We start from the raw sequence: 57,671 nt of genomic DNA, 5'->3' as shown, positions 1-57,671 counted from the left end.
ACCAGCTATATTGATGCACTTGAGGCAAACAAATCGACACGAACGACATTGCTTTTAGGAAAGGTGTATGTGCGCACCAAGGCCTTTAGGGCTGCAGAGAAAGTGCTTGTGCCGTTATTGGAAGTTGAGGGAATGGTTCCTTATCAGCGTGCGGAACTTTATGAGGTTATGGGCGATTCCTATACCGGTATGAATCAAATAGAAAAGGCGGTATCTTTTTATTCAGAAGGCTTGAAAGTGGCGAAAAAGAACCAGATTGCTCCTAAATTGGCCGATTTAAACTCTAAAATCGGTGACGCCTATGCCAGTAATGATAGGTCTACTGAGGCGGAGGCTTTTTATGGTAATTCCTTAAAATTGGCCAATAGTCAGGCGCCCCAACGTGCTGTTCAAGAAAAGGAAAAAGTTGCAGATTTTTATAACCAGAAGAGTCGGTTCGAAGATGAAATCGAATTACGAAAAAAGAGCTTGACCGAACTCGATGGTTTAAAAAAACTGTCAAAACCTGAAGCTAGTGTAGCAACAAAAATTGCAACCGTCGATTCAATTACCACCCAACGCATCAACTATAAAATTGCCAACGCGTATATTGCTCAGGATAAATACGACCAGGCTATTCCGTATTTGCGGCAGAGCATAGCGGAGGCCGACGACCAAGATGATTTGGTGGTGCAGAAAGATGCCACTCGAAAGTTGTCGGAAGTCTATCGGCATAAAGGTGATTATAACAAAGCCTTGGAAACTTACCAAGCGTATGTAGCGGTGGTTGATACCCTATATGTTCGTAAAGAACAGGAAATTTCTCGCGCCGCACGATTTAATCGCGAAATATCGAACAAACAGAGTAGAATTTTAGGGTTGGAGCAAGACCGGGAACTTTTTCAAAGCAAGTATGACTTAGCGCTGACCGAGCAGCAATTGATTCAAGAAACCAACAAAAGACAACGATGGGTGATATACTCCTTGATTTGTGGTTTGATTTTGATGGGATTGGCCGTTTTCTTTTTCTATCGGAGCGACCAACAGCAAAAATTGGCGAACAACTTGTTGGCATTAAAATCGCTGCGCTCCCAAATGAATCCGCATTTTATTTTTAATGCCTTGAATTCGGTCAACAATTACATAGCCAAAAGTGATGAGCGTAGCGCCAATAGATATTTAAGTGAGTTCTCGACTTTAATGCGCACCGTGCTTGAAAATTCCGAAGAAGATTTTATTTCCTTAAGCAAAGAGCTTTCCCTTTTGGAGCTCTATACTAAATTAGAGCATACTCGTTTTCCTGATAAATTCGATTATAAGATTACTATTGATGAGAAAGTGCATGTTACAGATTTTCAAATTCCACCCATGCTGCTGCAGCCATACGTAGAAAATGCAATATGGCACGGGCTGCGCTATAAAGCGGATAAAGGTTCTTTGAAAATCCATGTAAAACAGATAGATGCCACATCCTTGGTAATCACAATTGAAGACAATGGTATAGGCAGGGCGAAATCTGCAGAGCTAAAGACCAAGAACCAAAGAAAGCAAAAATCGAAAGGTATGGGAAACATTAAGAAGCGCATTGCCATTTTGAATGACATGTACAAGAACAAGATTGAGGTCGATATTATAGATTTGGCTAATGGTACGGGCACGAAAGTGGTATTCACTTTAAATAAAAATTAATGAAATTAAACGCGATCATAGTTGAAGATGAGGCCAATAGTCGTGAAATATTGCGAAACTATATAGTTAAATACTGCAGGGAGGTCAATCTGATGGGCGAGGCATCATCTATAAATGAAGCGCTTCAGCTTATTCAAGAAAATGAGCCCGACCTGTTGTTTTTAGATGTTGAAATGCCTTTTGGCAATGCGTTCGACCTATTGGACCAATTGCCCGATAGAAGCTTTCAGACGGTATTTGTTACAGCATATGATCAATATGCCAAAGATGCCTTGAACAACCATGCAGCCTATTATTTGATGAAACCGATCAATATAGACGAGTTGGTGCGGGCGGTTGAGTATGTGATAGAGATCAAACAAAAAGAAGATATACTGGAAGACCGGGTGCTACGACCAAAGTTAGGGCAGGTACTCGGTAAAATTACGCTTCCCCAACAAGATGGGTTTCAAGTATTGAACGTTTCAGAAATTCTTTACTGTAAGGCCGATGACAACTACACGGAAATTTATCTGATTAATAAGAAAATATTGGTAAGCAAAACCTTGAAGTATTTTGAGGAAGCCTTGTCCGGTTTTGCTTTTGCCCGTATCCATAAGTCGTACTTGGTCAATGTCAATGAAGTGGTAAAATACAGAAAGGGAAAGGGTGGAAGTGTTATTGTTTCCAATGGCAAAGAACTTTTGGTCTCTGCATCAAGAAAAAAGGAATTGTTGGCGTATTTTTAAATGGGTGTCAAGTCGAAGTCGATAATAGAAAATTCATAGGGAAGAAGAATGATAAAAACAATTAACGGAAAAACGCCCATAATCGGTGAGGATTGCTTTATAGCCGAAAATGCGACAATTGTCGGAGAAGTAAGTATGGGCGCGCAATGTAGTGTATGGTTCAATGCAGTGATTCGGGGCGATGTACATTTCATTAAAATGGGCAATAAGGTGAATGTACAAGATGGGGCGGTGATTCATTGTACGTATCAAAAATCGCCCACTACTATCGGTAATAATGTTTCGATAGGGCATAATGCTATAGTGCATGGCTGTACCATAGCCGATAATGTTTTGATCGGCATGGGGAGTATCGTTATGGATGATTGTGTGGTTGAAAGTAATAGCATCATTGCAGCGGGAGCTGTCGTAACCAAAGGAACACTTGTGCCTTCAGGTGCTGTTTTCGCCGGTATGCCCGCCAAAAAAATAAAAGATATAAGTCCAGAATTGAGTGCTGGTGAAGTAGATCGTATCGCAAATAACTATGTTAAATATTCAAGTTGGTTCAAGGAAAAATAGACTGAATAGACTGATAAAGGGGTAAATGGCAACCGTAGAATGCATATTTCACAAAATTTTGGCCTTTTCAACATACGCTTGATTCGTACACTTGAACATTAATTCCTACTTTTGAGGCATCAAAACAGAAAAAATGAATGCATATATTTTTCCCGGGCAAGGGGCACAGTTTGTAGGAATGGGATTAGATTTATACGAGAAGTATCCAGTAGCTCAGGAACTCTTCGAGAAGGCCAATGAATTACTTGGCTTTTCGATTACGGACATCATGTTCGAAGGTACGCCCGAAGATTTAAAGGAGACCAAGGTTACGCAACCAGCTATTTTTTTACATTCCGTGATAATGTCAATGGTCATGGGCGATAATTTTAAACCCGATATGGTTGCTGGACATTCATTGGGCGAGTTTTCGGCACTCGTGGCAAATGGTACCCTAAATTTTGAAGATGGACTGCAATTGGTTTCCAAAAGAGCTTTAGCGATGCAGAAAGCGTGCGAATTGAAACCCAGTACCATGGCCGCAGTTTTAGGTCTTGATGATAAAATTGTGGAAGAAGTATGTAGGGCAATATCTGGTATTGTCGTAGCCGCAAATTATAATTGCCCAGGTCAATTGGTTATCTCTGGAGAAATTGAGGCTATAAATACGGCCTGCGAACGGTTGAAGGAAGCCGGTGCCCGTAGAGCTTTGGTTTTACCTGTAGGTGGGGCTTTTCATTCGCCACTGATGGAACCCGCTCGAGAAGAATTGGCTTCGGCCATAGAAAGTACACTTTTTAAAGAGCCCAAATGTCCCATATACCAAAATGTGTCGACGACTGCGGTCACTGATGCCGAACAAATTAAGGGTAACCTGATATCTCAGTTGACAGCACCTGTGAAATGGACACAAAGTGTTCGGAACATGTTTAGTGATGGCGCCACATCATATATTGAAGTTGGGCCGGGAAGAGTTTTACAAGGCTTGGTTAAAAAAATAGAACCAACGGCTGAAACTAGTTCTGCTGCGCTATAATACCATACGTTAATCTACGAATTCTGTATTTCATCCGAAAAAAGCATATTTAACGGTATAATTGGGGCCATAGCTTTTTTTTTTAGTAATATTGGGTCCCATTTTCTATAAAAAAATCTACTTACATTGCTGTGAATTGAATTCTTATAAATTCAACGGACAGTTTATGAAATTGAAAAGAAATTATTTTTCCTTGGCCCCAGGAGATAATTCGCTTTACAAGCGCTTTATTTTTGCTGCTGCCCTACTTTCCGGACTTATGCTTCAAGGGCAGCTGGTTTCAGTTAATGCGACCGTTGCCACTGCTTCAGAAACTGGTACTTCCGGTACTTTTAGGATATCTATTACAGGAGGACTTCCTGGTAGTTTTTATTCGGTGGGGTATATAATATCGGGTACGGCAACACAAGGTGACGACTACGCCTCCATCTATGCGCCAGCCGCCTCTGGAACCGTATTCCTGTTTACAGGTGCTGCCGGTAACGATTTTGAGGATATTACAGTTGGCGGTATTGTAAATGACAATCTTGTAGAGGGCACAGAATCAGTCGTACTCAATTTGAGTCCGAGTTTTGCTTATACTATTGCCGGAACGGGCGAAGCTACTGTTAGCATTACAGATAATGATACGGGTGTTATTTCGTTGGATACGGTCTCGGCAAATTTTATTGACGAGGTCAATGAAGATGGTTCCGGGACTTTTTCATACGGGCAATTTCGAATTGTATTGGACAATCCCAATGGTACTGCAAGTCCGGTAACGGTCAACTATACAATTTCAGGTACCGCTAGTGGAACAGATTATAACTTGACCAATGCGGTAGATTTGACCTTTAATAATACCACAGGACAATTAGCTCGAAACATACGCGTGGCGCCGGTGGATGATGCTGTGGCCGAACCTGATGAAACGGTCACGATAACATTGAATAGTACCAGTAACCCGGTTTTGTTTTCTATTGGGACTCCGGCATCGGCCACTATTACCATAATCGATGATGATTGTGCTGCAGGGGATACCGCCCCGGCGGTGAGTACAAATGCCGAAGCGTTTTGTGATACGTTTTCCCAGGCCTTGGATGATTATTTTATCGGGGTGAGGCCCGCCAATACAGATTTGGGATGGACGACAAACCCTGATCCTTCGGTACAGGGAGATTGGCTACCTCCGGCAAACGGAAGTCCTGTGACAGTCCCTGGTGTATATTATGCATTTTTTGTAGACAATACCACATATGACTGTTTTAGCCCTACTGCTGCAGTAACCATAACACAAAGTTTTTCGCCATCGGCTGGTACAACTACCGATGCCGGTGCGTGTTCCGATGAAGATTTTGGAGAGAGCAGGGTAGACTTGGATGATCATATTGATGATGAAGACGACGGCGATTGGACCCAGACAGGAGGTCCTTCAGTTGGGGCAATTCCGGGCAATAACCGAATTGATTTTGATGGCCGCGCCACAGGGCAATATATATTTACCTATACGACAAATACGGCAACCGGGGCTTGTGTAAATGATACGGCAACCGTTACTGTTACGGTCATTGAGTGTTGTGATGCAGGTAGTACGGGTCCACAGTTGATAGCTAACCCGCCCGCAACGGTTTATTGCGATGCTTTTCCCGATGCCTTAAGTTTAAGTGATTTTACGACTTCTGTTCCGCCTGCCGGCACGGTATTGAAATGGACCACCGACTCCGCTGATCCTGCCGATGTGAGTTCACATCTTACGAATACCCGTATAAATAATCCTTTGCCAGGTACCTATTACGCCTTGTTTTATGATGCGGATAACGATTGTACTAGTCCACTTTTAGAGGTTACTTTGGCGCTGAACGAAACTCCGACCATAACGGGTACCGAGGGAGGCACGCGCTGCGGCCCAGGTGAAGTAGAGCTTACGGTCACGGCAACGGGGAGTCCTACATTTAATTGGTACACCAGCGAAACGGGAGGTACGCCTGTAGATACTGGAGCTAGTTATACCCCGACGGTTTCTCAGGGCGTGAATTTAGAACCAAGAAATCATTCTTTCTGGGTAGAGGCAACCGAAAACGGTTGCCCTTCACCGAGGGTGGAAGTAATTGCTACGGTGGTTCCACAACCTTCTCCGGGTATACCGAGTGATACCTCGTCTTGTAATGATTCCCGGTTTGGAACAACAACGTTGAATTTGGCTGGTCAATTGGCTGGCGAAGATGCGGGGGTGTGGGCAGTAACTTCTCAGCCAGCAGGAGGTAGTTTGGGGAGTCCTACCAATGGTACGGGTACGGTAGATTTTCAGGGGCAACCTGACGGCGACTATGTTTTTACTTTTAGTACAACAGGGGCACAGGCACCCTGCGCTAACGAATCGTCGATGGTGACTGTTTCTGTTAGTAGTTGTGATACGGATAATGATGGTGACGGATTGTTTGGTGGTGATGAACAAGCATTGGGGACAGATCCAAATAATCCTGATACAGATGGTGACGGTGTCAATGATGGGGTTGAGGTCGGCGATATTATAGCAGCGCCATTAGATGAAGATAACGATGGCATTATTGACGCCTTAGATTCAAATATCACAGATCTTGATAATGATGGCGTGAACGATCAACAAGATCCGGCCAATGACAATCCATGTGTACCTGATAATTCACACAATCTTTGTGATACTGATGGCGATGGTATTACTGACGGCGACGAAGAAGCGAACGGGTCTGATCCTTTGAATCCGTGTGACCCTAATCTGACACCAGATTGTGAACCAGACCCGATTGATTTAGAAATCATAAAAGAAGTAGATAACGAAAATGCCCTTGTGGGTGAGCGAGTTACTTTTACGATACATGCAAATAACCTTTCAGATAGTAGGGTGCTAGGGGTGAAAATTGGTGATTTATTAGAAACCGGTTTCGAGTATATAGCGCATACAGCTTCCTTAGGCAGTTATGACCCGGAAACTGGTATTTGGGATGTTTTTGAGATGCAACCGCTAGCCAACATTACTTTAGAAGTTACAGTTGATGTGTTAGAAGGTGGGGTATATACAAATACGGCAGAACTTTTAGATTCCTTTCCAATCGATAATAATAGCACCAATGATGTCTCGATGGTCACGCTCAATATAGACTTGCCGGAAGGAATCAATTTAATAGTAGAGAAAACCGCCAGAATAAACAACAGTGAGAACACGGTAAATGTTAGTAGCCGGGTGAGTCCGTTGATTGGGGAAGAAGTGATTTTTACGATTAAAGTTACCAATAAATCCCAAGAAGATGCAGTGTCGCGCATCGTGGTGCGTGATTCGATAACCAATAGTGATGAATTGAATTTTACCATTCTCGACGCTTTTACCGTAAATGGAACCTATAACGAAAATTCAAATGTTTGGGTCATTGAAAGTTTAGCGGTAGGTGAAGAAGCGCTACTTGAAATATCCATGGTTTTTGAAGAAATAGGAACGCTTTTTAACACTGCAACCATTGAAAATTCTTCACCACATGAAAGTAAAGTGAACGATGAAGACAGTCAATCTACAATTCAGATCGAGGTAAGTGAGCGCACTCCGTTGGAAATCGGAATTATCTTTAATCAATTTTCGCCAAATGGAGACGGAACCAATGATGAACTTAAAATAAACCGAATAGACAGTGAAACGAACGAAGTTGTTGAAATAATCTATTCCATTAAAATATTCAATAGGTATGGTGCTTTGGTCTTTGAGGGCGATGATATGACCGAAGAAGTAATTTGGGATGGCAGTTGGGAAGGACAAGACGCACCAGACGGCACCTATTTTTATGTTTTAGATGTTGTTCAAGATCGAGATGATGTAGCGCCCTTTAAAACTCAAAAAGGCTGGATACAGCTTATCAGATAACGAAATCAATGGCATACAATATAAACAACCCCACATATCACTGTCTGTATTTATTAATCGGTCTTGTATTGTTTAATGTATATACTGGCTATTCGCAGCGAGAGCCCCAATATACCCAATACATGTATAATATCGGTAGCTTTAACCCGGCCTATGTGGGCACTGTTGAAACACCTGAACTCATAGGGTTGTATCGGGCACAATGGTTAGATATTCCGGGTTCGCCCAGAACAATGCGTTTTGGTGCAAATATTCCCTTTTCGAACGATAAACATGGCCTTGGGTTCAATGTCGTGAATGATGAACTGGGGCCGGTTACACAGACCTATGTAGATTTGGCTTATTCCTATCAGTTTCAAGTTTCCGATAATACGAAACTTTCTTTTGGTATGGATGTGGGCGGCGGATTTTTAAATGTCGATTTTTCGAAGGGAACCTTTGAAAACCCCGGAGAACCGGTTTTAGACCGTACACCCGTAAAAAAGTTTTACCCCACAGTAGGTGCAGGTCTGTTTCTGTACGGTCAAGATGTCTGGTATTTAGGTGTTTCCATTCCTAATTTCTTGACTGATGGTATTTATGATGATGACGTAGCTTCCATAGTAGAAGATAAGATGCACTTTAATTTTATTGGAGGGTATGTTTTTAATTTATCGGAAACCCTGAAATTCAAACCGGCGTTTTTGGTTAACTACCTTAAGGGATCTCCGGTGAATGCAAATGTTTCGACCAATTTTTTGATTAATGAAAGGTTTACATTGGGAGCTTCTTATCGTGTAGGAAATGCGGTTAGTGGATTGGCCGGTTTTCAGATTGGCAGTGGTACGTTTATCGGGTACTCTTACGATTATGATACCAACCCTTTAGGAAATTTCAATAGCGGTTCACATGAGGTTATTTTGAAATTTTATTTGGGCAAAGGTAGTGGTCCAAGCATTAATACTGGTAATACTGGCAGTGGTGGTAAGCGAACGAAGCCAAGTAAAGGGCAACCCAAACAAATAGATACGCCAAGATTCTTTTAAACGTGAGGTTGATTGGTCATAGCGAACGATTAATTGACCTTTTACGATGAAATGTTATCGGAGAATAAAATCCGACCTTTAAAACAAACAATAGTAACAGATGAAACTAAAGATATTTTTATTGTTCTTTGGTCTGTTTTGGGGCCTTTCCCATGCACAAGAGACGAAGTCGCGGGCTGACAAATATTTCTATAGTTATGCCTATGCCGATGCTATTCTTGAATATCGCAAAGAGATGACCCAAGGTACATTGACCAATGAACAGCGGCTAAATTTGGCAGATGCCTATTTTAAAACAAAAGATTACGCCAATGCGTCAAAAATTTATTTAGAGGTCAATAAAAGCGATTCGACGATATCAAACCATCGGTTTAATAAGATGTTGCAAAGTTTGGCCCAGACCGCTGAGAAAGATCGGGTAAAATCATTATTGAAATCAAGACGCGGGTCGTTACACGATGAACTTTTTGAGAATGCTGAATTTAACTTTGAATTACTGGAGACTTCAGCCAATTCTTCTGAAGATTTTCAAGTGTTCAATATTAAGGGGAATAGTGCGCAAGCCGATTTTTCACCAACTTTTTATAAAGACGAGCTCCTTTTCAGTAGTGGACGTACTCAAAAATCAAAAGATGTTTATGCGCCCTCTGGTGAATCATATCTTGATATTTACCGTGGAAAAGTTGAGTCTAACGGAGATGTTGTCAACATCAATGAGTTCACGGGTATTCCTGATTCAAAATACCACGAAGCAACTCCATACTTCTCCAAAAAGTTGAATCAGATATTTTATATCGCTTCGAATGAAGAACGTGGTAAGCTTTTATTCGATGAAAAAGGAAAAAATGCATTGGCCATCGTCATTGTCAAGAATGGAGCAGGGGCCGACCAACCTTTTAATTATCTCCTGAGAGATTTAAGTGTTTCCTTTTATTATCCATATTATGACGAGGCTTCCGATCGCCTATATTTTTCCGCCAATTTTGATGAAGGTTATGGGGGAACGGATCTTTATTACGTAAGTACTTTCAATGGTCAGATTATGTCGCAGCCCGTTAATATGGGCCCACGTATTAATTCCGCAGCCAACGAGATAGCACCCTTTATTTTTGATGGTAGTTTGTATTTCTCTTCCGATGTTTTTTATGGGTTGGGCGGAATGGATATTTATAAGGCGAATCAGCGTCCCGATAATACGTTCAGTATCCCCGTAAACCTTGGTAGGGGCATAAATTCAGATGCTGATGATTTTGGATTTATAATTAAGGAAAGCGGACTTAATGAATTTTCTGGTTTTTTCTCGTCAAACAGAAGCGGTGGAAAGGGCAATGATGATATCTATGGTTTCAAGGTGGCTGAAAAACCTGGGCTAAAAACTTTCGCAATTAAGGGTACGGTGCTAAAACCTCGTAGCAGTCAAGGTATTGCCGAAGCTTCGGTTAAAGTTCTGGATGCCGAGGGAAAAACGATTAAGGAAGTTTTGACTCAAGCTAATGGAAGTTATCAATTGGAGATTCCTTGGAGGGAAACTGTCTTTTTGGAAATTTCAAAAAAGAAGCATTCGGTTTTTAGTCAAAAATATGTAGGTGCTGATCAGGAGGAGGTGCAGAAAAAACCTTTGGTTATCGAAATGGCCTATTTGGAAGATGTGGTTGAGCCGAAAGAAGATAAGATGGTGTTGAAATTGCAAAAGATAAAGTTTGCCAAGGCAAAGAGTAACTTGACTCCTGAAACTTTGGTAGAGCTTGATAAAGTAGCAGACCTGCTTCTGAAGTTCCCCGGAATGCGAGTTAAAATAGAATCTCATACCGATAGTCGTGGTAGTAGTTATAGTAATAAAAGAATTTCCCAGCAACGTTCGGAAGCCTTATATTCCTATTTGATGAAAAAGGGAGTGCCTTCAGAGAATATTATTGGGGTTTTGGGCTACGGGGAAGAGCAGATAACCAATAGCTGTACCAATGGCGCTTTCTGTTTAGATTTCTTGCACGATCAAAATGTACGTAGCCTGTTTGTCGTTGACAACTATGATGAATTGATAAATCAATAGAAACCACAGCTTACTTAAAGCATATTTTTTATAAGGTTTTTACCTTCCCTTGGCTATTCGGAAAATATATATCGGTGTGAAAATCTTACGAATTTGTAGCTGTTAAAAAACAATCATCCAAAGGTATAATACCGAAAAGAAGGAGAGAAAAACAATGCCTGCGTATGTCAGCACTTGAAGCCTCTTTTTGGGCCTTTGTTCAATAGGAAGTTCTTTGCTCATTACATTTTTAAGATTCATGTACCCAACTATGGGTGCTACCACAAAAGACACAAAAGTTGCCAAAGCAACCAACTGCCCCATATTTGCACTAAAGGCACTGACCACAATATAGTTGATCAATGCCAAAACTAGTACTCCGAGGCCATAATAGATTTTCTTTCTGTGCATTTTGATGTTGGGTACGAGTAGGCCGATAATATCCAGACTTACTCTGGCAATGGCGTCATGAGCGGTCATGCAGGTGCTGAACATAGTTGCGAAGGCCGCTACAGCTATAAAGATATAGGCCCAGGATCCGATATGGGACGTGAACAATTGTACGATTTGATCAGCAAAGGTCACAGCGTTACCACTGAGTTCGGTATTGGTGCCGTATAAGGTCATGCTGCCAATGGTCAAAAAGAAAATGGCCAAAATACTTGTGAGTAGGTAGCCAATATTGAATTCCTGAAGCGATTCTTGCAAACTAGGCTTTTCTTTGGTTTTCCATTTTTCAACACTCCATAGACTGACCCAACTTGAAGCTTCTACCGTTGTGGGCATCCAGCCCATTAATCCGATTAAAAATAAAACCCCTGCTTCATCAAATATGGGCAGAGGTTCAAAATTTTCTACTGGTAACACCTGCCCTCTTAAAATAACTAAAAAAGTGGTGATGATAAGGGCGATGAATAAAATCGTAACGACCAATTTTAGAGAGCGTTCTAAAAATGTATAGCGCCCAATAATGAGTAGGAGGCTAATGAGTAAAAATAAACCCAAGGCGATTAGGCTGATTGAAACGTTCGTTATTTGGGCAAGATTAATGAAGAGACCCGCCGTAACCGTATATAAAGCGGCTAAAATGGTAAAGGTAGATACTAACGTGATTAAGGCATAAAACCACAAATAGCCTTTGCCGCGATTGCGATAACCTTCTATCAAGGTCTTGTTCGTTACGTTGGTATATCGTACTCCGAATTCAAAGAAAGGATATTTAAATAGATTAGCAAGTACAATGGGCAAGACCATTATCCATCCATATTGTGCTCCGGCTTTAGTAGATAGCACCAAGTGGGAAGTTCCAATGGCCATGCTTGCAAATAATAGTCCCGGACCAAGAATTTGGAGTAGCCTTTTGGCTTTAGATATCATTAATTTCACTTTATGGGCCAAAATAGTTTTTTTTAATGACTTATGGGACCTTTAATTTTTAATATAAAACACCCCTGTAAGGTAGTTTAAGGGGGGGGCGGTTTCGGGAAATTTGGTATTGGTTTTTTTGATTTGAAACTGAGTGTACTCGGAGCTGTCATTTTTGTGCTAATTCCGATTTAGTAAGAAATCTCTTTATTATTGGCGTAAAACACCTGTCTGTTAATGATTATTTAACACATTTTTACCTTAATGCAAAAAACTTAACATTAAAAACACCTAGGGAAGTAAGGCGAGCATATATATTTACAATCTGAAATATTGAAGTTTAGGCCGATGCAACAGGGATTGGCTAGTCCAGACAGTAATTATTGGAATACGAATTATTAAAATGTCAGAAGCGCTGCTGGCATTTGGTAAATTGAAAATTGCAAAAAAAACTCTTCATCAGAGAAACTATAGACTATGAAAAAAGAATATCACGATAGGGTTTACTTGACCTATGCCAAAAGCAGTTACGGCCTTTCCGTTTTTTGCTTGTTGGCCATGTTTTTTGCGGTTACGGTAAGCGCAAACAATACCGTTTCGATTGAGAATGATCGAAATACTTTTTCAACACATGCCTTGGCGGTGCCTCAAGAGACCGTTCAAGGGTTGGTGTCTGATGAGACCGGTCAGCCCTTACCAGGAGCAACTGTTCAAATAAAAGATACGTCTATAGGTGTTACTACAGATTTTGATGGTAATTATTCTATTGAAGTTGCTAGCGGAGATGCTGTGTTAGTGATATCTTATCTTGGATATGCGACAAAAGAAGTGGCGGTGGCAAACCAATCTACGTTAAATATTTCATTGGAACCCGATGCCTCGCAATTGGATGAGGTATTTGTGGTCGGTTACGGTACTACCGCTAAAAAGGATGTTACCGGGGCTATTTCTTCGGTAGATGGTGATGACTTTAAGAATTTACCGGTCGCCAGCGTTGACAAAGTCCTTCAAGGACGGTTGGCCGGGGTTCAAGTAGTGAACAATGGTGGGGCACCCGGGGCCGGCGCATCGATACGGATTCGAGGAACTGGAACCGTAAATAATTCTGATCCGCTGTATGTTATTGACGGTGTTCCGACGGGTAGCATTTCAGGAATCAATCAGAATAATATTGAGTCTATTGAAGTTTTAAAAGATGCTTCCGCTTCTGCTATATATGGTACACGAGCTGCTAACGGGGTGGTGATAATCACAACGAAAAAGGGAAGAAGAGGGCAGAGGACCGAAATGACACTTGATGCCTATACCGGTTTTTCCAACGTTGTAAAGACCATCGATGTGCTCGATGCTCCTGCCTTGGCCGAAATCAAGAGAGAGCGTTATACAAACGATGGTATTCCGGTTGATGAAATTTGGAACGATTCGCAATACTTGACGCAACGTACCAATTGGCAAGATGAACTTTTTAGAACGGGCACTACGCAAAATGTAGATTTGACCATTACCGGTTCTAGCGAAAAATCATCTTTCTTATTCGGTTTGGGCTATTATGATGAGCAGGGTGTTATTGAAAAAGCAAAGGCAAATCGATTGAGTTTGCAAATGAACTCCGACCATAGGGTAACCGATTGGTTGAAAATCGAACAAAACCTTTCGTTGTCAACACGGGCCGATAATGCCTTTAATACAACCTCGGCACAAACTGGTTTGATTTGGAGTGCTATACGTTTTCATCCCGGGCTTCCGGTTCGAAATGCCGATGGTAGCTATAGTTCGTCTCAGGTAAGCAGTGAGTTTGGTGATATCAATAACCCCATATATACGGTCAATATTGATGATGCTAAGGATAGAAAAACACGAATTCTATCAAATGTTGCGGCTGAAATCTCCTTTACACCGGAGTTAAAGTTTAAAGCGAATTTTGGTGTCGATGCTGAAATTCGTGATCAAAAGTCATATGATGCCCAAATCTTAGACCAGATTAGACAACGGGGAACCAGTAGTAGATATCGAGGGTATGAAGAAACCTATTCATTTCTTATGGAATATTTCCTTTCGTACAATAAGGTTTTTGGTGACCATATTGTTGGGGGAGTTGCAGGGTATACCGAGCAATCATTCGATTCCCAAGGTTTTAATGCAAGAACTTATAATGTTGAAAGTAGCGAGAGTCAAAAGTTATTGACCAACGGTGATGCCGATACCGCAAGCGAGTTTCGTACACATGATGGGCTGAGATCAATATTTGGGAGACTCAATTATTCCTATAAAGATAAATATTTAGTTACCGCTACATTAAGGTCCGATGAGTCTTCACGATTTGCAGAAGGAAATCAAAGAGGAACATTCCCGGCCTTTTCATTGGGTTGGAGAATTTCCGAAGAATCTTTTTTTGATTTTCCTTTGATAAGCGACCTTAAATTAACTGGAGGATGGGGAGAACTGGGGAATCAAAATATTTCCCGCCTACAGTATTTGGCACGATTGAGTGGTGGTAGAAGGTATTCATTCGGTCTTGATGGAAGTAATCAAGTAGAAGGTGTTGCACAGGCAAGTTATGCCAACCCTGATGTAACTTGGGAAACAGTTGTGATGACCAACTTCGGATTGAATGTAGGGTTTGCCGATAACAGACTTACTACTAACTTTAACTACTTTATCAAGAATACCGAGGACATGCTTTTGCAACCACCTGCCATTGGTAGTCAGGGTACTATTTCTTCTCCATTTCAAAATGTTGGTGAGGTTGAGAACAAAGGCTTGGAAGTTGAGTTGAACTGGCAAGATACCAAAGGCGACTTAAGTTATGGTGTTGGTGCCAATGCTTCGTTTGTTAAGAATAAGGTAATCAAATTGGTCGATGGCAACTTTTTGGCTTCCGATTTTTACGGACGTCCAAACCAAGAGCTTTCCAGAACCTTTGAAGGTGAGCCTATCGCTACTTTCTATGGATGGAGGACCAACGGTCTTTTTCAAACACAAGGTGATATTGACGGTCATGCTACTCAAGAAGGTGCAGTGCCCGGTGATGTGCGATTTGTTGATATCAACGAAGATGGGGTAATCGACGATGAAGACAGAACCATAATAGGAAGCCCCCACCCCGATATGACTTACGGCATCAATGCGAATATCGCATACAAAGGATTTGATGTTACAGCTTTTTTCTTAGGTGCTGCCGGAGTCGATATTTACAATGCCGATAGAATGCAAGGCTTAGATGCTTCATATCCTTTTAACGTGTATTCAGATATAGAAGGACGATGGACGGGGCCTGGCACTAGTAACTCAATACCAAGAGTGTCTACACTTCGAACGAATTTGAACCATAGAACTTCTGATTTGTTTGTAGAGTCGGGTGATTATTTCCGCTTGAAGAATTTGACAATTGGCTATTCGCTACCCAGTGATTATATTGAGAAAATTAACCTGAGTCGGTTACGTCTATACGTAACGGCACAAAATTTATTTACCATTACAGGATATTCCGGTATGGACCCCGAATTGGGGCTGACCGATGGCAATTTACAGCAAAACGTAGATTTTGCACAATTTCCACAGGCAAGAACATTTTTACTTGGTGTAAATCTTAGCTTTTGATTTTAGCTAATAAAAACAAACTATGAAAAATACGATTAAACTAAAGTTACTGCCCTATGTCGCCGTTATAGGTCTGCTAAGTAGCTGTAACGATGAAGTTTTGGATACAATACCCTACGGCGAATCGACATCGGCAGAATTTTGGCGTAATGGAATTGACGCTGTCGCTGCATCTACTGCTATGTATGAACCTTTGCGATGGGAAGATATGTATGGCCACAGTGAAAATGTATTCGACAACTGTTCCGATGATATTTATAGAGCTGGGGATCATGGTTACGAAGAAGCCATGGAGAATTTTACATTTGACCCGAGCAATGATGGTTTTCGTTACGGTTGGGGAGCAAAATACGAGATCATTTCAAGGGCAAATTCAGTATTGATCAATGTGCCGAATATTGAAGATATTGATGCGGCGCTTAAAGATAGAATATTAGGCGAAGCGCATTTTTTACGAGCTTTCGCTTACTGGCGATTTTCGGTGCTTTATGGTGAAGTTCCTTTGATTCTAGAGGCCAATTCCATAGAGGGTAATTTTAATGTTCCAAAATCATCTTTGGCCGATATTCGTGCGCAAATAGAATCTGATTTGGTTATGGCGGCTAGCCTATTGCCCGAAACCCACGATGCAGAAAATTTAGGAAGGGTCAACAAGGGGTCTGCAAACGGACTCTTGTCAAAACTATACCTGTACGAAGAGGAATTTCAAAAATCTATAGATGCTGGTGAAGCCGTTATTGATGGTCCGTACCCGCTGGCGGATAATTTTAGGGACAACTTTGAACCTGCAACCGAGAATAATCCTGAAATGTTGTTTTCTGTGCAAGGAGAAGAAAATTGGGGCGATGTTCCGAAGATGTTCGATGCTCCTAGACCTTGGGGGGGCTGGGATTTTCATGACCCTATTCAAAGTGTAGTTGATGAATTTGAAGAGGGAGATACTCGTTTGGCTTCTTCGATTCTAAGTCCTGGTGACATGGTTGACCGAGGCGAAAGTGGTGTTTTAGAATTTACCCCTGATTTGACACAAACAGGTTTCAGTTTGACCAAATATGCTAATTATAAGGCAGATGGTAATTTAAATGGTGATCAGAATGTGCCAGTGTTACGGGTAGCCGATGTATATCTTTTGGTTGCCGAAGCAAAAATTCGATTGAACGGGCCTGGTTCTGGCGACTTTGAAATTAATGAGGTTCGTAGAAGAGCAGGTCTTGCACCAGTTGAAAATGCCGATATGCCCGAGCTTATACATGAAAGACGCGTAGAGCTTGTAGGGGAAAATCAACGCCATCAAGACTTGATGCGCTGGGATAAGGCCAACATCGTCGATATCGCAGCTATCTATGCTGAAGACAGAGGGCAGTTTGATCCGCCTCGAACGTTCGTTAGGCCAAAGCATTATTATTTTCCCATCCCCCAGCGGGAAATCGATTTGAGTAATGGTGTGTTGATTCAAAATGAAAATTATTAGTAAGGATTATTGGGAGGCAAATTGATTGCTCTCGATCGATCCTAATATATTGAATACCGATCAAATGGTTTTCTTAAGGGTTCTTTCTTCCTTAGGGAAACCATTTGTTTTTTTAAGTGATATTATTTTCTTTTATTAAATAGGGGCCGACCAAATAGTTGGGAGAGATGGAATGCCAAAATCACGAGAGATGATGAGTCGACGTTACAGTATTATTGCAGTCATTTGTATGCTTTTTTGGAATTGCACTGATGATAAAGAATCGCATCAGGGCAAAGATTCAACTACGAAGGTATCTCAGCCACTTTTTACCATATTGGCACCAAGCGAAACACAATTAAATTTCGTAAACATTATCAATGAGAGTCCTACGATAAATGGTGTGTTGTATGAATATCTGTATAATGGTGGTGGGGTTTCGGTCGGTGATGTGAACAATGATGGTTTACAAGATCTCTATTTTATATCCAATTTATATAGTAATAAGCTCTTTCTAAATAAAGGAGGTTTGGTCTTTGAAGAGAAAACTGCGGAAGCAGGCTTGAAGGGTAAGGCAGGTTTTCCGACAGGGGTTACCATGGTCGATATCAATTCAGATGGGCTCCTCGATATTTATATTTCGAAATCAGGAAATTATCCAAATCCTGAGCATCGTAAAAATGAACTTTACATAAATCAAGGGCTCAATGATAAGGGAGATCCCGAATTTATGGAAGAAGCAAGCAAATATGGTCTCGATTTGCCTCATTATTCAACCCAGGCCGCTTTTTTTGATTATGACAAAGATGGGGATCTCGATATGTTTCTTTTAAACCACGGTATTGACCCGGCAGAAACCGAAATGAATATCGACAAACTACTTGGTCAAAAATCGGAATATAGCAGCAATAAATTATTTCAGAATAACGATGGGAAATATATTGATGTTTCTGAAAAGGTCGGGATTATTGATAATGGAATTGGGTATGGGCTCGGTATTGCAATTGGAGATTTGAACAATGACCAATGGCCCGATATGATCGTGGGTATGGACTATTCAGAAAAAGACCACCTCTATATCAATCAGAAAGATGGAACATTTCAAGAGGTTATACAAAAGGCTACGAATCATATTTCTAATTTTTCGATGGGTAATGATATTGCCGATATCAATAACGACGGTTATTTCGATTTTATATCGGTCGATATGGTTTCGAATAACAATTATGACCTAAAGACCAATATGAGCGGTATGAATCCCAAACGATTTCATGAGTTAGTGGGTAAGGGGCTACATCATCAATACATGTTTAATACACTACAATTGAGCAATGGCAATATGTTGGAAAATGGCACGGTTCCGGCTTTTTCAGATGTAGCGCAATTCGCCGGACTGTCTAAGACCAATTGGAGCTGGGCTCCTTTGTTTTTTGATATGAACAATGACGGATGGCAAGATGTATTTGTTTCAAATGGAGTGCTGCGTTCGTTTAGGAATAACGATTTTGTTATCTATAAGCGACAGCGGGTAGCCAAACTGTATGACGATATGAAAAAATATCATAATAAAGATTCATTGATTGCATCCTATTACAAAGACCTTTTGGTGGTAATGCCAGAAAAAAAGGAAGTAAACCTACTCTATCTGAACAATCAGGATTATACCTTCACAGAAATGAACCAATCGTGGCAATTGAATGCCCCTACTGCAACCAATGGGGCCGTTTATGCCGATCTTGATAATGATGGTGACCTAGATATTGTGGGAAACAATATAAATGATCCAGTGACAATTTACCGAAATAACAGTCGTGAATTGGAACCTGATAATAATTATTTGACTATCAAATTAAAGGGTAAAAACGGAAATGTGAATGGCATAGGGGCGCGAATTTCATTGCAGTATGAAGATGTTGCCCAGTCTAAAGAACTTTATGTGTCAAGGGGGTTTCAATCTTCGGTAAGTAATAGGTTGCATTACGGTATTGGTCGAACGGCTATTATAAATAGAGTTTCGATAATGTGGCCTGATGGAAATTATCAGACTTTGAAAGATGTGTCGGCAAATCAAGAGTTGCTATTGAATTATGACGATTCCCAGATAATTCTTGCGAACGACCTTTCAAACGATTCTGCGCTTCTTTTTAAGGATGTATCACATGATTTGGAAAGCCTTTATGAGCATACAGAGAATAATTTTGATGACTTTCAACGAGAAATACTGCTTCCTCATAAGTTTTCACAGAATGGCCCCGCTTTAGCGGTGGGAGACGTTACGAATGACGGTTTAGATGATTTTTACATAGGAGGAGCGAAAAATGAAACTTCTGAATTATGGGTACAACAGCAAAACGGAGATTTTAAACGGCTGCGAAGTCCATGGAAAGATGATAAAGGGCACGAGGATCTAGCGGCTGAATTTTTTGATGCCGACGGCGACGGCGACCTCGATTTGTATGTAGTTAGCGGGGGTAATGAGGCAAAGGAAAATGATGATTATTACCAAGATCGCTTTTATGAAAACTTAGGAGATGGTGAATTTTTGAAACGTACGAATGCAACCCCTAAAATAGTGACAAGTGGATCCACTGTGAAAGCCGGGGATTTTGATAATGATGGAGACTTGGACCTTTTCATAGGAGGAAAGTTGGTGCCGGGCAAATATCCTTTTCCGACAAAAAGTTATTTACTTAAAAATGAAAGTGAACCTGGTAGCGTCGAATTTAAAGATGCTACACCAGATATCGCTCCGTTTATGGCTGAATTCGGAATGGTGTCGGAAGCACAATGGGTAGACGTTGATAATGACGGTGATCTCGATTTGATTGTTGTCGGGGAGTGGATGGCCGTGAGAGTCATCGAAAATGATAATGGCAAATTTGTAGATAGTACCACAAAAGCAGGTCTTGACAATCAAATAGGTTGGTGGTTCAGCGTTGCTTCGGAAGATTTTGATAAAGATGGAGACATGGATTTTATCGTAGGTAACTTGGGTGAAAATTACAAATACAAGGCTTCTGTTGAATCACCGTTTGAAGTATTTACGAGCGACTTTGACAAGAACGGTTCGCAAGATATTGTACTTGGTTATCATGAAGAAGGAAAGATGTATCCGTTACGAGGGCGACAATGTTCTTCCGATCAGATGCCCTTCATTAAAAAGAAGTTTCCCAGCTACGATGATTTTGGTACGGCCGATCTCTCAACCGTCTATGGTGAAGAAGAATTGAAAAATGCATTGCATTACCAAGCGACCACTTTTGCAACCTCTTACATAGAAAATTTAGGTGATTTTAAGTTTAAAGTGCATAAGCTTGATGAATTGGCGCAATTCTCATCGGTCAATAGCATTCTCATCGATGATTTTAACGACGATGGTCATGCCGATGCTTTGCTGTCAGGTAATCTATACCAATCAGAAGTCGAAACTCCAAGGAGCGATGCGAGTTATGGTGATTTACTCTTAGGCAACGGGCAAGGGGAGTTTGAATCACTGTTTCCCTATGAAAGCGGATTGTTTGTCAAGGGAGATGTTAAAAATGCTGCTCTGATGAATTCGAATTCGTCGGGTCGAAAGCGAATTGTATTTGCCAAAAATGACGCCCCTCTTCAAGTACTGGAATATTCTTTGAAGTAGGCGGTTTGCGTGGCCCAAGAATCTAAATTACGGGTTTGTATTATTCGATTTCTACTTTTTCACCATAAAAGCGCGGTTGGGTATTCATAAGCAAATCTAAGAACACTTTTACCCGTGCAAAGTACTCTCGAAGCTGTACTTTATAACCTTCCGATCCCGAAATATCGGTAGCATTGAACCCGATGGCCGTCAGGCCCTTTTTTTCTGCCAAATAAATGGCCCGTTCGTTGTGAAACTTCTGTGATATAATAGTCACTTCGGTCAAACCAAAAATTTCTTTTGCCCGTACCATGGAATCCAAAGTTCTGAAACCGGCATAGTCTAAATATATTTTCTCTTTGGGAATCCCATATTGGATTAAATCTTTTTTTATGGTATTCGGCTCATTGTAGTAGACCGAGCCATTGTCGCCGCTGACCAGCACATAATCGATTTTCCCTGCCTTATATAATTTTACGGCAGCTTCTATTCGAAATGAATAATACGGATTGGGATGTCCGCTTTTGATTCTCTTTGAAGTGCCTAAAACGAGACCTACGCGATTATGGGGTATTTTGTCAAGATGGTAATACGTTTTTTCTTCGGCATTCGAATCAACGATTGTATTGCATAAAAAAAGACCAAGAAAAAAAACAACGACCATTGGTACAAGAATCCAAAATATCCTTTTTTTCATTGAGCGAATAAGACTGAAAACTAAAGGTAAGCAAATTCAAAGCGATTTTTGGTTTGGGCATTCAAAATCACAGAAGCCTATTTTTTAAATTCATTGAATATTCCGATACTTTGTTTAGCTTAAATATACCTAAAGTATGCCCGGGAGACCTACAGCTTCGAGCATTATTGACAAATTATAAACCATAAAATTTGAATAGCTAAAATCAATTGAATTTTTCAATACCGCAAATTATGCAACAATTGATGGCGAAATTGTAATCTTTCTTATAAAATATGTTAGATTTTTTAATGATGTCTTAGTTTAGCGCCATTTAGGAAAATAGTATTTTTCTAGCCAAGTATTATTTTTTTTAAACTAAACCACCAACCACAATGAAAATAGGCGTACTAAAAGAGACCCAAGATGGTGAAAGGCGGGTTGCAATTACCCCAACCATTGCAAAACAGTTGATTGCTGTTGGGTTTGAAATTCTTGCCGAAGAAGGGGCCGGGGAAAACTCTTCCTTTAAAGACACCGACTATACCGACGTAAATGTCACTATTGAAAAAAGGGCGGTAGTCTTTCATGAGGCCCAAATACTATTGAAAATCAACCCTTTTGATAATGAAGATTTAAAATTGGTCGACAAAGGACAGATTTTGATCAGTAAGCTGTATCATAAATCAGACCCAGATCTTATCAAGGCGATTGCAGCTAGAGGAGCTACCGCTTTTTCTATGGATGCCATTCCAAGAATTTCAAGAGCTCAAGATATGGATGTGTTAAGTTCGCAAAATAACCTAGCCGGTTACAAGGCGGTAATTTTGGGGGCCTTTGAAATGACCAAGATATTTCCGTTGATGATGACTTCCGCAGGTACTATTGCACCTTCACGGGTGTTGATTTATGGTATAGGGGTAGCGGGATTACAGGCCATAGCTACAGCAAAACGTTTGGGTGCCGTAGTGGAAGCAACTGATATTAGGTCAGAAACCAAGGAACAGGCCGAATCTTTGGGGGCAAAATTTATTTCGGTTGATAATGCCGGTGAAGAATCTGAAGGGGGGTATGCCAAAGAAGCCTCGGCAGATTATGCACAACGCCAAAAGGAAGCCGTTAACAAATCGCTTTTTCAAGCCGATTTGGTTATTACAACTGCTAATATTCCAGGTAGAAAGGCACCGATTTTAATTACCGAAGAGCAGGTGTCCCAAATGAAAAATGGGGCCGTAATCATCGATTTGGCAGCCGCTCAGGGAGGAAACTGTGAAGTCAGTGAAATCAATAAAACCGTTGTCAAGAATGGTGTGAAGGTTATCGGTACTAGCATCGACCCCAAAAGTGTTTCTACAAATGCGAGTGATCTATACGCGAAGAATATTTATAACTACATCAGACATCTTACGGAAGACACCAAATTTAAATGGGATTTAGACGAAGAAATTACCGATGAAACCTTGATCGTTAAAGACGGAACCATTAGAAAAAACTAAAGAAGAAAGAAATGACTGATTTTTTGCAATTTATAAACGACAATCTTCAGATTATCTATATCCTTATTCTTTCCATATTTGTTGGTATAGAAGTAATAAAAAGTATTCCTGCGGTGCTGCACACCCCTTTAATGTCTGGGGCCAATGCCTTGAGTGGGGTGGTTATCGTAGGTGCCATTCTGGTAATGTTACATGCTGACCCTTCCGATTATCTTGCGCTCGCCCTTGGCTTTATCGCTGTGGTATTAGGAGTTTTAAATGTTGTGGGTGGCTTTGCGGTTACCGATAGAATGTTGCAAATGTTTAAAAAGAAAAAATAATGGATATTTTACTGAATATTATATATCTGATTGCTACAATTACATTTATTGTAGGCTTAAAGAAGTTGGGGCATCCGGAAACGGCTAAGAATGGGAATTTAATTGCGGCCGCAGGAATGGGTTTGGCCATTCTGGGAACAATTTTTATCCATGAATTAGAGGTTCCTCCTTTAATTTATATCTTAATCGGTTTAGCAATTCTCATTGGATCGATTATAGGGTGGTTGATTGCCATTAAAGTGGAAATGACGAAAATGCCGGAACTCGTTTCTTTGTTCAATGGTTTCGGTGGCGCTAGTGCGGCCCTGATCGGGTTGGTCGAATATAGCAAGAATGTCGCCGATTTCACCCAAGCTACGACCATCGTCGCAGGTATTATTATTGGGGCCATTACTTTTTCAGGAAGTTTGATTGCCTGGGGTAAATTGAATGGTTCTTTGAGAAGCGTTGTGAAAATTCCTTTTTATAATACTGTCAATAACCTGCTTTTTATTGGGATAATTGCTTTTGCCGCATTTATGATTGCTACGGGTGTTGACAGTCCATTGCTATTGTATGCGTTATTGGCTTCTGGATTGGCCTACGGCATCTTGTTTGTGCTCCCTATTGGAGGGGCCGATATGCCTGTCGTCATTTCATTGTTGAATTCATTGACCGGTATCGCGGCGGCTATTACAGGTATTCTATATGATAATATGGTTATGCTTGTTGGAGGTATTTTAGTTGGTTCTGCGGGTATTATTTTGACAGTCGCAATGTGTAAGGCTATGAACAGAACCTTGGGTTCTGTGATTTTTGGAGCTTTTGGAGGAGGGGAGGCCGCAGCGGTCGGAAACAAGACTTTGGGGTCTATTAAAAGTACCAACCCTAGTGATGCCGCCATTATGATGAATTATGCATCGAATGTAGTGATTGTTCCAGGGTATGGTTTGGCCGTCGCACAAGCACAACATGTAATTCATGAGTTGGAAGAGATGTTATCGAAAAGAGGAGTCAGCGTAAAATATGCTATTCATCCTGTTGCAGGGCGTATGCCGGGCCATATGAACGTATTGTTGGCAGAATCGAACGTAGAGTATAATATGTTGGTCGAAATGGACGACATCAATCCTCAGTTCAGCAATACCGATATTGTCTTAGTGGTTGGTGCCAATGACGTGGTAAACCCTGCGGCACATAATAATCCTGCCAGTCCGATTTACGGTATGCCTATTTTAGATGTAGAGAATGCAAAACATATCATCGTGAATAAGCGGGGAATGAATGCAGGCTATGCCGGTATTGAAAACGAATTGTTCTATAACTCTAAAACTTCAATGCTTTTCGGTGATGCCAAGGCCGCACTTACCGATTTGGTCGCGGAGTTAAAAAATATGTAGTACAAGGCCTGAATAAGGGAGTGGGTTTTACGGGTAAAGATAAACCCCACCGTAAACCTTAGATTATCTTCAAAAATCAAAGAAGGTGTCAAAAAGTTCTTATTTAAGACATTGGGAGGCAAGAAGCAATCCTAAAAATGTAGGTAGCTAATAAGCGGATTACTTCCTTTTGTTTGCAAAGACCATGTGTTTTGACTTTTTGTATACCTTCTTTTCTTCATTCGCTAGACAGGGTTAAAACACTTGTTTTTCAGAAGTATAACAGGAGTCCGCTAACTCAAATAACCATAAACTCTAATAATATTCTAATTTCGTTAACAAAGTACTATGAAGGTCTTTCATTATCTTTGTGGTTTGGCAAGAAAACCTAATATTACCTTCGATATTTTTAAATGCTCAAACGAATATTAGTCATAGAGGATGAACATAATGTAGCTACTTTCATCAAGCAAGGCCTACTGGAAGTTGGTTATGAAGTTTTTTTGGCTTATGAGGGGGAGCAAGGCATCGAACTTTTGAAGAACAAGGAAATTGATTTGATCATACTTGATATTATTTTGCCTAAAATGGATGGTAGGGAAGTCGCCAAAAAGATTAGGTTGCTGGGTTATGAAGATGTGCCTATTATTATGCTGACTGCATTGGGTAATACCGAGAATGTAGTCAAAGGACTAGATTCAGGGGCCGATGATTATTTGGTTAAACCTTTTAAGTTCAAAGAACTTTTAGCAAGAATACGTGCTTTGACAAGACGAAACGGGGCTGCCTTGGCCGCAGCTCAGAAATTGGTCTTGCAAGATTTAGAGTTGGATACTGATGCCAAGACCGTGAGAAGAGCCGGTAAAGAAATCAGTCTGACCTCTACCGAGTTTCGCCTTTTAGAATTTTTATTAAAGAATAAAAATAGGGTGCTTAGCCGCATTGATATCCTTGAAAACGTTTGGGATATCAACTTTAATATGGGCACCAATGTCGTCGATGTTTATGTGAATTATTTGCGCAACAAGATTGATAGAAACTACAATTCCAAACTCATACAGACTGTTATCGGTATGGGTTATGTTATCAAAGATTAAGTGAAAAAACCGTATGCAGTTAAGAACAAAAATCACTGCCATTTTTATATTGTTAACGGGACTTTTTCAAATTGGGATTTTCGTACTCATCTATTATTTTTCTGAAGAATATACCGAAAATGAGTTCTATCTGCGCTTGAGCCAAAGGGCAACTATTGCCGCGCAAGCGCACCTCGATGAAGGTGAGGTTAATGTCGATATTTACGAAGATATACGTATTCGCCATTTGCAGACCCTGCCTAATGAAAAAGAGGTCATCTATCCTGTTGATGCCAAACAAAAGAAACCCCTGGTCGATTTTGACGCTAATCTCCCCGAATCGTTTTTCCAAAAAATTTTCGATAAAGAATATGCCGAATTTAAAAAGGGCGAGTTTTATTATACAGGACTTTTATATCACGATGAAAAAGGTGACTTTATTGTGTTGCTATCCGCTAGAGATCTTTATGGAGCCGGGAAGCAAGATAATTTGAGAAATATTCTTGTTATTGCCTTTTTCGTAAGCATGATTTTCATTTCTATTTTAGGTCAATATTATGCAAAGCAGGCCCTGAGTCCGATTTCGGAGATTATTGAAAAGGTGAATTCCATCCGGGCCGAGAGCCTTTTTCTTAGATTGGATAATGTTAATGGAAAGGATGAACTTGCCGATTTGACCCGAACTTTTAATAGTATGTTGGACAGGTTACAAATTTCGTTCGATCTACAGAGCAACTTTATCAATAATGCTTCCCACGAACTCCGAAATCCGTTGACTGCTATACTAGGACAGACCGAAATCGCATTAAGTAAAAGAAGAACCATACAGGAATATCGGTCCACACTTAACAATATCGATCTTGAAGCTTCGAGACTTGATACGTTGGTAGATGGCATGTTAAAACTGGCTAAAACAGATTTTGATTCGAAAGGCCTGGTCATCGAAGCTATCCGTTTAGATCAAACCGCAATCGAGATCAAGCAAAATTTGGATGTGGTGAACCCTAAAAATAGTATAAAACTGAACTTTGACCATTTACCCGAAGACGAACATTTGATCACGATGTTGGGAAGTGAGACACTTGTTAAGGTGGCATTGAGCAATATCTTGGAAAATGCCTGTAAGTTTTCAGACAACAAAAAGGTTTCTTTAAAACTACTGACCGATGATGGTTATATCTTTTTGATTATTACCGACGAGGGTATCGGAATACCTTCTGACGAGCTTAAGAATATTTTCGAACCTTTTTATAGGGGGTCGAATGTTCGAAATTTAGTAGGTTTTGGGTTTGGCCTTCCATTGGCCTATCGTATTATAAAGCTTCATTCCGGCGACATTCGCGTTTCTTCACAGGTGGGTAAGGGTACTATTGTAAAGATCAAACTTCCTACTCAAGAGAAATACAATTCTTTGAAGTCTTGATCATTTTTTGATGGGTAATAACCATTTCCATTTTTGCTCAGTCCTTATTTATAAAACAAATCTTTGTTTCGTGTAAGTTTGTTTTGAAAGCATTCCTGCAGATGCTGGACAGCTTCTGAAACGTAAAAAGTTTCCTTTGAAAAGTACTCCGATTTAGAGGAAATAATATTGATAAACCCTTTTTTGAAATTTTAATCTTATTCTAATTTCGCTCTTAAACCGTTCTAATTGTCTGGACTTACTTTCGCTAGGAAAATAATAAACAGATGAAAAAAATAATTATTCCTACCGATTTTACCGTGGAATCACTGCAGCTCATAGAGTATGCTATTTTGAATTTTCCTGACACAAAACTTGACATCATTCTTGTACACGGTTTTAAGTTGCCCGATACCCGATGGGGGCTTACACATTTTTCTGCATTAAGAGAGGTCAATAAGCTGAACACTGATGCTTTTGCCAAGGCCAAGAATATGTTTGTTCGCGAACACAGCGACGTAATCGTGCGCTTACGGTTTGAGTTATTTACAGGGAGCAATTCCTTTGCATTTCGAAATTTCGCTGAACAATTGGGCGTAAAAGATGCGATTGTCCCAAAAGGAAAATTTCTGCATGTCGATAATTCTAAATGCTTTGATCCAACTCGATTTGTTAAAAGTAATATTGATAATGTAATCGAGATTCCTTTCGAGTTGACCGAGGAGTATCAAAAAACAAAATTCTCTCTTTCAGGTCTTCTTAATTTATAGGAATTCTGCTGACGTAGGAGTCTAATCATATTCATTTTACATAATAAAAAAACTATGAAAAATTTCACAACAAGATATTTAAAATCCGATATAAAATCAGGCTTAGTAGTCTTCTTGGTTGCCTTGCCATTGTGTCTCGGTATTGCCTTGGCTAGTGGGGCTCCACTGTTTTCGGGCATCATTTCGGGCGTCGTAGGAGGTTTGGTAGTGGGTGCTTTAAGTAACTCGCAACTGAGTGTCTCAGGTCCTGCTGCAGGCTTGACGGCCATTGTTTTGGCAGCTATAGCAAGTTTGGGTTCTTTCGAGGCTTTCTTGCTTGCCGGTCTTTTAGCGGGGGTAATACAATTAATATTAGGTTTTGCGAAGGCTGGTATCATTTCGAATTATCTTCCTTCGAATGTCATCGAAGGAATGCTTGCTGCAATAGGTATCATTATTATCCTATCGCAAATTCCACATGCGGTGGGATTTGATGAGATGCATGAAGGTGATTATTTTTATATCAATCCAGCTGGTGAGCACCAGATTTTTACAACCTTCGCCAATGCCATTAATTTCATTCATCCCGGGGCAATTGTTGTAGTATTGGTATCGCTCGCCATTTTAATAGCGTTTATTAAGGTGCCGTTTTTAAAGAAGATTAAATCAATACCGGGGGCTTTGGTGGCCGTTTTGGCAGGTATAGCGATTAATGAGACTTTCAAGTTGACCGGGTCTTCGTTGGCAATTAGTGATGACCATTTGGTGAGCCTTCCGGTACCAGAATCTATAGGTGAATTTTGGAGCCAGTTCAGTTTTCCTGATTTTACCCAGATAGGTAATACCGATGTTTGGATTGTAGCACTTACAATTGCGGCAGTTGCTAGTATTGAGACCTTGTTATGTATCGAGGCGGCCGATAAATTAGATCCCCTGAAGCGTTATACCAATACCAATACAGAATTAAAGGCGCAAGGGGTTGGAAATATAATCAGTAGTTTGATAGGGGGCATACCGATGACTTCTGTTATTGTAAGAACTTCGACAAACATTGACTCAGGTGGAAAAACAAAGATAGCCGCCATTTCACATGCTGCTTTTTTGTTGCTCGCTGTTGTAGCTCTTCCTTCTTTTATGAACAAGATTCCGTTGGCGTCCTTAGCGGCCGTTCTACTGGTAATCGGTTACAAGTTGGCAAGTCCTGCTAAATTCTTCCATATGTGGTCTAATAGTAAGAAATTTCAGTTCATCCCCTTTGTTGTCACTATTGTAGCCATTGTGTTTACAGATCTTTTAATGGGTGTGGGTATAGGATTGGCCGTAAGTGTTTATTTTATTCTTAGGGGTAACCTGAAACTTGCATACTTTTTTAAGAAAGACAAACATGTTGAAGGGGAAACTATACAAATGGAATTGGCACAGGAGGTTTCTTTCTTGAACAAGGCCGCCATAAAACAGACGTTCATCCATTTACCTGAAAATAGCAAAATCGTTATAGATGCGTCGAATACGGTATATATAGACCATGACGTGCTACATCTGATAAAGGATTTTGTGTACCACGGTTCTAGGGATAAGAACATTTGGGTGGAGTTAATAGGCTTTAGAAAGGAATATCGAATTGATAACTCCGCGTCACATGTAACATCTATAGTTTCAGATAATGGTGATCTGGTATCACCAAGCAGTATCACCAATGGGGAGAAGGTTCCTTCGAATGTGCTCTTGGTAAGTGAATTGAGCCAAGTCTGACACTGGGGTTTTAGGAATATCTATAAAAAAAGAAGAAGCCAGGATTGTAAATCTTGGCTTCTTTTGTTTATATATGTTTTAATCTTGTCATTGTCAATTTGGGTCGGCAGTATTTGACAGGGGTCTAATTCCCTTGTTGCCCAATTGTAGGTGTAGTAGAAATAAAAAACCCTGAAAATCAGCGGATTAACAGGGTTATTTGTACTCGAGATGGGACTTGAACCCATACGGACTAATGTCCATTGGATTTTAAGTCCAACGTGTCTACCAATTCCACCACTCGAGCCTAGCTGCTAAAGGCAGAATAGATTTTACAATGGAGCGAAAAACGGGATTCGAACCCGCGACCTCCACCTTGGCAAGGTGGCGCTCTACCAACTGAGCTATTTTCGCATGATAAAAGAACGTGCTATCTAAAACCGATAGCGGATGCAAATTTAATACAATTCTCTAAAAGGCAAAGAAATTTCGATCGAAAAGTTAATAGATGTAAAATCTTTCTATTTTGGTTGATTTAAGAGGTTGCTTTTTTGTTCTTTGTTAACAATCTTTTTATTTCATTCAACTTCATTAATGCTTCGACCGGAGTGAGCGTATTGATGTCTAAATGAGTGATTTCCTCTTTGATTTGTTCTAAAAGAGGGTCGTCTAAATTAAAAAAACTGAGCTGCATCTCATTTTGAACCGAATTTAATTTATCGGTAAGCTCTTCGCTAGAATGAGATTTTTCTAACTTTTTTAGAATTTTGTTGGCTTTGTGAATGACTTGTTGTGGCATTCCGGCCATTTTGGCGACGTGTATTCCAAAGCTATGCTCACTGCCTCCTGCTGTTAATTTTCGTAAAAAAAGCACCTTGTCTTTGAGTTCTTTCACCGAAACATTAAAGTTTTTAATACGCTCAAAGGTTGTGGCCATTTCGTTGAGCTCATGGTAATGAGTGGCAAACAAAGTTTTGGCCCGAGCAGGGTGCTCATGAAGGTATTCTGAAATTGCCCATGCAATAGAAATACCGTCATATGTGCTAGTACCGCGCCCAATTTCGTCGAGCAATACCAAACTACGCTCAGATAGGTTGTTCAAAATAGAGGCAGTTTCGTTCATTTCGACCATAAAGGTAGATTCGCCCATAGAGATATTGTCACTGGCGCCAACGCGGGTGAATATTTTATCGACATAACCAATTTGAGCCGATTCGGCTGGCACGAAACTTCCCATCTGTGCCAAGAGTACGATTAGGGCGGTTTGGCGTAAGATGGCCGATTTACCACTCATATTCGGCCCGGTTATCATGATGATCTGTTGGTTGTCTCGGTTTAAAATGACGTCGTTTGCGATGTACGACTCTCCAAGGGGCAATTGTTTTTCTATGACCGGATGCCGACCATTTCTTATTTCGATTTCGGTAGCGTCATTGATGACCGGAGCCACATAATTATTTTCTTTCGCTAATTGGGTGAATCCGCAGAGGCAATCTAACTTGGCAATTTGCTGGGCATTTTGTTGTACCGGCGCAATGTATTCTTGCATCCATACGACTAACTGGGAAAATAACTGCTGTTCGAGTTGTAGAATGCGTTCCTCGGCGCCGAGTATTTTAGATTCGTATTCTTTAAGTTCCTCGGTAATGTAACGTTCGGCATTGACCAAGGTCTGTTTTCGAATCCAATCTTCAGGTACTTTGTCTTTGTGCGTATTGCGTACCTCGATATAATAGCCGAACACATTGTTCGAAGCTATTTTCAATGATGTGATACCCGTACGTTCCGTTTCTCGCTGTAACATGTTGTCTAAATAAGTCTTGCCTGAATGGGCCAGACCGCGGAGTTCGTCAAGTTCTACAGAATAGCCCATAGCGATAGTGCTACCCTTTAGTAGATTGACCGGGGCCTCCTCATTAAGCATATCCTTGATTTTGGTATGCAACAGGTCACAGTTGTGTAATCGGTCTCCAATGAGCATAAGTGCTTCATTTGAACTGGTAGAGGTCAACTGTTTTATAGGAACAAGGGCTTCCAAAGAATTTTTTAGCTGAACAACTTCCCTGGGGTTGATTTTGCCAGTAGCCACTTTGGAAATCAAGCGTTCGAGATCTCCCATTTGCTTAAAATAATGTTGCAATTTCTGAAGTGTGGTTTCTTCTTGCGACAGATAAGAGATGACTTGGTGGCGCTGTCGTATTTTTTCAGTATTTTTTAAGGGCAATGCAAGCCAGCGTTTCAATAAACGCCCACCCATGGGGGAAATGGTTTTGTCGATAATATCGATAAGGGTAACGGCATTGGCATTTGTCGAATGGTAAAGCTCTAAGTTTTTAATGGTAAAACGATCCATCCAGATGTGTTCTTCCTCGGCAATTCGTTTTAGGGTGTTGATATGCTGCAATTGCCGGTGCTGTGTTTCCGATAAATAATGTAATACAACGCCTGAGGCGATAATACCGTGTTTTAGATGGTCAACGCCAAAGCCTTTTAAGTTCTTGGTCTTAAAATGTGTGAGCAAGGTTTCTTGGGTGTAATCTTCCTGAAATACCCAGTCTTCCATATAAAAGGTGTGGTAGTTGTCTCCAAAGAGTTCTGAAAACTCTTTCTTATGTGCTTTGGATACCAAAAGCTCATTGGGGGCAAAATTCTGAAGAAGCTTGTCGATTTGTTCTTCATTGCCTTCTGCAGTTAAAAATTCACCCGTAGAAATATCAAGAAATGAAACGCCTAATAGCTTGCGGCCAAAATGTACAGCTGCTAAAAAGTTGTTGGTCTTGGCCGTTAGAATATCATCATTTAAGGCCACACCTGGGGTGACCAGTTCGGTTACTCCTCTTTTTACAATGGTTTTGGTTTGCTTAGGGTCTTCAAGCTGGTCACAGATCGCAACACGTTGCCCCGCCTTTACAAGTTTGGGTAAATAGGTGTTTATCGAATGGTGGGGAAAACCTGCAAGTTCGGTACGGTCTCCACCGTTGTTTCTGTGCGTTAATATAATGCCCAAAATATGGGAGGCCTTGACGGCATCTTCACCGAAGGTTTCATAAAAGTCACCCACGCGAAATAATAATAGCGCATCGGGATATTTGGTTTTGATGCTATTATATTGTTTCATCAAAGGCGTGACCTTCTTTGTTTTTTCTGTTTTTCCCAAAGCGATTTTATTAACCTATTTTTACAGCATTATCGTCAACTAACGAATGTACTGTTTTTGCCCTTGAATTTAATCTATTGTTGATATTTTGGGGATAAGTTTTCAAGCTTATCGGGCCATGGCCGGTAATACACTTCGTTATTATAAATGGGAAAATGCGCAAATTAAAAAATGAAGAATTGGGCCGACTCGATGTCGAAGAGTTCAAAAGAGCCGAAAAGGCCCCTATGATTATTATTTTGGATAATGTTCGAAGCCTTAACAATATTGGATCGGTCTTTCGAACGGCTGATGCCTTTTTGGTCGAGAAAATATACCTCTGTGGTATTACTGCAAAACCACCCCATAAAGATATTCATAAAACAGCCTTGGGTGCTACTGAAAGCGTCGATTGGGAGTATCGTGAAAGTGTTACAGAGGTTATGGCGGAACTCAAATCTAAGGGTTTCCTTCTGATGGCGGTAGAGCAGGCTGAAAAAGCTACCATGCTCAATGATTTTCAAGTGGATGAAAAAAATAAGTTTGCCTTAATCTTTGGAAACGAAGTCAAAGGGGTCGCACAAAAGGTGGTCGATCAGTGCGATGTTGTTTTGGAAATTCCGCAATACGGTACGAAACATTCCTTGAACATTTCGGTGAGCACGGGCGTTGTGGTGTGGGACCTTTGGTCAAAACTAAATGTAAAAAATAAAACCCCAATGTTATAAACATCGAGGTTTTGGATATAGCTTGAGTTAGTCAATTTAATTCAGGGCGCAATTACGTAAATCATCTTCATTTGTGCAAGTAAATTACTAAAATTATGTTAAAAGGGCCTGTCCAATGGCAAAATCCTGAATTTTCGATACCACGTCGTTGTAATCATTTTCATCCTCGACAAAGTCCATATCGGTAATGTCGATTACAAGGCTGTTTTCTTCGGGATAACTTTTGAGAAAATCAAAATAGCCTCTGTTTATCTGATTTAAGTATTCTGGTGTAATCCCCTGTTCATAGTCTCTTCCCCGTTTTTTTATATTGTACATCAAGCGATCGGTCTGTTGATAGAGATATACATATATACGCGGTTTTTTAACCTCTTTGTACATAAAATTAAAAACCTTTTTATAAAGCTCGTATTCGGCTTTTTGTAAGGTTACTCCAGCAAATATCAACGATTTAAAAATATCATAATCACTTATCATAAAATTCTTAAAAAGATCGTATTGTGATGTGTCGTCGGTAAATTGTTGGTAACGATCAGCTAAAAATGACATTTCCAAAGGAAAGGCATAGCGTGATTGGTCTTTATAAAAATTGGGTAGAAAGGGGTTTTCGGCAAAACGTTCCAAAACCAATTTCGCATTGAAATCGTTGGCCATTTTTTTTGCCAAAGTAGTTTTTCCCGCACCGATATTTCCTTCGATTGCAATAAATTGGGTGTTTGAAAAAAGCTCTTGTCGGTCTTTGTAAAGGTGATAATTCGTTTTTTCGGGGTTGGTCTTGTCCCTACTTTCCTGTATAAGATTACGGGTGTCTTTATTTAAGACGGGATGGTAAAACTGGGGAGCGATATCGGATAGCGGTCTCAGAACGAAACGCCTTTTGGTCATTTGCGGATGCGGTATCGTAAGTTCAGGAGTTTCTATTATTTCATACTCATAATAAATAATGTCGATATCGATATTGCGTGATTGGTACCCGACTGAAGCCGAACGTACCCGGCCCATTTCTTTTTCGATGGCCAATAGCTGTTTCAATACTTTTTGAGGTGATAATGCCGTTTTTAGACCTACTGCGGCATTTAAAAAATTACCTGCATCAAAACCCCAAGAAGGACTTTCGTAAACCCTAGAGAGGGCTACGACGGTTCCTACCTCCCGATCCAGTGAAAAAACTGCCTTTTGGAGATTTCGAAGCCGGTTGCCAAGATTGCTTCCTATAGAAAGGTATACTGTTTTTAAGTCTTTCATAATCTGAAAACAAAGTAAACAAAACAAATCCACATTGGTTATCTTTGAGCCGTAATTATATGTAGTGGAACTATGAAATTTTTGAGAAATCTTTTGGCGGCCATCATGGGCTGTCTTATCGCTTTCGGAATTTTTTTCGTCATGTTGTTGGTTTTTGTGAGTTTATTGGAGGGTGCCGATGAAGCTGTTGCTATTGGAAAGAATTCAATTCTAGAATTACAATTACAACAGCCGATTAGCGATTACGTGGGAAACAATGATTTAGATCCCTTTACAGGTCTTTTTGAGCAATCTCAAGGGCTGGACGAGATTTTGCATGCTTTGGAAGTAGCTAAGAACGATGATGATATTAAAGGTATCAGCATCAATAATAATTTTATAATGGCGGGCTTGGCACAAACACAGGCCATTCGTAAAGCCTTGAAAGCGTTCAAGGAAAACGGTAAATTTATCTATGCTTATAGTGATTTTTATATGCAGAAAGATTATTATTTGGCCAGTGTAGCCGATTCTGTCTTCATGAACCCGGTTGGTGCGTTAGATTTTAGGGGGCTTTCTACTGAAGTACTATTTTTTAAAGATTTGCAGGAAAAAACAGGAGTTAAAATGGAAGTTATTCGGCATGGGAAATATAAAAGTGCCGTTGAACCTTTTTTGTCCAATGAAATGAGTGATGCAAATAGAATGCAACTCCAAGAACTAATTGGGTCGTTGTGGAATTCGATGGTTTCCGAAATTTCAGAGGAAAGAAACCTGAGCTCGGTCGATCTAAACATTATTGCTGATACCTTGGGCGGAAGAACGCCGCAGTATGCCAAAACATCTGGTTTGGTCGATGGCATTCTCTTCTATGATGAATACGAGCAAAAATTACGGAACGCCACAGCATTGAATTCGGAAGATGATATCAATTATGTAACCTTGGGCGACTACGTAAAACGTTCCAATAAAAAATATATTCGAAAGGGAGATGATAAAGTGGCCATTGTATTTGCTCAAGGCGAGATTCTTTATGGGGAAGGTGGGCCAAACGTTATTGGGCAGGGAATTATCAATGACGCCATTATAAAAGCTCGTGATGATGAAAAAGTGAAAGCGATTGTATTACGGGTAAATTCCCCAGGGGGAAGCGCGTTGACGTCAGATATCATTTGGCGGGAAATTCAATTGGCTAAAGAGGTAAAGCCCGTAGTGGTATCTATGGGAAATGTGGCGGCATCAGGGGGGTATTATATTGCCGTTGGTGCTGATAAAATCTTCGCGGAGCCGACCACAATTACTGGGTCTATCGGTGTTTTCGGTACAATCCCCAATATTACGGAATTGGCCGGGAATATGGGTATCAATGCCGAACAGGTGGGGACTAACAAAAACTCGGTAGAATATTCACTGTTCGAACCAATGACAGATGATTTTCGAAATGTAGTACTAGAAGGCATTGAGCAAACCTATGATACCTTTTTGCAGCGTGTTGCAAAGGGTAGGGGTATATCGGTTGCAGAAGCTGATAGTCTAGCTCAGGGCCGGGTGTGGAGCGGCGTTGATGCCAAAAGGTTGGGCTTGGTCGATGAACTGGGTACTTTGGAAGATGCCATTGATGAAGCGGCCAATCTTGCCGGGTTGGAAAATTATGGGATAAAGAAGTTTCCAAGATATAAATCAGGTCTTGAGCGATTTTTGGAAGACATGTCGGGTGCTCAGGCAAAAAAACAGTTGATCGAGGAGGAAATAGGTACAGAGGCTTATACCATCTTGAAACAAATCAAATCTGTCATGGAACAAAAGGGAGTTCAGGCGCGGATGCCGTTCGTTCTTGACATAAAGTAAAAAGACCGTCACAAAACTAATTTTGTAACGATCTTTAAATATGAGGTTAAGGTAGAAATTATTGGTTCAATTTATTTGACAAGATTGATTTCTGCTCTTCTATTTTTAGGGCTTACATTTCGCCCATTACGTCATCACTTTCTTTATTTTTGGGCTTGCCTTGATAAACAGGTATTTTGATGCCTGCATATATATCAGCCGCTTTTGAATTGTCGCTCATTAGTAAAGAAAGTACGGATCCCGAGCCTACATACAATGGTCCGGCTCTAAAACCGGCCCCCCACTGCGCTCCCGAACCCTGAATAAGACTTACAGGCATATAAAAACTGAACCACTTGCTTTCAAACCGTGGTGTAATAGAGGCCATTGTAGGCACTCTATTGGTATTGGCCTTTGAGTTCGAACTCAGTGAGAAATCAGTGTTGAGGTTCAAATAGAACTTTTTATGTAAGTTGTAGTCAATGTTTAGATGTAAAGCTGTTGGCAATGCCGATTTTGCTGCTGCTCCAGACCCTGTTTGGGTATACAGGGTGCTGAGAATATCTTCGATTCCATCTTGATCTTCAAAGTCTTCTTCATTCACGGTTCCTGTGATATCGTAAGCATTTTCGGTTCCGTTTTTATACTTAATGGCCCCTAGGTCGGTCAATGAAAGTCCGAGTTTTAATTTGTACTTGTTTAGATGTTTTGGAACAAACGGATTGCCTTGCCTATCTTGCGAAGTATAGGAAGCATAGTTTGGTCTCCATTCATAAACAATACCAAGATCTGCACCGAAACCTGTGGCACCATCTACAATTTCAAACTCGAAATCATCAAAATCGTCATTGATATTATCACTATGGCCATAATTTACGCTACCCTGTGAAGTGATACTTCCCGTTGTTTCGCCTCCTCCGAGGTCGGTACCATCAGCATCATAAGCAATGTTTATATTTTTACCACTAGCATAGGCATTTCCCATTCCTTGAAGATATTTTAACGAGATACCCCCTTTTAAAAAATGCTGATCTTTATTCATTAGCACATTGGCGAAAGTAATTCCTACTTCGGCCCAAGCATTGGCGGTTAGGTAAAGGTCGTCTTCATCTACTATAAAATCTTCGTTTTCATCAAATTCGTTTGATAAGCTTTCAAATGTAGTGCCGTTTATTTTATTGACATTGTAACTGACACGACCTCTAGTAAAGATTGCAATGGAGCTGGTCTTATTGATATTGAACATGAATGATGGCCCCATAACATCGGCATTTCCAAAAAAGTTGTTACTCTCTTTTGGATATTTTTTGCCATCTGAATCAAAATCAAAATCGGAGGTGACTACATCTCCTAATTTTAGTCCATAATAATCATTGCTGAAAAACGTGCTAACGCCTGCAAGATTTACGTCCGTTTTAAAACGCGAATCGGCTATGTTGGCGGGGTTGGAAATCAGGCCGTGAACACCACTATAGTTGTCGGAAAGGTAACCAATGTAAGATTGTGCTTTTGCGCTAAGGCCAGCAAGCACCAATAATGGTATCAAAATTGTTTTTTTCATGTTGGTCTAATTTTGGTTTACTTTTGTTTTTAACAGTGCTTGAATAACGACCGTGTATCAAGATAATTGCACATTTAATCGACATTATTTAATAGGAAAATACTTATGAATTTGAAAGATAAGCGATTAGCGTACCAAATTTATCTTTATCTGGGCGCACTATTTATAACCTCATTGGTGGTGTCGAATCTGATTTTTCAGAAGTTCTTTTATTGGAATCCCTTTGGAGATATCACGGTGTTTGGTGCCCCTTTATTTGAGATTTCCGTAGGAATTTTGCCTTACCCCATCACCTTTTTGATCACAGATTTGATTTCCGAGATTTATGGCAGGAAAAAAGCGAATCAAATTGTAACCGCAGGTATTTTTGCCTCTTTTTTTTCCATGGGTATCATATTGTTGGCAGAGGTTGCGCCGGCAATTCCGTCGTCCCCGATAAACGATGAAATTTTCACCAAAGTCTTTGCTCTTTCCCCCATTGCCGTACTGGCTTCAATGATAGCCTATTTATTTGCGCAATATGTCGATATCGCGATATATCATTTTTGGAAACGGATAACTAAGGGAAAGCATCTTTGGGTACGAAATAATTTTTCCACATTTCTATCACAATTCATTGACACGTTCACTGTCGTGGGACTTTTGTGCATATTTCAAGTTTTACCATGGAGTCTATTTTATGGCCTCGTTATCAGTGGTTTTCTCTTTAAGGTTTTTGTTGCGCTAATCGACACCCCTTTCCTATATTTTTTCGTATATCTTCTAAGAAAACGTTTTAACCTAACCACGGGAGAGGAAATCGACCTTGAGGCATAATATTTATTGTTTTTTTCTGTTGTTATCGAAAGCATCAACAAATAAGACAATAGCGTCAATTTGTAAGATGTTTTTTGTCGTAGTTGTGGTGATTGGGATGGGTTGGCGTAGTGGATAAAAAAACATTGAAACAAGAACGGCGTTGTTGTTTATTTCAACTTGCCCTGGTAAAGATAGTATTTGGGAAAAGGTTCTGGTAAAAGATGTGTAATCTTTAAAAAGATTTGAGTTATATGAAAAATAAGTTATTTAAAATTTTAGGAGCTATTTTGATTTTGGTGATTGGTGTGCTGATTGCTGCCCCATTTCTACTTGAAGCAAAAATCGGGGATATTATTAAGAACAATGCAAACAATAATCTTAACGCTACGTTAGATTTTACCGATGCAGATTTGAGTTTGATCCGAAGCTTCCCGAATGCTGAAGTCAGTTTGAATGGAGTCTCGCTGATTAATAAAGCTCCCTTTGCGGGAGATACACTTTTTGCGGCAAAGCAAGTAGCCTTAAAAATGGGTATCGGGGAATTGTTCAAAGGGGCTGAAGAACCTATTGAAATAAAAAATCTTTCTGTTGAAGGAGCCGTTTTGAACATTACGATAGATGAAGAGGAAAACGCAAGTTATGATGTAGCGAAAGATTCAGGTTCAGAAGTTACGGTGTCGACTGATGATTCTAGTGGTTTTACGCTCGATCTGCAGTCTTATGAAATTTCCGATTCAAGAATATCATATAATGATAAGGCGGCAAAAATGTCTTTCGAGCTTGTTGATTTTCAGCATAAAGGTACAGGAGATTTGTCTCTTGAAACCTCGGAATTGAACACCCATACCAATGCTTTTGTTTCTTTTGAAATGGACAGTACCAATTATCTAAATAAAAATAAGATACAATTGGATGCGTTGATCGGAATCGATTTAAACGAAAATAAATATTCATTTTTGAAAAACGAGGCCATTCTCAATCAGCTCCCTTTGGTCTTTGATGGTTACGTAAAAGTGAACGAGACAAACCAAGAAGTTGATATTAGCTTTAAAACGCCTTCTTCAGACTTTAAGAATTTTCTTGCGGTTATTCCAGCGGAATATTCAAAGAATATTGAAAATGTAAAGACTACAGGTGATTTTGTGGTTGAGGGTACGTTTAATGGCGTTGTCGATGAAACCCATATTCCTAAATTCAATATCAAGATAAATTCGGATAACGCCTCGTTCAAATACCCTGATTTACCGAAATCTGTGAGCAATGTTTTTATTGATACAAAAATCAGCAATACCACAGGTCTCGTTGAAGACACTTATGTTGCTATCGATAGGCTATCGTTTATGATTGATGAAGACAAGTTCAATATGACCGCTAATATTAAAGAGTTGATGGGCAATATGAAGGTGAACGCCGATGTCGATGGTAAGATGAATTTGGCCAATATATCAAAGGCATACCCCGTACCGTCGGATTTTAATTTAAAAGGAATCTTAAACGTCGATATTGCCACGGCTTTCGATATGGCTTCTGTTGAAAAGAAGCAATATGAAAAGACGAATACAACGGGTAAATTAGGCGTTAAAGATTTTGAGTACAAATCGGATGAGATTCCAAATCCTGTCAAATTGAGTGCTACGACAGTGACATTCAATCCTAAGACGGTCACCTTGAATGAAATGAAAGGTAGTACGGGCAGAACCGATTTTGATATTTCGGGAACGATAAATAATCTTTTAGGTTTTATGTTCAATGACGAGAATGTAGAAGGGAACTTCAACCTAAATTCCAATGTTTTTGCCCTGAATGATTTTATGGTAGCGGAAGAAAATACACCATCAGAGAGTGATGGGACGAATAAAATACCTGAAAATAAGGAGACAGCTGAAGAGAAAATTAAAATTCCTTCATTTTTGGATGCCAATATCAATGCGTCTGCAAATACGGTGCTGTACGATAACCTAACGCTAAAACAAGTAAAGGGGAATTTACGTATCAAAGATGAAAAGGCCAGCTTGAGTAATATGACTTCTTCTATTTTTGATGGTAAAATGGCCTTTAATGGTGAAGTCTCTACTAAAGATGTGACACCGACTTTTGCCATGAATTTAGATATGGACCAACTTCAGATCGGTGAAACTTTTAAAGCTTTGGAAATGTTCAAGGTTTTAGCTCCGATCGCTAAAATTCTACAGGGAAAATTAGATTCCGATATTCAGCTGGCCGGAAATCTTACCGATGATTTTACCCCAGATCTATTGACCCTGACTGGTAACGTCTTGGCAAATGTGATGACCCAAGAAATCAATTCCGAGCAGGCTCCCTTATTGTCGGCGCTGGATGGTAAACTTGATTTTATAAACCTGAAGGATTTAAACTTAAAGGATCTGAAAACAAAACTTTCATTTGAAAACGGACTGGTTAGTGTGAAGCCGTTTACCGTGAATTATAAAGATATTGCCATAACTGTGGATGGCGGCCACACGTTCGATCAGAAGTTGAACTATAAGGCGACCATGGAGGTTCCTGCTAAGTATTTGGGTAAGGAGATTAGCGATTTGATTGCTAAAATTGACGATTCTTCCCTAGAGAATTTGACAATCCCTGTAGTGGCTAATATTGACGGAAACTACACCAGCCCCAACGTTAGCACCGACTTGACCGCAGGCGTTAAAAGTTTGACTTCAAAATTGGTAGAGATAGAAAAGCAAAAATTGATAAGCAAAGGAAAAGACAAGGCAAAAGACCTTATCGGAGATATTCTTAATAAAAATCAGTCCCAGACCGATTCCACATCAAAAAAAGAGGATGGTAAAAGCGATCAGGTAAAAGATATTTTAGGTGGAATATTGAATAATGGGAAAACTGAAAAAGATACGACCCAATTGAATACCGATAGTGTTTCCCCTGAAAAGGATGCAGTCAAAGAAAAGGCAAAGGATATTTTAGGGGGGTTGTTCGGAAAGAAAAAAGACACGGTCAAGAAAGAAGCTATCAACCGATAATTCATAGTAGTGTGGACTTACTTTTTTCTTTTGTCCCACCAGATATAAATTCCGAAAAGAAGGAGGCTTATTCCCGAGCCCCACAGGAGGCCTGTTTTGAGACTATCGGTGTTTTTACCCAATATGGCAATAAATATGACAAGTGGAGTGATGCCTACTAGGGTAGCTCCAATGAATTTCCAATAGCCCATTCGTAGTATTCCACCAACAAAACTGATAGCATCGTTCGATAAAAACGGATTGATACGTGTAATTATGACAGCCCAAAACCCGTAATCATCAAGAAAGTCAGACACTTTTTTTTCCGATTTATGACCTATTAGACGTTCGACCGTGTCTTTTCCCAAATAACTTCCGATAGCGTAACCGACCGAAGAAGCTGCAAATACGGATGCGAAAATGACAATACTGCCCCATATAGGGCCATATGCTAGAATGGAGACAACCATGAGCACAATGGTCGGCACCACTATTAAGAACATCTGGAGTACCATGGCGAGAATGAGAACTATGGGGCCTAACCAGCCAAAACCCGAAACCCATGTTCTTATTTTGTCTTCATCATCGCTGGTAAGTACATTCCATGCCGAACTTAAAAAATCATGTACGGCAGGCACGGAGTAATAACAAATGATTACCGTAACAAGTAAGGCAATACTGAGAAATAGGGGCGTCTTACTTTTTTTTGCGGGTTTGTTATGTTCGCGCATTTCACTCATAAATCATGATGACTTTCGTGCGATTGGCTTCATTTAGATACATTAGGTACAGTAGCAATGTTGCTGTTATACCTTAACAATCATTTTGCCCTTGTTTTTACCATCGAATAAATCTAGAAATGCTTGTGGAATTTTATTGAACCCTTCGACGATAGTTTCTGAATAGGTGAGCTGGTCGTTTTTCAGCCATTCTGCCAATTGCTGCATTGGTGGTCCGAATTCTTTGACATAGTCGCGAACCGTGAACCCCTGCATAAGCACACTTTTCTTTATGAAAGTGCCCTCATGTCGTGGGCCCATGGGCGTTTCGGTTTCGTTATACAGCGAAATTGCACCACAGTTAATGATTCGTCCGAATTTATTGATGTTGTTGATGGCTCCATCGAGTGTTTCACCGCCAACATTGTCAAAATAAACATCTATTCCGTCAGGGCAGGCTTTGGCTATGGCTTGTTGTATGTTATCGGTCGTTTTATAATTGATGCCTTCATCAAAACCGAATTTTTCCATTATTAGGTCAATTTTTTCATCACTGCCTGCAATTCCGATAACACGGCAACCTTTTATTTTTCCTATTTGGCCCACCACGCTTCCTACGGCACCAGAAGCACCGGAAACAAGTAATGTTTCCCCTTTTTTAGGTTTTCCTATTTTTTCCAGTCCCAAATAGGCAGTTATTCCCGTTAATCCTAAAATACCGAGGTAGGCAGAGAGTGGGGCGGTAGAAGCACTTACTTTATTCAGGCCATGGCCCTGTGAGGTTTGAAACTCTTTCCACTGTAGCATACCATTTACATGGTCGCCCACCTCGAAATCATCGCTATTTGATTCGATAACCTGTGCTATAATACCCGATTCAACCGGTTCATTTAATTTAAAAGGTTCGATATACGACTTTTGATCACGCATTCTTCCCCTAAGATAAGGGTCAACGGAGACAAATTTGGTCTTCAATAAAATTTCACCGGAACCGGGCTCGGGCATTTTTTCTTGGACAAACTGAAAATCATCGAGACTCGGTCTGCCTTCCGGCCTGTTTCTGAGGTAAATGACCTGATTCATTTTTTATGCTTTAAGATTAAAATTGAATGTAAAACTGGAATATCAATTTTTTCACCTACAAGTAGTGGTGCATAAGCAATTTTTTTTATCCCAAAAGAGTGATTTAGTTCAATACGTTTGAAGACTAACCAAATAATGGTCCGAATTCTAAGTGTCCAACGCAAAACTTAAGGGGTGCCGAGACGATTAGTGTATTCCAAGACCGATATAATATCCTTCGTTTCCTCTAACGTTAAAGACGGTTCCATCTTCAAAAATGAGGTATTGACCCTTAATTCCTTTTAAGACACCTTTAAAGCGTGAAGTCTTTTTGAGGTTTAAGCTTTTTAATTTTTTTGGATACTGCAAAACGGGGAACTCCAATTCAGTCTCCTGATTATTTTCGATATAATAGGGTAACACTTCCTCGGGTATATATGGTTGTAGTTTACTTCTCCATTCTGTCAAATTTTCATCATCTACATCATTGGTCACCATTTTACGCCAGTTGGTTTTGTCACCAACATGCTCTTTTAGGGCGACTTCGGTGATTCCGGCCAAGTAGCGATTGGGTACTTCTACAATTTCAATGGCCTCATGCGCTCCTTGGTCGATCCAGCGGGTAGGTACCTGTGATTTGCGGGTAACACCTACCTTAACGTTGCTCGAGTTGGCCAGATAGACAATATGAGGCTGCAGTTGAGCGCTCTTTTCATAAGCCAGGTCACGGTCTTCTTGGTCTAGGTGAGCGGTACTCAACTCCGGTCGCATAATCCAATCGCCAGCCGACGGAATTTCATAAAAACAAGACTTGCAAAAGCCTTGGCGGTAGATGGGCTTGTCCAATCCGCAGTTCAGGCATTGATATTTTATAAAATCGATTTGAAGTTGTTTGTCCAAGACTTGGTTCATGTTGAGAAAATCATTTTCGAAAACCAAATAGTATTGAATGGGGTTGCCTATTTCCGACTGCATTTTTTTTAGAACTCCTTGGTATTGCATCACTATTAAATTTGAACAAAATCGATTTGAAAATGATATCTTTAAAAACTATTTTTAACGGGATAAAGATACCTAAAAATGCCAATAACCCTATTTAATTCGATAGCCTCGTGGTTGCTGAAAAAGCGCTATCATCAAATAGAACTTTTCTTAAAGTACCCAGAAGAGGTACAGGAAGAAGTGTTGTTTCAGTTATTGGAAATTGCCGAGGAAACTGAAATCGGCAAAGAATATGATTTTGAGTCCATTAAGAGTTACAGGGCCTTTGCCGATCGAGTACCCATCGTATCGTATGAGAAAATAGAGTCTACGATAGAACGTACTAGAAAGGGTGAGCAGAATATTTTTTGGCCTACCAGTATTAAATGGTTTGCCAAAAGCAGTGGTACAACGAATGCCAAGAGCAAGTTTATTCCTGTAAGTTCAGAGGCTTTGGAAGATTGTCATTACAAATCAGGTAAAGACCTGCTTTGTCTTTATTTGAACAACAATGAAAACTCTCAATTATTTACGGGTAAAAGTCTGCGGTTGGGCGGTAGCAAGGAATTGTACGAAGATAATGGTTCCTTTTTTGGTGATCTTTCGGCTATTTTGATCGATAATATGCCGCTCTGGGCCGAATTCAGTAGCACACCAAGCAGCAAGGTTTCTTTGATGAACGAATGGGAAAGTAAATTAAAGGCCATTATTAAAGAAAGTACCCAAGAGAATGTGACGAGCTTGGCCGGGGTTCCCTCATGGATGTTGGTGTTGCTGAACAATGTACTTGAGGAAACCGGAAAAGAAAATCTTTTTCAAATATGGGAGAATTTAGAGGTGTATTTTCATGGTGGCGTAAGTTTTACTCCATATAAAGAGCAATATGAAAAATTGCTGCCGCGTAAACGATTCAAGTATTATGAAATTTATAATGCTTCGGAAGGCTTCTTCGCTATTCAAGATAGAAACAATGCCGATGATCTTCTGTTGATGCTTGATTATGGTATTTTCTACGAATTTATTCCCATGGATATCTACGGTACGCCGAAGCAAATGGCTATACCATTATGGGAGGTAGAGATCGGGGTCAACTATGCGATAATAATTACTACAAATTCAGGATTGTGGCGCTATAAGATTGGCGATACGGTGCGATTTACCTCAAAGAGCCCATACCGAATAAGGGTAACGGGGCGAACTAAACACCATATCAATGTTTTTGGGGAAGAATTAATTATTGAAAATGCAGAGGAAGCCCTTAAGAGCATTTGTAAAAAGACTGGGGCCGAGATCAAGGATTATACGGCCGGTCCCATTTTTATGTCCGGAAAAGATAAAGGTGCCCACGAATGGATCATCGAGTTCAGAACACCCCCGGATGAAATAGATTACTTCACCGAATTTCTAGATAATGCCCTGAAGTCTTTAAATTCAGATTATGAAGCCAAGCGATATAATAATATTACCTTGAAAATGCCTAAGGTGCATATAGCCAGGGCGAATTTGTTTTACGATTGGTTGAAATCAAAGGATAAACTTGGCGGCCAACATAAGATTCCAAGACTTTCAAATAGAAGGGACTATGTTGAAGAGCTCTTAGAAATGAACAAAATTGGCAGTAAATATTGAAATAATATTTACTGCCAATTTTGTGTTTAAAATGGTAATACGGAAACTACTCTACTCCGGTGGCCATAAATGTGAATTCATCGAAATTTGCAGTGGTTTCGCCATTTATTGAAGATATGCCTACTACTCTGATGTATCTAAAACTCATTGCGTTTTCTGGAATATCAGCTTCAATGGTCTCTTGGGTATTGTCAGCAACGTCCAGTAGTTTAACCCAGCCTTTTGCAATAGCATCCACTTCCCAGTCGGCCAGCTCACCGGCGTCTATGTCTACGGTCTCAGCTCCGGTTAAATCATTTGTTCCCCAAATTTGATAGGCTCCAGGACTTCTGCCGCCACAACAGGCTGATCTTTTGTCTAGACGGAACCCTCTTAAATCAGCGGTTACACCCATATCAAAACTCATAACAAATGGATATAAATCTTCTGGCGAATCGCAACTGTGCCAAAATTCACCCGTGGCACCGTCGGTAAGTCTTTCATAGGTGGATCCATGGCAACCGTCCGATGCATCGAAAGGTAGTTTTAGGGCGGTTATTAGCGAATGGTCCAGTTGAAACTTATCGGGAAACATTGTTTCCGATGCGGAATTAAATACTTCGATGGCATTTGCTGCAGGGGCATAGGTACTTTCGATCATGATCTGACCGCCCAATTTGTAACTGGTCAAAGCTGTTTCACCAATATCATTGGGTATTTCAATCGTCTGCAAGGCACCGGCTGCATCTTCATAAGTAAAGGAAGTCGAAATGCTTCCATCGGGAACGTTGCCCCAGGTCACCAAGGCATCGGTCTCATAAGCTTTTATACTTGAAATACCTCTGCTGATAAGGGCTTCTTGGTATTTCGTACCATAAACTACGGTGTTCACTTCACGAGGAATTGAGGTGTGTCCGGCATCATCTTTTAAAATGACATCAAAATTATATTCGCCCTCAGCTAAATCTACCGTGAAAGCAATGGTATCTTGGCCGGCATTTTTACGTACCACATCAAATTCCTGTATAAATGATTTATCCTTGGTCTGTAGAACGCCACTACTTATTTTTGGGTCGGCATTGATTACTACGGAAAATTCCAATTTTTCAAAACCCGGGGCGACCAATACGGTATCGGGTGTTCCTACATATATGATTTCCCCGTCTTTGGTATATTCACTATAGGTTTCTGTCGTCTCTTCACACGAGGCAACGCCGATGATTGCGCCTATGGCCACAAGGGTGAGATATATAATTCGTGTTGACTTTTTCATTTTTTTATAGATATTTAAGTTTAGCGGTAACTAGGATTCTACTTGGTTGAATTTGATTCATTTTTTAGTGATCTAGTTTTCGGTTATTCGGCCAACTGTCCCCAGAAATTGATTTCCATGATATGAATGAACTTTCCTTCCGACCAATTTTTAAGGTTTACGAAGCGAATGTAACGAACGGGTGGGGCATCAATAGGAAATTCGAATTCTTCACCTGAGGCGGCAGATGCAGCATCTTCCGCGCTATTAAGGCCAATGGCGCCTCCTGATGGTTTTACAACTTCTCCATTCTCGATTAATCGGGTCCACCCCTCAAAGGAATCTCCATTATCGGCCGGAAGTTCATCAATACCCCATACTTCAAAATACCTAGGATTGCCGTGGGTAAAGATCCAAGAACCTTGTCTTTGCCAGAATTTAAACCGACTGAGTTTGGCCGTCACCCCAAGGTCCATAGTGAACATGTGAAAGGGTTCTGTATACGGGGCTATAGTCACACCAGGCTCTGTTTGAGAGGTGTGATATCCTGAACCGTCGATAGAGCCGTTCCACATATTGGGCATGATCCAGCCAAAGGCATCCGCCCTGTCACCGTTGAGAAAAAGGTTGTCGAACTCTTGAATATCAAGTTGTATTTCCGCCAATGGCAGAACCTCCGTTCGCTTTATAGCGGTAATGTTGTTCCAGCGGTCGATTGCGGCCACCCCAAAGTTCTGCAAGGTCGGTGAAAATGTCCTGTAGGTGAAGTGTGACCGGTTGTCATTATCTATAAAAGCAGATTGATTATAACTGATGGAGCCGCTCTCGTCAGCGGCATATAAAAGTAATTCAGCCTTAATATTATCCTCGTTATTATACTTTAATCGAACACCACCGAAATCGGGGACCAATTCAAATGATGAAAAAAGCTTGTCGATTGGTGCAGTTTCGGGGTTTATGGTAACCTTTACGGCAGTTGATTTGTTATTACTTCGGTCGACAACTGTAAGGTTCACATCTTGTGGGGTCGTTTCCTTGAGTCCTTCAATGCTAATAAAATTCTTAAAAATGGAAGACCTTGCAGAAATCAATTCACCATTTCGCACATAACTGGCTTCCACAAGAAGCGCATCTTCGTCTTCGGGCAACTTGTATTTGATTATAGCCCCACCGGGTAAATTCTCGACGGTCACATCTGTAATTACATTAGGAGATACATCATCTCCCACCAAAGGTCCTCGCTCTTCCTCTTCGCAAGAAATAACGACCATAGATAGGGTGAAAACCGTTAAACAAAACAATTTGAAATTTTTCATGATATAATTATTTTTTATAACGTACATATTACCAACCGGGGTTTTGCACTAAATTGCTATTAGTTATAATGTCGTTCTCGGCTATTGGCCAAAGATAATCCCTGTTCAAAAAGCGATAGCTACCTACCGAAATCACTTTATAGTAATCTTCGGTATTCTCGCCTTCGGAGTTCCACCCCCGTATATCACTGTTCAAAAATTCTGCAGCCCTTTTCCATCTTCTTAGGTCCCAAAATCGGTGACCCTCGAAAACCAATTCGATCATTCGTTCGTCATGAATGATGTCTCTAAGACCATCTTGCGTTGTAGGTTTGTTCGGGTTTCTTGATGCGGCGGTCCATGATTCGACTACCCCATCGAGCCCGGCACGTTCCCGTATGAGATCGATCCATGGGTAGGCTGCTGTGGTCTGGCCCGTTTCATTGAGTGCTTCGGCATACAAAAGATAGAGATCTGCCAATCGGACCACTGGAAAAGGGTAGGCCCTATTGCTATATCCGGATGATGTACCACGCTGAACATTTTCATAATAGACCAATTTCTTCGGCCAATACCCTGATACCCCCCAGCGGTTGGCATCGGTCTTGCCCGTTCTTTGACCCTTTTTTGCCTCTACAATCAGTTCGTTGTCATCACTTAGTTGTCCATGACCGAACCAAGTGCCTCCATCGAAACCGAGCGAAGCATAAAAACGAGGTTCGCGGTGCATGTTAAGGTTTGCCGTTTCGAAGCCGGGCCTAACATAATGTTGGTGGGCCTCATCTGCGGCAGATACCTCAAAGCGACCGGAGTAATCGTAACTGGTGTCTTCATCAATGGGCACCCCATTTTCCGAATAGAACATTTCAGCTATTCGCATAGGGGCGTTGTAATAAGATTGAACGCTTTCCCGTGTCTCTGCGGTCAAATCTAGGGCGATTTTGGCTTGCGACCAGTTTTGCAAAGTTGACATGGTGCGACCGGAAGCACCCCAGACGATTTCTTCGTTCCATCGTTCGGCGATACTGCCTCTTATGCTTAGTTTGGTTACTGTAGTGTCGGACCAGTCTGCCGGTGCACCAATAAACTTGTATAAAGAATGACCCGCCTCATGGGCCATGTCTATGGCACTTTTACAAGCGGCGGCGGCCCGGGTCCATTTTTCGGCATCAAAACTAGTGCTGATCAATTCATTGCCTTCTGCATCGGTAAAACCGGCGTAATCCCCATTTCCATTGAACAAAGGGCTGGCCACGGTCATGAGTGTACGTGCCTTTAGGGCTGCGGCTATAGGAGCTGTTAGTCGACCAAGTTCAGTACCTTGATCCTCCACTACAGTAGGTAAATCACCCATCGCTTCATCCAACAATTCTACAATATAATTCGCCACTTCATCTACTGGGGCCCTGGTAACCCGTACGGCCTCCACACCGGCACTTACTTCAATGTTTTCACGAATGATAGGAATCGGACCGTACATACGCATCAAATAAAAGTGATAATAAGCTTTCAAAACCTTGGCTTCGGCAACCCACCTAATCTTTTCGTCTTCTCGGATGTCGAAAGGTTTGTCTACATTTTCTAGAAAAATGTTACAATCACGGAGAGCAATGAACAAGTTGGTGACACTATTTGATCCCCAATATCCTAATCGTGGGTTGACTTTGGTCTGGCTTCCACGACCTATGGCGCGGCCGTCCCAATTACGGGATACATTATCGTTGACCGCTATTTCATCACCAGCTACAAGCGCTGGGTTTTGAATACCGTTAAATGGCGGGAGGTAGCCGTACAGGGTTGCCAAAAAGCGTTCTGCCGCATCACGTGTCTCGAAAGCATCTTCAATAACGGCAATGTTATCGGGAACAACGTCGACATACTTGGAGCAGGATCCCCCTATAAGGAGAAACGCTATAGTAAGTAAACTGTTTATCAATTTTATTTTCATCTTTTTTTCTTTAAAGTTATAGCTATTGTAGAAACTTTCTTCCATTGCTTAAAAGCCAAGTTGGAGACCAACATTGATAGTTCTTTGCAATGGATAATTTAAACCTGTTCCCTTAAGTTCGGGATCCCATAATTTGAATTTGCTCCAAGTTATTAGGTTGGTTCCGGTAACATACATTCTAAGTTTTTGAATCTTCAATTTATCCTCCAATCCTTTACCGATATCAAATCCTATTTCTAGTTGTTTGAGGCGCATAAAAGAGCCATCACGTAACCACCAAGTACTGGTCTGTAGATTGTTTTCTATCGGGGTGGTCGATAGTCTTGGCCATAGGGCGTATACGTTCTTGTTGTCTTCTGACCAATGGTCGTCGGCATAGGCCTGTAGTAGGCCGTTCTCAGAAAGTATACCATTGCCAGGCCCTATCAATAAGCCGACTTGATTGGTCTGAGAGCCTATTATACTGTTTATAAAGGGTCCTGTTCGGTAGGGATCGATAAAAAAGGATGTTTCTGCCAAGCCTTGAAAAAACATGCTTATGTCAAAACGTTTGTAGCCTGCGGAGATACCAAAACCATAGGTGATCTTAGGTACATCGGGTTTGCCTATCGCTGCCCGGTCTAAAGAAGTAATCAGGTTATCCCCGTTCAAATCTTTGTACTTGATGTCGCCCCCGCCATAATCGATTCCTGGAGTTCCAAACTGAACTGGTGAGTTTCTCGCTTCTTCATCATCAACGAACAAACGCTCTGCGATATAACCTTGACTGGTATTGACATTATTGCCAATGTTCGATCGCCATGGGGCGCCGAGCTCGGCATAGTTGGGTTCTTCAAAGACAGTGTACTCGTTGTCGGTATAGACAAAAGTTGCTCGGCCTTGCATCCAGAAATTTTCATTAAAGGAGTGGTTGATGTCTAAAGAGGCATCTACACCTTGTAACTTTACTTCACCGACATTGGTCTGAATTACAGACTGTAGCCCTAGAGTTGTGGGTATATCGGATCTTGTCTGTAAGATGTTGGATCTGTTGTCTTGAAATACATCGGCCCTGAATTGAACTGCATCGTTGAAGAGGTTAAGGTCAACCCCTATGTTCAATTTACGTGCTGTTTCCCAAGTAACCAAAGGGTTTGCATACCTACTGATGGAGACCCCGCTTACATTCTGGTTCAAATCACGACCAAAAGTGTACCCACGACCACCGTCATTTATATTTACTTCAGATAGGTAGAAAAAGCGGTCATTCCGGGTATTACCGATTTGATCATTACCCACCCAACCGTATGAGCCTCTAAACTTAAGTCTGGTAATTAAATCTGACTTAAAGAATTTTTCGTTCGAGACCAACCAGCCAACACCAAAGGATGGAAAAAAGCCGAATCGATTTTGTTTGGCAAAACGCTCTGATCCGTTGTAACCAAAATTGGTTTCCAAAAAATATCGGTTGTCATAGTCGTAGTTGAACCGACCTGCCAAGGTAAGGTTTCTACTTGGCAGCGAAAGTTGTACCGTGTTTGCATTACCGTCTAAAAATTCCCGGGCGGTAAAAGCCAATAGCCCTGAAACGGTATGCTTTTCTGCAAAGGTGTTGTAATAATCGGCGGCCATCTCCATATATAGCACCGAATTGTTCACTGCATTGTGATCGGGATCTAACTCCAAAGATTCATCACCTTCGGAAGTTCGTGTCAAGGTATATTCTTCAGTATTGGAGTCAAAGGTCGAAACCCTGTAGAAGTACGGTCGATATGACCTCCTGTTTTCAAAGGAAGAAGTGGTATTGGCATTACCTAAAAATCGTGCTGAAAGACCTGGCAATATTGAATTTAGGTCTTGTTTGAATTCCAGTTGTACCAAAGAAAGTTGTCGTCTATAATCTCTATAGCCTCTCTGAAGTTCAGCATAGGGGTTGTACCAAACGGCTCCATTATCCCGGTTTCCACTTTGTCTTGGCCCTAGGTCGTTGCCAAATGTAATGTGCGGAACCCCCTGTAAAGCTGCATCGGGCTCAAAAACAGCAGGGAAACGGACTGGACTGGTACGTACGGCGGCATTGTAAATGGCATTACCTCCTTGTAAGGGCCCCCGGTAATCATCTATAGTAGAATGCAATCGTACAATCATTTCAGTGTTTTCATGCAAATCGATATTTATGTTCGATCGCAGCACATATTGATTTAATTTGATATTGTTGGTAAAGCTGTTGGTATCGTCAACTTTTAGTAGTCCATCGTCAGAGTTAAGTGCGCCTGCAACATAATAGCGAACTTTGTCGCCACCACCGCGTACATTAAGGTTGATTCGTCGTGAACCGGCCCAATCTTGAAATAATTTATCGAACCAATCGACCGCAGGATATATGTTAGGATTACCACCCCTGGCGGTACCGGCAATTTTTTCTTCTGTAAAGGTGGGGAAAAGTCCTCGAGTTCTATCCGCTTCATTCTGTAACCGCATGTGGGTAACAGGGTCGGCCAAATCAATTACCGAAACAGGCGAATTATAGGCGTTCTCGTATCTTAAGCTAACAACAGCCTTGCCCTTTACACCGGTCTTTGTGGTTACCAATATAATTCCGTTGGCCCCGCGTGCACCATAAATAGCGGTTGTAGTAGGATCTTTTAAAACTGAAAAGCTTTGAATGTCATCAGGTTGCAATCTGGCAAGGTCGTCAACGGTCAACTCTACACCATCAATTAAGATTAGTGGTCCGTTCTGCCCGTTGAACGAAGCTACTCCGCGAACAAAGAATTGGGCATTGTCTGCGCCAGGTTCACCACTGGTCTGATAAGATACCATACCCGAAATTCTTCCGGCCAGGGCCGTGGTCAAGTTGCTCGATGGAATCTTAAGTTCAGATGGCGTAATGGAGGTCATCGCACCCACAACCGCTTCTTTCTTTTGGGTACCAAAACCCATCACCACTACTTCGTCTAGAGCAGAAGCGTCTTCCAAGAGAGCCACGTTTATTGTTGTTTTTCCGTTTAAGGGTAGCTCTTGAGGGGCAAAACCTAGATAGGAAATGGTCAGGATGACATTTGCATTGGACACATCGATTGAAAAGTTACCGTCGAAATCTGCCGTAACGCCATTGGTAGTTCCTTTTTCAATGACATTTGCACCGGGGAGGGGAGTTCCACTACCGTCGGTTATGGTTCCTGTTACGGTCACATCTTGGGCATTTATAGTCTGCAGACTTAGCATAATTATAAATGTAAAAAGATGATAAAGTCTAAAGTTCATAAAATGGTTTTTTTGTTGGTTAGTTTCGTAAATCTTTAAAATTGAATTGCGAATGAAATTGAGAAGTAGGTAAAATCATTTGTTAAAGTAGAATTTTTCCATATAAATTATTAAATAAGTGTTCTAGATGTTTGTTTGTTAATTATTTTTTAAAAAAAAGGCATAAAATTATGTAATTGTTAATATTGACGCAATATAATGTGGATTTCTAATGTTGTCTACCTCGATAGATACAATTTGTGGTACTTTTTTGTCTTAAATTAAGTTAACGTTCCCTTAATTATGGAAAATATAGTCTTATTGACATTCTGCAAAAAGAAGGAATTAGGGTGATGGCAGTTAAAATATCCTCCTTACTTAGAGTTTAGAGCTCGGAAACGAGCTGTACATTTAATTCGCATTCTGGAAATGGTAATAACTGTCTCTCCCAAAACCAAATTGATAGGTACAAACGTAAGTACATCGAGAAATATACTTAGATGAACAATTAAATATTGATTTTCAGCGTTTATTGTTCATCTTGATCTTATGATTTAACCTATACAAAACAAAAAATAATATTATGGCCGAAAGACTTGTGGTGGTATCCGATATGTGGGGTGCAAAAAAAGGACTGTGGATAACTTCTTACTTGGGCTATTTACAGCAATATTTTGATATTGTTTTTTACGATTGTCAGCAACTCGCAAATTTGGATTTACAGGTGTATACCGAAGAAAATGTTCATAAATCCTTTGTTAATGGAGGAATCGAGACGGCAGTGGCGCACTTGTTGCACAAGGAATCTGAGCCTAGCCATTATTTGGCTTTTAGTACTGGTGGAACCATTGCATGGAAGGCAGCGCTACAGGGTGTGCCTATGAAATCATTATATGCGATTTCGGCGACACGTTTACGTTATGAAACTGTTAGGCCAAGCAACAAGGTTGAATTAATGTATGGTGAAAGAGATGAAAATAGGCCATCGGAAGAATGGGCGAAAAAAATAGGATGTGAAATAGAACTTGTAGAAGGCTTCGGACATACGCTGTATTCTGATGAAAAGAATATCAGAAAAGTATGTCAAGATCTTCTGGCGACCGTGACCCAAACCGTAGGGGGGAGGGCCAAAAAAGCTGTCTAAAACCAGCCGATAAAATAATTAATAAAAAAGCGGGGTTAATCTCAATTGAGATTAGCCCCGCTTTTTTATTTAATAGTAGTTGGAATTAAGAAACCGCCTTAAGTTTCTTTATTGTATCATGAGAAATTTTATTCTCAGCATACGGCTTCGTAACTTTAAATTCAGTTTCCCCAGAACTAGGCATGTCGAACATGGCGTCTGTGAATATGGCCTCACATAAAGAACGCAGGCCTCGAGCACCCAGTTTGTATTCAATAGCTTTTTCAACAATATAGTCTAATGCCTGGTCTGTGATTTTGAATGAAATACCATCCATCGCAAACAGTTTTTTATATTGCTTGATAATAGCATTTTTTGGTTCCGTAAGTATGGCCCGAAGTGTTTTTTGGTCAAGAGGATTCATATATGTAAGCACGGGGAGCCGTCCTATGATTTCAGGAATGAGTCCGAAATCTTTTAAATCCTTGGGTATGATATATTGTAAAATGTTGTCTTGATCCAGGTTTTCATCTGCTTTAGATGCACTGTAGCCTACGGCTTGCATATTCAGTCTTTTGGTAATCGCACGTTCTATGCCATCAAAAGCGCCACCAGCTATAAATAAAATATTCTCGGTGTTTACCTCAATGAATTTCTGGTCTGGGTGTTTTCTACCTCCTTTTGGAGGAACATTTACCACTGTGCCCTCAAGTAATTTAAGCAAGCCCTGTTGTACCCCCTCGCCCGAGACGTCCCTTGTAATTGAAGGATTGTCGCTTTTGCGGGCAATCTTGTCAATTTCGTCAATGAATACAATGCCACGTTCTGTTTTTTCTAGATTGTAATCTGCTGCCTGAAGAAGTCGGGTCAGAATACTTTCCACATCTTCGCCAACATAACCTGCTTCGGTAAGTACTGTAGCGTCTACAATGGCAAGTGGAACATTCAACATTTTTGCAACGGTTTTGGCAATTAAGGTCTTACCTGTACCCGTTTGCCCTACCATTACGATATTGCTCTTTTGAATTTCGATATCATCTTCTTTAGAACTAGGTTGAAGCAGTCTTTTATAGTGATTGTAAACCGCTACCGCCATTACTTTTTTAGTGCGTTCTTGGCCAATTACATAGGTGTCTAAAAATTCTTTTATTTCTAGGGGTTTTCTTAGAACTAGCTCTGATGAAAGGTCGTTAGTCTTGGTTTGTCGAGATTCTTCTGCTACAATACCATGGGCTTGCTCAATACAGCGATCACAAATATGTGCATCTAGACCGGCAATCAATAGATTGGTCTCCGGTTTTTTTCTTCCACAGAAAGAGCATTCCAAATTTTCCTTTGCCATAACAATTATTGTCTTTGAACACTGCTAATCTAACGCAGTATTTTCTTTTTTGGTCTATTCTGGATAATGATAAATAAAGGTAATTGAAGAATTGGTCGAGATTAATCTTTATCCCTTACCAAAATCTCATCGATCATACCATATTCTTTGGCTTTGTCGGCCTTCATCCAGAAATCCCTATCGCTATCTTCGTTGACCTGCTCTATGCTTTGACCTGAATGACGTGCGATGATTTCGTAAAGCTCTTGCTTTAGTTTTAAAATTTCACGGGCCGTAATCTCAATATCACTGGCTTGACCTTGTGCACCTCCCATTGGTTGGTGGATCATAACACGTGAATGTGTGAGACCACTTCTTTTGCCTTCAGCCCCGGCGCATAGTAATACGGCTCCCATTGAGGCCGCCATACCCGTGCAGATAGTAGCTACATCTGGTTTGATAAACTGCATGGTGTCATAAATGCCTAAACCTGCATATACACTTCCACCAGGTGAATTAATGTAAATTTGAATGTCTTTGGAGGCATCTGTACTTTCTAAAAACAGAAGTTGCGCCTGTACAATATTCGCGACTTGGTCATTGATGCCCGTGCCCAAAAATATAATACGATCCATCATTAGCCTGGAAAAAACATCCATGGCTACTGCATTCATTTGCCGCTCCTCAATAATATTGGGAGTAAGGTTTACAGGGTAAATACTAGAGACTATTTCGTCATAGTATGTACTGCTGATTCCTTGATCTTTTATTGCGTAATTTTTGAATTCTTTTCCGTAATCCATTACTTGTAGTTCACATTTTTAGATAAAAAAGGCCGAAAACTATATTCTCGGCTTCGTAAAGATAGGTATTCTTAATGAGAATTTAATTTCAAAAGGCCAAATTTGGCCTTTTGAAATTAGCTCTTTCAGAAATATCCGCACAAGTTAGTGGGCAATTTATTGAAGACGAAATATTTATCCGTAGACCTCTTTGATAAAATTGTCGTAAGTGACTTCTTTTGTCTTTAAATTTACCTTTTCCTTATAAAGGTTGAGTAGCTTTTGACTCATCAATTGTTCGGAAAGGCGCTTTACCTCATCTTGGTTGCCAAGAACACGGGCGGCAATATTATCTAATTCTTCTTCT

The 57,671-nt window shown here is 40.5% G+C and carries 38 protein-coding genes and 2 tRNA genes (2 of these 40 cut by a window edge); 23 read left to right on the top strand and 17 right to left on the bottom strand.

Features of this window, described 5'->3' with window-relative positions:
- The 7 genes from AACZ88_RS16085 to AACZ88_RS16055 all read left to right on the top strand — a co-directional run.
- A protein-coding gene (locus AACZ88_RS16085) for a histidine kinase (RefSeq protein ID WP_339712224.1) crosses the window boundary here: on the top strand, window positions 1–1,668 show its 3' portion. 279 nt of this gene lie to the left of the window's left edge; the window shows 1,668 of its 1,947 coding nt (coding positions 280–1,947); the start codon falls outside the window, past its left edge; the stop codon is at window positions 1,666–1,668.
- Window positions 1,668–2,396 carry a LytTR family DNA-binding domain-containing protein gene (locus AACZ88_RS16080; RefSeq protein WP_339712221.1) on the top strand — a complete coding sequence of 243 codons (729 nt, stop codon included), beginning with the start codon at window positions 1,668–1,670 and terminating at the stop codon, window positions 2,394–2,396. Before AACZ88_RS16085 ends, AACZ88_RS16080 begins: the two co-directional genes overlap by 1 nt.
- A 48-nt stretch (window positions 2,397–2,444) precedes the next feature.
- A complete protein-coding gene (locus AACZ88_RS16075; RefSeq protein WP_339712218.1) occupies window positions 2,445–2,957 on the top strand; it encodes a gamma carbonic anhydrase family protein in 513 nt (170 codons plus the stop codon).
- A 133-nt stretch (window positions 2,958–3,090) separates the two neighbouring features.
- Window positions 3,091–3,972: an ACP S-malonyltransferase gene (gene fabD, locus AACZ88_RS16070; RefSeq protein WP_339712215.1), complete on the top strand. Its 882-nt coding sequence runs from the start codon at window positions 3,091–3,093 to the stop codon at window positions 3,970–3,972.
- 166 nt (window positions 3,973–4,138) lie between these two features.
- Window positions 4,139–7,840: a gliding motility-associated C-terminal domain-containing protein gene (locus AACZ88_RS16065; protein ID WP_339712212.1), complete on the top strand. Its 3,702-nt coding sequence runs from the start codon at window positions 4,139–4,141 to the stop codon at window positions 7,838–7,840.
- 8 nt (window positions 7,841–7,848) lie between these two features.
- Window positions 7,849–8,865 carry a type IX secretion system membrane protein PorP/SprF gene (locus tag AACZ88_RS16060; protein ID WP_339712209.1) on the top strand — a complete coding sequence of 339 codons (1,017 nt, stop codon included), beginning with the start codon at window positions 7,849–7,851 and terminating at the stop codon, window positions 8,863–8,865.
- A gap of 100 nt (window positions 8,866–8,965) precedes the next feature.
- Window positions 8,966–10,915: an OmpA family protein gene (locus AACZ88_RS16055; protein WP_339712206.1), complete on the top strand. Its 1,950-nt coding sequence runs from the start codon at window positions 8,966–8,968 to the stop codon at window positions 10,913–10,915.
- Between the two features lie 102 nt (window positions 10,916–11,017).
- On the opposite strand, the gene AACZ88_RS16050 is transcribed toward AACZ88_RS16055, so the two are convergent.
- Window positions 11,018–12,268, bottom strand: a complete 1,251-nt coding sequence (locus AACZ88_RS16050; RefSeq protein ID WP_339712488.1) for a divalent metal cation transporter — start codon at window positions 12,266–12,268, stop codon at window positions 11,018–11,020.
- Between the two features lie 468 nt (window positions 12,269–12,736).
- On the opposite strand from AACZ88_RS16050, the gene AACZ88_RS16045 reads away from it, so the two are divergent.
- The 3 genes from AACZ88_RS16045 to AACZ88_RS16035 all read left to right on the top strand — a co-directional run bounded on the left by AACZ88_RS16045 (window position 12,737) and on the right by AACZ88_RS16035 (window position 20,946).
- A complete protein-coding gene (locus AACZ88_RS16045) occupies window positions 12,737–15,859 on the top strand; it encodes a TonB-dependent receptor (protein ID WP_339712203.1) in 3,123 nt (1,040 codons plus the stop codon).
- A 22-nt stretch (window positions 15,860–15,881) separates the two neighbouring features.
- The gene (locus tag AACZ88_RS16040) at window positions 15,882–17,330 is read left to right on the top strand and encodes a RagB/SusD family nutrient uptake outer membrane protein (RefSeq protein ID WP_339712200.1); all 1,449 of its coding nucleotides are present in this window, start codon (window positions 15,882–15,884) and stop codon (window positions 17,328–17,330) included.
- Window positions 17,331–17,520: 190 nt separating this feature from the next.
- A complete protein-coding gene (locus AACZ88_RS16035) occupies window positions 17,521–20,946 on the top strand; it encodes a VCBS repeat-containing protein (RefSeq protein WP_339712197.1) in 3,426 nt (1,141 codons plus the stop codon).
- A gap of 40 nt (window positions 20,947–20,986) precedes the next feature.
- Here the strand turns inward: AACZ88_RS16035 and AACZ88_RS16030 are convergent, their stop codons facing one another.
- Window positions 20,987–21,622 carry an ElyC/SanA/YdcF family protein gene (locus AACZ88_RS16030; protein ID WP_339712194.1) on the bottom strand — a complete coding sequence of 212 codons (636 nt, stop codon included), beginning with the start codon at window positions 21,620–21,622 and terminating at the stop codon, window positions 20,987–20,989.
- Window positions 21,623–21,996: 374 nt separating this feature from the next.
- Between AACZ88_RS16030 and AACZ88_RS16025 the strand changes: the two genes are divergently transcribed.
- The 7 genes from AACZ88_RS16025 to AACZ88_RS15995 all read left to right on the top strand — a co-directional run bounded on the left by AACZ88_RS16025 (window position 21,997) and on the right by AACZ88_RS15995 (window position 29,754).
- Window positions 21,997–23,097 carry a Re/Si-specific NAD(P)(+) transhydrogenase subunit alpha gene (locus tag AACZ88_RS16025; RefSeq protein ID WP_339712191.1) on the top strand — a complete coding sequence of 367 codons (1,101 nt, stop codon included), beginning with the start codon at window positions 21,997–21,999 and terminating at the stop codon, window positions 23,095–23,097.
- Window positions 23,098–23,108: 11 nt separating this feature from the next.
- Window positions 23,109–23,417 carry an NAD(P) transhydrogenase subunit alpha gene (locus AACZ88_RS16020; RefSeq protein ID WP_339712188.1) on the top strand — a complete coding sequence of 103 codons (309 nt, stop codon included), beginning with the start codon at window positions 23,109–23,111 and terminating at the stop codon, window positions 23,415–23,417.
- Window positions 23,417–24,796, top strand: a complete 1,380-nt coding sequence (locus AACZ88_RS16015; RefSeq protein ID WP_339712185.1) for an NAD(P)(+) transhydrogenase (Re/Si-specific) subunit beta — start codon at window positions 23,417–23,419, stop codon at window positions 24,794–24,796. Before AACZ88_RS16020 ends, AACZ88_RS16015 begins: the two co-directional genes overlap by 1 nt.
- 392 nt (window positions 24,797–25,188) lie before the next feature.
- Entirely contained in the window at window positions 25,189–25,872 is a 684-nt protein-coding gene (locus tag AACZ88_RS16010; protein ID WP_339712182.1) for a response regulator transcription factor, read from the top strand.
- Window positions 25,873–25,885: 13 nt separating this feature from the next.
- Entirely contained in the window at window positions 25,886–27,274 is a 1,389-nt protein-coding gene (locus AACZ88_RS16005; RefSeq protein WP_339712180.1) for a HAMP domain-containing sensor histidine kinase, read from the top strand.
- A 266-nt stretch (window positions 27,275–27,540) separates the two neighbouring features.
- Complete coding sequence (locus tag AACZ88_RS16000) at window positions 27,541–28,023, top strand: universal stress protein (RefSeq protein WP_339712177.1); 483 nt, start codon at window positions 27,541–27,543, stop codon at window positions 28,021–28,023.
- 54 nt (window positions 28,024–28,077) lie between these two features.
- Complete coding sequence (locus AACZ88_RS15995; RefSeq protein ID WP_339712175.1) at window positions 28,078–29,754, top strand: SulP family inorganic anion transporter; 1,677 nt, start codon at window positions 28,078–28,080, stop codon at window positions 29,752–29,754.
- A 202-nt stretch (window positions 29,755–29,956) separates the two neighbouring features.
- Here the strand turns inward: AACZ88_RS15995 and AACZ88_RS15990 are convergent.
- The 3 genes from AACZ88_RS15990 to mutS form a co-directional block, all read right to left on the bottom strand.
- Window positions 29,957–30,040 (bottom strand) — tRNA-Leu (locus AACZ88_RS15990).
- A gap of 31 nt (window positions 30,041–30,071) precedes the next feature.
- Window positions 30,072–30,147, bottom strand: a tRNA-Gly gene (locus tag AACZ88_RS15985).
- Between the two features lie 121 nt (window positions 30,148–30,268).
- A complete protein-coding gene (gene mutS, locus AACZ88_RS15980) occupies window positions 30,269–32,851 on the bottom strand; it encodes a DNA mismatch repair protein MutS (protein WP_339712172.1) in 2,583 nt (860 codons plus the stop codon).
- 194 nt (window positions 32,852–33,045) lie between these two features.
- Between mutS and AACZ88_RS15975 the strand changes: the two genes are divergently transcribed.
- Window positions 33,046–33,597 (top strand): RNA methyltransferase, encoded by a 552-nt coding sequence (locus AACZ88_RS15975; protein WP_339712170.1) that lies wholly within the window; start codon window positions 33,046–33,048, stop codon window positions 33,595–33,597.
- 93 nt (window positions 33,598–33,690) lie between these two features.
- On the opposite strand, the gene folK is transcribed toward AACZ88_RS15975, so the two are convergent.
- Complete coding sequence (gene folK, locus AACZ88_RS15970) at window positions 33,691–34,842, bottom strand: 2-amino-4-hydroxy-6-hydroxymethyldihydropteridine diphosphokinase (protein WP_339712167.1); 1,152 nt, start codon at window positions 34,840–34,842, stop codon at window positions 33,691–33,693.
- Window positions 34,843–34,914: 72 nt separating this feature from the next.
- Between folK and sppA the strand changes: the two genes are divergently transcribed.
- Complete coding sequence (gene sppA / locus AACZ88_RS15965; RefSeq protein ID WP_339712164.1) at window positions 34,915–36,669, top strand: signal peptide peptidase SppA; 1,755 nt, start codon at window positions 34,915–34,917, stop codon at window positions 36,667–36,669.
- 112 nt (window positions 36,670–36,781) lie between these two features.
- On the opposite strand, the gene AACZ88_RS15960 is transcribed toward sppA, so the two are convergent.
- Window positions 36,782–38,209: a DUF5723 family protein gene (locus tag AACZ88_RS15960; RefSeq protein ID WP_339712161.1), complete on the bottom strand. Its 1,428-nt coding sequence runs from the start codon at window positions 38,207–38,209 to the stop codon at window positions 36,782–36,784.
- A gap of 105 nt (window positions 38,210–38,314) precedes the next feature.
- On the opposite strand from AACZ88_RS15960, the gene AACZ88_RS15955 reads away from it, so the two are divergent.
- Together AACZ88_RS15955 and AACZ88_RS15950 are read left to right on the top strand one after the other, a co-directional pair.
- Entirely contained in the window at window positions 38,315–39,025 is a 711-nt protein-coding gene (locus AACZ88_RS15955; RefSeq protein ID WP_339712158.1) for a queuosine precursor transporter, read from the top strand.
- 233 nt (window positions 39,026–39,258) lie between these two features.
- A complete protein-coding gene (locus AACZ88_RS15950; RefSeq protein WP_339712156.1) occupies window positions 39,259–42,009 on the top strand; it encodes an AsmA-like C-terminal region-containing protein in 2,751 nt (916 codons plus the stop codon).
- Between the two features lie 17 nt (window positions 42,010–42,026).
- On the opposite strand, the gene AACZ88_RS15945 is transcribed toward AACZ88_RS15950, so the two are convergent.
- From AACZ88_RS15945 to AACZ88_RS15935, 3 genes are all read right to left on the bottom strand, one after another.
- Window positions 42,027–42,728 (bottom strand): TVP38/TMEM64 family protein, encoded by a 702-nt coding sequence (locus AACZ88_RS15945; protein WP_339712153.1) that lies wholly within the window; start codon window positions 42,726–42,728, stop codon window positions 42,027–42,029.
- 66 nt (window positions 42,729–42,794) lie between these two features.
- On the bottom strand, window positions 42,795–43,790 hold the full coding sequence (locus tag AACZ88_RS15940; protein WP_339712150.1) for an NADP-dependent oxidoreductase: 996 nt from the start codon (window positions 43,788–43,790) through the stop codon (window positions 42,795–42,797).
- A 186-nt stretch (window positions 43,791–43,976) separates the two neighbouring features.
- The gene (locus AACZ88_RS15935) at window positions 43,977–44,771 is read right to left on the bottom strand and encodes a DUF2797 domain-containing protein (protein WP_339712147.1); all 795 of its coding nucleotides are present in this window, start codon (window positions 44,769–44,771) and stop codon (window positions 43,977–43,979) included.
- Window positions 44,772–44,849: 78 nt separating this feature from the next.
- Between AACZ88_RS15935 and AACZ88_RS15930 the strand changes: the two genes are divergently transcribed.
- Window positions 44,850–46,379 carry a GH3 auxin-responsive promoter family protein gene (locus tag AACZ88_RS15930; RefSeq protein ID WP_339712144.1) on the top strand — a complete coding sequence of 510 codons (1,530 nt, stop codon included), beginning with the start codon at window positions 44,850–44,852 and terminating at the stop codon, window positions 46,377–46,379.
- A 46-nt stretch (window positions 46,380–46,425) separates the two neighbouring features.
- On the opposite strand, the gene AACZ88_RS15925 is transcribed toward AACZ88_RS15930, so the two are convergent.
- From AACZ88_RS15925 to AACZ88_RS15910, 4 genes are all read right to left on the bottom strand, one after another.
- A complete protein-coding gene (locus tag AACZ88_RS15925) occupies window positions 46,426–47,631 on the bottom strand; it encodes a DUF4998 domain-containing protein (protein ID WP_339712142.1) in 1,206 nt (401 codons plus the stop codon).
- An 83-nt stretch (window positions 47,632–47,714) separates the two neighbouring features.
- A complete protein-coding gene (locus tag AACZ88_RS15920) occupies window positions 47,715–48,926 on the bottom strand; it encodes a DUF5000 domain-containing lipoprotein (protein WP_339712140.1) in 1,212 nt (403 codons plus the stop codon).
- A gap of 28 nt (window positions 48,927–48,954) precedes the next feature.
- Complete coding sequence (locus AACZ88_RS15915; RefSeq protein WP_339712137.1) at window positions 48,955–50,853, bottom strand: RagB/SusD family nutrient uptake outer membrane protein; 1,899 nt, start codon at window positions 50,851–50,853, stop codon at window positions 48,955–48,957.
- 48 nt (window positions 50,854–50,901) lie between these two features.
- Window positions 50,902–54,099, bottom strand: a complete 3,198-nt coding sequence (locus AACZ88_RS15910) for a TonB-dependent receptor (protein ID WP_339712135.1) — start codon at window positions 54,097–54,099, stop codon at window positions 50,902–50,904.
- A gap of 562 nt (window positions 54,100–54,661) precedes the next feature.
- Here AACZ88_RS15910 and AACZ88_RS15905 point away from each other — a divergent pair.
- Window positions 54,662–55,222, top strand: a complete 561-nt coding sequence (locus tag AACZ88_RS15905; RefSeq protein ID WP_339712133.1) for a hypothetical protein — start codon at window positions 54,662–54,664, stop codon at window positions 55,220–55,222.
- An 85-nt stretch (window positions 55,223–55,307) separates the two neighbouring features.
- Here AACZ88_RS15905 and clpX read toward each other — a convergent pair whose 3' ends face one another.
- From clpX to tig, 3 genes are all read right to left on the bottom strand, one after another.
- Entirely contained in the window at window positions 55,308–56,543 is a 1,236-nt protein-coding gene (gene clpX / locus AACZ88_RS15900) for an ATP-dependent Clp protease ATP-binding subunit ClpX (RefSeq protein WP_339712130.1), read from the bottom strand.
- A gap of 101 nt (window positions 56,544–56,644) precedes the next feature.
- Entirely contained in the window at window positions 56,645–57,325 is a 681-nt protein-coding gene (gene clpP / locus AACZ88_RS15895; protein ID WP_339712127.1) for an ATP-dependent Clp endopeptidase proteolytic subunit ClpP, read from the bottom strand.
- 174 nt (window positions 57,326–57,499) lie between these two features.
- Window positions 57,500–57,671, bottom strand: the final stretch of a protein-coding gene (gene tig / locus AACZ88_RS15890; RefSeq protein WP_339712124.1) for a trigger factor. 1,151 nt of this gene lie beyond the right edge of the window; the window shows 172 of its 1,323 coding nt (coding positions 1,152–1,323); its start codon lies beyond the right edge, outside the window; its stop codon occupies window positions 57,500–57,502.

Origin of the sequence: uncultured Kriegella sp. (assembly GCF_963975415.1) — a bacterium.
In the GTDB taxonomy this organism is placed as follows: domain Bacteria; phylum Bacteroidota; class Bacteroidia; order Flavobacteriales; family Flavobacteriaceae; genus Kriegella.
The sequence above is the reverse complement of the archived record's forward strand: the minus strand, read 5'-3'. Positions and strand labels throughout refer to the sequence as shown.

Coding starts and splice junctions, on each gene's coding strand:
- AACZ88_RS15915 (WP_339712137.1), bottom strand. CDS start 50,853: ATGAAAATAAAATTGATAAACAGTTTACTTACTATAGCGTTTCTCCTT.
- AACZ88_RS16010 (WP_339712182.1), top strand. CDS start 25,189: ATGCTCAAACGAATATTAGTCATAGAGGATGAACATAATGTAGCTACT.
- AACZ88_RS16000 (WP_339712177.1), top strand. CDS start 27,541: ATGAAAAAAATAATTATTCCTACCGATTTTACCGTGGAATCACTGCAG.
- AACZ88_RS16035 (WP_339712197.1), top strand. CDS start 17,521: ATGATGAGTCGACGTTACAGTATTATTGCAGTCATTTGTATGCTTTTT.
- AACZ88_RS16020 (WP_339712188.1), top strand. CDS start 23,109: ATGACTGATTTTTTGCAATTTATAAACGACAATCTTCAGATTATCTAT.
- AACZ88_RS15935 (WP_339712147.1), bottom strand. CDS start 44,771: ATGCAATACCAAGGAGTTCTAAAAAAAATGCAGTCGGAAATAGGCAAC.
- AACZ88_RS15905 (WP_339712133.1), top strand. CDS start 54,662: ATGGCCGAAAGACTTGTGGTGGTATCCGATATGTGGGGTGCAAAAAAA.
- AACZ88_RS15975 (WP_339712170.1), top strand. CDS start 33,046: ATGCGCAAATTAAAAAATGAAGAATTGGGCCGACTCGATGTCGAAGAG.
- AACZ88_RS16005 (WP_339712180.1), top strand. CDS start 25,886: ATGCAGTTAAGAACAAAAATCACTGCCATTTTTATATTGTTAACGGGA.
- AACZ88_RS15930 (WP_339712144.1), top strand. CDS start 44,850: ATGCCAATAACCCTATTTAATTCGATAGCCTCGTGGTTGCTGAAAAAG.
- AACZ88_RS15960 (WP_339712161.1), bottom strand. CDS start 38,209: ATGAAAAAAACAATTTTGATACCATTATTGGTGCTTGCTGGCCTTAGC.
- AACZ88_RS16075 (WP_339712218.1), top strand. CDS start 2,445: ATGATAAAAACAATTAACGGAAAAACGCCCATAATCGGTGAGGATTGC.
- AACZ88_RS16015 (WP_339712185.1), top strand. CDS start 23,417: ATGGATATTTTACTGAATATTATATATCTGATTGCTACAATTACATTT.
- AACZ88_RS15910 (WP_339712135.1), bottom strand. CDS start 54,099: ATGAACTTTAGACTTTATCATCTTTTTACATTTATAATTATGCTAAGT.
- AACZ88_RS15940 (WP_339712150.1), bottom strand. CDS start 43,790: ATGAATCAGGTCATTTACCTCAGAAACAGGCCGGAAGGCAGACCGAGT.
- AACZ88_RS16025 (WP_339712191.1), top strand. CDS start 21,997: ATGAAAATAGGCGTACTAAAAGAGACCCAAGATGGTGAAAGGCGGGTT.
- fabD (WP_339712215.1), top strand. CDS start 3,091: ATGAATGCATATATTTTTCCCGGGCAAGGGGCACAGTTTGTAGGAATG.
- clpP (WP_339712127.1), bottom strand. CDS start 57,325: ATGGATTACGGAAAAGAATTCAAAAATTACGCAATAAAAGATCAAGGA.
- AACZ88_RS16040 (WP_339712200.1), top strand. CDS start 15,882: ATGAAAAATACGATTAAACTAAAGTTACTGCCCTATGTCGCCGTTATA.
- AACZ88_RS15995 (WP_339712175.1), top strand. CDS start 28,078: ATGAAAAATTTCACAACAAGATATTTAAAATCCGATATAAAATCAGGC.
- AACZ88_RS16060 (WP_339712209.1), top strand. CDS start 7,849: ATGGCATACAATATAAACAACCCCACATATCACTGTCTGTATTTATTA.
- mutS (WP_339712172.1), bottom strand. CDS start 32,851: ATGAAACAATATAATAGCATCAAAACCAAATATCCCGATGCGCTATTA.
- clpX (WP_339712130.1), bottom strand. CDS start 56,543: ATGGCAAAGGAAAATTTGGAATGCTCTTTCTGTGGAAGAAAAAAACCG.
- AACZ88_RS15920 (WP_339712140.1), bottom strand. CDS start 48,926: ATGAAAAATTTCAAATTGTTTTGTTTAACGGTTTTCACCCTATCTATG.
- AACZ88_RS15945 (WP_339712153.1), bottom strand. CDS start 42,728: ATGAGTGAAATGCGCGAACATAACAAACCCGCAAAAAAAAGTAAGACG.
- AACZ88_RS15925 (WP_339712142.1), bottom strand. CDS start 47,631: ATGAAAAAGTCAACACGAATTATATATCTCACCCTTGTGGCCATAGGC.
- folK (WP_339712167.1), bottom strand. CDS start 34,842: ATGAAAGACTTAAAAACAGTATACCTTTCTATAGGAAGCAATCTTGGC.
- AACZ88_RS15955 (WP_339712158.1), top strand. CDS start 38,315: ATGAATTTGAAAGATAAGCGATTAGCGTACCAAATTTATCTTTATCTG.
- AACZ88_RS15950 (WP_339712156.1), top strand. CDS start 39,259: ATGAAAAATAAGTTATTTAAAATTTTAGGAGCTATTTTGATTTTGGTG.
- AACZ88_RS16065 (WP_339712212.1), top strand. CDS start 4,139: ATGAAATTGAAAAGAAATTATTTTTCCTTGGCCCCAGGAGATAATTCG.
- AACZ88_RS16055 (WP_339712206.1), top strand. CDS start 8,966: ATGAAACTAAAGATATTTTTATTGTTCTTTGGTCTGTTTTGGGGCCTT.
- AACZ88_RS16080 (WP_339712221.1), top strand. CDS start 1,668: ATGAAATTAAACGCGATCATAGTTGAAGATGAGGCCAATAGTCGTGAA.
- AACZ88_RS16045 (WP_339712203.1), top strand. CDS start 12,737: ATGAAAAAAGAATATCACGATAGGGTTTACTTGACCTATGCCAAAAGC.
- sppA (WP_339712164.1), top strand. CDS start 34,915: ATGAAATTTTTGAGAAATCTTTTGGCGGCCATCATGGGCTGTCTTATC.
- AACZ88_RS16030 (WP_339712194.1), bottom strand. CDS start 21,622: ATGAAAAAAAGGATATTTTGGATTCTTGTACCAATGGTCGTTGTTTTT.